The sequence below is a fragment of the Plantimonas leprariae genome, from assembly GCF_008802405.1.
GTDB classification, from domain to species: Bacteria; Pseudomonadota; Alphaproteobacteria; order Rhizobiales; family Rhizobiaceae; genus Plantimonas; species Plantimonas leprariae.
In genome coordinates this window covers 279,765-333,939 of the sequence record NZ_VZDO01000003.1, presented here as the reverse complement: position 1 = coordinate 333,939, position 54,175 = coordinate 279,765, and the positions used below count along the sequence as shown (strand labels likewise).

Below are 54,175 nucleotides of genomic sequence, written 5' to 3'. Positions count from 1 at the left end.
AATTGTCCGGCGAGATCCGCTTCCACGTCGCCGATTTCCCGGAGGACGAGGTGGTGGAGGCGATGAACCTCGACTCCGAGTTCGACATCCTCGGCCTGTTCGAGGGCCGGCCCGTGGCGGACGCGGACACGCCCCCGACCGGACAGTTCCCGAACCGCATCCTTCTCTACCGCCGGCCGATCCTCGACTACTGGGCCGAGCACGAGGAAGCGCTCGGCACGATCGTCTCCCACGTCCTGATCCACGAGATCGGCCACCACTTCGGCCTCAGCGACGACGACATGGAGCGGATCGAGGCGAGCGCGGACTGACCCTGCTTTCATCTGGAAACTGCATGAAGCCGCACGTCATCTGCCACATGGTTTCCAGCGTCGACGGCCGCATCCTCCATAGCCGTTGGAGCCCGAAGGCCAACGGCCCGGGCGACCTGTTCGAGCGCCTGCATGACAAGCTCGAAGGCGACGCCTGGCTGGTCGGCCGCGTCACCGGTTCCGAATTCGCCAAGCGCGACGGCGCCTATCCGCCGCGCGAAGGGTCGGCGCCGGAACGGGTGGACACCTTCGTCAGGCGCGACGCCCCGGCCTACGGCGTCGTGGTAGATGCCGAGGGCAAGGTCGCCTTCGGGCGTGCCGACATCGGCGGCGACCCGATCGTGGTGCTTCTGACGGAGCAGGTGAGCGACGACCATCTGGCCGGCCTCGCGGCGGACGGCGTGTCCTACATTTTCGCCGGCGAGCGCGAGGTCGATTTCGCCGCCGCGCTCGATACCCTGAACCGGGAACTCGGCATCCGGCGGCTCTTGGTGGAAGGCGGCGGCACCATCAACGGCGCGTTCCTGCGCGCCGGCCTCGTCGACGAGGTGAGCCTCGCGATCTGCCCGGCGCTCGACGGCGCGAAGGGCGCTCCGAGCGTCTTCGACTCGAGGCAGGCGATCGACGGCCCGTCCGCTCCGATCGGCGCGATGCGGCTCCAGAGCTGCGAAATGCTCGACGGCGGCGCGGTCTGGCTGCGCTACGTGGTGGAGACGGCTTGACGGGTTTGTCGCCGGCACTGCTGCGGTGCTAGAGCCCTTCGCAACACTCTTCCGGAGACGGAGCCCATGCAGAAGTTCGAGAGCCTGACCGGGATCGCCGCGCCGATGCCGATCGTCAACGTCGACACCGACATGATCATCCCGAAGGACTACCTGAAGACGATCCGGCGCACGGGTCTCGGCAAGGGGCTGTTCGCGAACCTGCGCTACCGCGAGGACGGCTCGGACGACCCGGACTTCGTCCTGAACAGGCCGGCCTACAAAGGCGCCGAGATCCTCGTCGCGGGCGACAATTTCGGCTGCGGCTCGTCGCGCGAGCACGCGCCCTGGGCGCTGCTCGACTTCGGCATCCGCTGCGTGATCTCGACCTCGTTCGCCGACATCTTCTACAACAACTGCTTCAAGAACGGCATCCTGCCGGTGGTGGTCTCGCCGGAGGTGCTGGCGCTCCTGATGGACGACGCGGAGCGCGGCGCGAACGCCCGGATCACTGTCGACCTCGCGAACCAGACGATCTCGGGGCCGGACGGCGGCACCGTCGCCTTCGACATCGACCCGTTCCGCAAGCACTGCCTCCTCAACGGCCTCGACGATATCGGGCTGACGATGGAGAAGGCCGGCGGCATCGAGCGCTTCGAGCACCGGCTGGCCACGGATCGGCCCTGGGTGTGAGCCGAGGCGCGGCGTAGAACCTTCGGCCCGGTCAGGCGGCCGCGGCGGCCCGCGCGCCGCGGGTTTCGAATCGGGCCGGCTGGGCAACGCACCAGGCGTTCGGCGCCGTGCGCGAGCCGGTGCGGGCCGGCGAGGCGGTTCCTCGGAGGCCCGGGCGGGAGGCGGTGGCGGTGGTCATCGTCGTCATGTCCTTTGCGAGGCTCACGCCGCTTCGGAGCGGCGTTGCTGCTGCGGCTGCTGGCCGAGGCGCCGGGCGATCTCCGGCCAGATGTCGGGAATGGTGCGGACCGGCGAGGCCGCTTGCGCCGCGGCGAGCGGCTCGGCCGCGGACAGCGGCACGGTCTCGGCCAGGAAGGCGAGCGTCACCGCCTGCTGCAGGTCGCGCGCGTCCTTGGCGAGGCAGTAGAGCATGACGTTGAACTGCAGCTTGCCGAGTTCGCTCGTCGTCACGCTCACCTCGTGGCCGGGTCCCGCCACTTCGACGCCGAGCTTCGCCGCGGTCATCCGGTGGAAGCGGGCGGCGCGCTCGGCGTCGGGTGCGAGTGCCGCGGCGGCGGCCGCGTTCAGCACCGCCAGCGCCGGCGCGACCGGAACGGGGTGCTCCAGCGTCAGGACGAAGCGGTGCGGGGCGAAATGGCGCGGCTGCGCTTCCACCCGCACCGGCCCCGCGAGGAGAGCCGAGTTCGGCAGCGTCAGCCGCCGCCCGGTGGCGCCGTGGCCGAGCGCGTGCGCCGGCATCTCCATGATCGTCGTGGAGAACAGGCCGTGGTCGACGACCTCGCCGTGGAGGCCGCCGACTTCCACCCGGTCGCCGACCTTGAAGGACTGGCCGCCGAGCCGGAGCACCGCGCCGGCGACGCACATGATCAGCTCCTTCGTCGCCACCACCAGCGCCACCATCACCGCGGCGAGCGAGAAGACGAGGTTCTGGATCTGGCTCATCCAGACGGCGACCAGCGCGAAGGCCGCGACGAGGTTGATCAGCGCCCGCATGGTGAAGCGGCGCTGGCGCGCGACGAGGCGGTCGGAAACCTTGCGCGACACGGCGCGCTCGGCCGTCCAGCGGGCGGCGAAGGCGAGAAGGAGGATGCAGAGGCTGAGGCCGACATTCTCGGCCATGGTCGGGGAGAGGAAGCTCGGCATCGGAGGCGGCACTCGGGGCATGTCGTCGGGCGGTCGGACCGACGCCGCCGGCCGCGACCGGCGACGATTTCGGGTTCGAAATCATCGCCTTCGCTTGGAGCCGGCATCGTCGTTCGTATGTCCCGGTTATCCGCTTCGAGGCTTAAGAAAGCCTTGCGCAATCGTGGCCGTTTTCAGGCATTCTCAAGGAGTTGCGCGTCGCAGAGGTGAATCGGGCGGCTTGCCCCCCGGGCTGCCGGGCTCTACGGAAACGCGGCGTAACACGGAGAGAGAATTCGTCATGGCGGCGGCCCGCACCCTGTTCCTGCTTCCCGGCGACGGCATCGGCCCCGAGGCCATGCGCGAGGTCGAGAAGCTGATCCCGATCCTCAACGAGCGGGGCGGGGGTTTCGAGACGCGAAGCGGCCTCGTCGGCGGCGCGGCGGTGGATGCGCACGGCGCCGCGATCTCGGACGAGGACATGGGCCACGCGCTCGCCGCCGACGCCGTGCTCTTCGGCGCGGTCGGCGGCCCGAAATGGGACGGCGTGCCCTACGAGGTGCGGCCCGAGGCCGGGCTCCTGCGGCTGCGCAAGGAACTGCAGCTCTTCGCGAACCTTCGGCCCGCCATCTGCTATCCGGCGCTGGCCGACGCCTCCTCGCTGAAGCGCGAGCTCGTCGACGGGCTCGACATCCTGATCGTGCGCGAGCTCACCGGCGGCGTCTATTTCGGCGAGCCGAAGACGATCACGGATCTCGGCAACGGCCAGAAACGCGCCGTCGACACGCAGGTCTACGACACGTTCGAGATCGAGCGCATCGCCCGCGTCGCCTTCGAGCTGGCGAAAACCCGCAAGGGGCGCGTCACCAGCATGGAGAAGCGCAACGTCATGAAGTCCGGCGTCCTGTGGAACGAGGTGGTGACGCGAACCGGCAAGGACTATCCCGACGTCGCGCTCGACCACATGCTGGCGGATGCCGGCGGCATGCAGCTCGTGCGGAACCCGAAGCAGTTCGACGTGATCGTGACGGACAATCTCTTCGGCGACATGCTGTCCGACGTCGCCGCCATGCTGACCGGCTCGCTCGGCATGCTGCCCTCGGCCTCGCTGGGCGCGCCCGACGAGACGACGGGCAAGCGCCGCGCCATGTACGAGCCCGTCCACGGCTCGGCCCCGGACATCGCGGGGAAGGGCGTCGCCAACCCGATCGCGATGATCGCCTCGCTCGCCATGTGCCTGCGCTATTCGTTCGGCATGGTCACGCAAGCCGACGCGCTGGAAGCGGCGGTGGCAGAGGTGCTGGACAGTGGCATCCGCACGCCGGACATCATGGCGCCGGGCTGCCGCGAGGTCGGCACGGCCGAGATGGGCGACGCGGTGGCGGCGGCGTACCGGGAGCGGCTCGCCGGTTGAATTTGTATCATCGTCTGATACTTCGATGGCGGTCGCCGGTTGATCCTCTCGACCAGAGGCAGGCTCGTCGAGGCGATCGCCGCCGGACGGGCGCCGAAGGGCTTCCCGTCCAATCTCGTGGCGAGCGCGGAGCGTCGTTTGCGCGCCGTCGGCAACGCCGCCGTCCTGGAGGATCGGCGCTCGCCGCCCGGAAACCGGTTGGAGGCATTGAGGGGGGATCGGCGTGGGCAGCATTCGATCCGCATCAACGATCAGTGGCGAAACTGCTTTCGCTGGACCGAAGCCGGCGCGGGAGACGTGGAGATCGTCGATTACCATTGAGATGGAGACGCGCCGGTGCCGAGCTTCGCCCGCCCCATCCACCCCGGCGAATACCTGCGCGAGGAATACCTGGTTCCGCTGGGATTGAGCGCCGGCAGCCTCGCCAGGCGGCTCAGCCTGCCGCGCACCCGCATCGAGCGCATCGTGAAGAAGGAGGTCGGAATTTCCTCGGATACGGCGTTGCGCCTCGGACGCTACTTCGGCACCAGGCAGCAGTTCTGGACGAATTTCCAGCACGCCTACGAGCTGGAGACCGGCGCGCGGACGCTGGCCGGCGAACTGGAAGCCATCACGCCGCGATCGGAAGAGCAGGGGGCCGCCTGATCCAGCGCAGCCATCCTTCTCGAGTTGGATTCGATCGCCCCAGCGCCTCCCTGCTCAGGATATGCGAAGGCCGCCGGAGGTTTCGCTCCGGCGGCCTTCGTGCCGTGGGCTGGAGTCCTCAGACCAGGGCGTCGATGTCCGACCCCTTCGGCTCGCGCACGAAGAGGATGCCGATCAGGACCGTGATCGCGGCGAAGACGATTGGGTACCAGAGGCCGGCATAGATATCGCCGGTCGCCGCCACGATCGCCGTCGCGCTCGCCGGCAGGAAGCCGCCGAACCAGCCGTTGGCGACGTGGTAGGGCAGCGACATCGAGGTGTAGCGGATGCGGGTCGGGAACATCTCCACCAGCATCGCCGCGATCGGCCCGTAGACCATCGTGACGTAGAGGACGAGGATGAACAGGAGGCCGATCACCGCCGGGGCGTTGATGCGCGCGGGGTCCGCCTTCGCTGCGTAGCCGGCGGCGGTCAAGGTGTCGCCGAGCTGCTTGTCGAAGGCGGTCTTCTGCGCCGCGGCGTCGGGCGCGGTGCCGTCATAGGCCTGGATCTGCGTCTGCCCGACCGAAACGGTCGCCGCGCCCGCCGGACCGTCGACCTTTGCATAGGGCACGCCGCGCGAGGTCAGCGCCGCCGTCGCGACGTCGCAGGGACTGGTGAACTTGATGACGCCCGCCCCGAACGGGTTGAACTGCACCGAGCAGTCGGCGGGGTTCGCCGCGACCGTCACCGGGTTCGAGCTTCGAGCCTCGAACAGCGCCGGGTTGCCGTAGTGCGTCAGCGCCCCGAAGATCGGGAAGTAGGTGACGCAGGCGAGGACGCAGCCGGTGAGGATGATGGGCTTCCTCCCGATCCGGTCCGACAGCCAGCCGAAGAACAGGAAGCACGGCGTCGCGAGCGCCAGGGCGATCGCGACGTAGATCTCGGCGGTCATGCCCTCGATCCGGAGCGTGCTCTTGAGGAAGATCAGCGCGTAGAACTGCCCGGCATACCAGACGACGGCCTGGCCCATCGCGACGCCGAAGAGCGCGAGCAGCACGATCTTCAGGTTGCCCCACTGCCCGAAGGATTCGCGAAGCGGCGACGTCGAGCCCTTGCCTTCCGCCTTCATCTTCGCGAACAGCGGCGATTCATGGAGCTGCATCCGGATCCAGACCGAGATGCCGAGGAGCACGATCGACAGGAGGAAGGGGATGCGCCAGCCCCAGGCGGCGAAATCCTCCGGGCTCATCGTCTGGCGGACGAGGAGGATCACGATCAGCGACAGGAACAGGCCGAGCGTCGCGGTGGTCTGGATGAAGCTCGTGTAGAAGCCGCGCCGGCCGGCCGGCGCGTGCTCGGCGACGTAGGTCGCCGCCCCGCCGTATTCGCCGCCGAGCGCGAGGCCCTGCAGGACGCGCAGGAAGACGAAGAGGATCGGCGCCCAGATGCCGATCGTGGCGTAGCCGGGCAGCAGGCCGACCAGGAAGGTCGAGGCGCCCATGATCAGGATGGTGACGAGGAAGGTGTATTTCCGGCCCGCGAGATCCCCGAGCCGGCCGAACACGATCGCGCCGAACGGGCGCACCGCGAAGCCGACCGCGAAGATCAGCAGCGTGAAGATCAGGGAGGCGGTCGGATTGACGCCGCCGAGGAAGTTCTTGCCGATCTCGATCGCGAGCGAGCCCGCCAGATAGAAATCGTACCATTCGAACACGGTGCCGAGCGAGGAGGCGAAGATGACCTTCCTTTCCTCGCGCGTCATGCCGCGCTCTTCCCCGTAGGCCGGTGTGACCGTCGCCATTCTTCCTCCTCCCGAAACGCCGCGGATGGCTGCCCGCCCGCCCGAGCCGCGCCTCCTCGCGCGCCTCGACCGAGCTATCGTTACGTGTTCTTCGCCACAATTCCAACGAAATCTCGGCGCCCGCGCGCAAAGGCGCGTGAACCGCCGTGGATAACCGCAACCCTTCGCCCCCCTAGCGCATTGCGCTTTTCGATCTGAATACGAGGAGCGACATCCATGATCCGCGGAATCCTGAAGGCCATCATCGTCGGTTGGATCGCCAAGAAGTTCCTAGACCGGCGCGACGAGCGCGAGCCGATGCGCCGCGCCTGAGCGCGCGCCGACCCCGCGAAGATGCAAAGGCCGGAGGGCTTTTCGCTCTCCGGCCGCTTTCGCGCGCCGGCCTTCCTCTGCCGGCTCCCTGGTTCCGGGGAATTGACTTGCGCAGGTCCGCCCCCCATACCCTCGCGCCATGACGACGCGCCCGACCCCGAAAACCATTACGATCGCCTGAACCGCCGCCCCGCCAGTCTCCCCGGGGCGGGCGAGGCGCGTGGCCGCACATTCGGGAGACGGAAGGCAGGGCTGAAATGGGGTACAAGATCGCCGTCGTCGGCGCGACCGGCAATGTCGGGCGCGAGATGCTGAACATCCTCGACGAGCGCGGCTTCCCGGCCGACGAGGTGGTGCCGCTCGCCTCGCGCCGCAGCCAGGGCACCGAGGTCGCCTTCGGCGACAGGACGCTGAAGGTCCAGGCCCTCGACAATTTCGACTTCTCCGGCATCGACATCTGCCTGATGTCGGCGGGCGGCGAGATTTCCAAGCAGTGGTCGCCGCGCATCGGCCAACAGGGCTGCGTCGTGATCGACAACTCCTCGGCCTGGCGCTACGACGCCGACGTGCCGCTGGTGGTGCCGGAAGTGAACGCCGACGCGGTGAAGGGCTTCACCCGGAAGTACATCATCGCCAACCCGAACTGCTCCACCGCCCAGCTCGTGGTGGCGCTCAAACCCCTGCACGACAAGGCGCGGATCAGGCGCATCGTCGTCGCGACCTACCAGTCGGTGTCGGGCGCCGGCAAGGAGGGCATGGACGAGCTCTTCCAGCAGTCGCGCGCCGTCTTCGTGTCCGATCCGGTGGAGGCCAAGAAGTTTACCAAGCGCATTGCCTTCAACGTCATTCCCCATATCGACGTCTTCATGGAGGACGGCTCGACCAAGGAGGAATGGAAGGTGATGGCGGAAACCAAGAAGATCCTCGACCCGAAGATCAAGGTGTCCTGCACGGCGGTGCGCGTGCCGGTGTTCATCGGACATTCGGAGGCCGTCAACATCGAGTTCGAAGAGCCGATCACGGCGGACGAGGCGCGCGCCATCCTGCGCGAGGCGCCCGGCTGCCTCGTCGTCGACAAGCCGGAGAACGGCGGCTACATCACCCCGCACGAGGCGGCGGGCGAGGACGCGACCTATATCAGCCGCATCCGCGAGGACATCACGCTGGAGAACGGCCTGTCGATGTGGATCGTCGCCGACAACCTGCGGAAGGGCGCGGCGCTGAACGCCGTGCAGATCGCCGAGCTCCTCGTCAACCGCGGCCTGCTCGGAGCGAAGCGGGCCGCCTGACGCCGCCCGCCATTCCCGTCAGGCGGCAAGGCGGGGTCCGACGAAGCCGACGCGCGCGCCTTCCGGATCGTCGATCTGGGAGGCGTATTCGCCGCCGGGGATCTCCATCGGCGGATGGACGATCCGCCCGCCGCCGGCCTCCGCCTCGCGCGCGGCGCGGTCGATGTCCGGCACGTGGAAATAGAAGCGCCAGGCGGAGCGCCGATCGTCCGCCGTCCTGTCCATCATCGCCCCGACCATCGGTTCGCCCCGATGCAGGAAGGTGTAGTCGCCCGCCGCGCCCATCGGCATGGCATCTCCCTTCCGCCAGCCGAAGAGGTCGCCGTAGAAGCGCAACGAAGCGCCCTGGTCGGCGGTGACGAGTTCGTTCCACGAGCCGTGGCCGTCCGCCATGCCGAAGGCGCGGCTCGGCTCGTCGCGGGAAGCCCGCATCACGTAGAATGGCGCGCCCTCGGGGTCGCTCGCGAAGGCGAAACGGCCGACGTCGGGGATATCCATCGGGCCGAGATGCACCTCGCCGCCGGCGGCCGCGATCCGTTTCGCCGCGTCGTCGACGTCGTCGACCGCGACGTAGAACAGCCAGGCGGGCGGCATCGCCATGCCGTCCGGCCGACGCATCAGGCCGCCGATGGCGGTGCCGTCCGCCGCCTCGAAGACGCGGTAGTCGCGGTCGAGCCCGCCGGGCGGCCGGCTGAATCGCCAGCCGAGGATCGGGCCGTAGAAGCGCTCGGCGGCGCCCGGATCGTCGGAGACGAGTTCGTACCAGATCGGCGCGCCGTGCCCGTTCGCCATCGGTTCAGCCCTGCCGCTCGTCGAGCAGCGACTCGAAGCCGCCGTAGATCATCCGCTTGCCGTCGAAGGGCATCGGGTTGTCCCGCATCATCGCTTCCATTTCCGGCATCAGGGCCGCCATTCCCCGGTCGCGCGTCGCCTTGTCCGGCCACTCGATCCAGGCGAAGATCACCGTCTCGTCGTCCTTCGCCTGGACGGAACGGCGGAAGTCCGTGACCTCGCCCTTCGGCACGTCGTCGCCCCAGCATTCGACGCAGCGGACCGCGCCGTGCTTCAGGAAGGACGGGAGCACCGCGGCGGCGTGCTCGCGGTATTTCTCCTTGTTGGCGTTCGGCACGGCCGCGACGAAGCCGTCGACGTAAGGCATGGACTTCTCTCCGTTTCTGGCTTGAACTCAGTCGTCGAGCCGCGGATACCAGTCCGCGCCGCGGCCACCCGGCGTCGTGTCGAGCAGGATCCAGAGCGGGTTCATGTCCGGGGCGTTGTGCGGATCCTGGCCGGGATCGGCGACTTCCGGCCCGCCTTCGGAGCTGTAGAAATGCCGGATGCGGCCGTCCCCGTCCTTGCGGAACACCGTATAGGCCGGCCAGTCCGCGTCGCGCTCGCCGACATAGTCGGCGGTGAAGTCGCCGGACGGGTCGGAATAGAGCTTCAGGTTCCGCCAGCCGCGCTCGCGGCCGAAGGCGAGGATGCGTTTCGCCGGCGAGCGGGCGACCACGGCCAGCGCGACGCGCTTCTCGATATGCCGCGCCTCGCCGTCCCAGGCGGAAAGCTGCGCGGTGCACATCGGGCAGGCCCGCTGCCGCTGCGGCCCGTACATCAGCGAGTAGACGATCAGCGTGTCCTTGTCCCCGAACAGCGCGGACAAGGTCGTCGGACCGTTCTCGCCCTCGAACCGGTAGTCCGCCGCGATCTCGCCGCCGGGCGGCAGCGCCCGTCGCTGTTTCGCGACGCGGGCGATGTGGCGGCGGAGCTCGATCTCCTCGGCGAGGAGGGCGGTGCGCGCCGCGCGATAGTCGGCGCTCTCGTTCGGGAAACGGGCCGGGCTCGCCGCGGCGAGTTCCGCTGCGGGTTTCAACGCGTCCTGCGACATCCCGTACCTCCCGAGAAGGGGCGGGCCGCTGGCGCGAACCCGCACGTCGTGTTATGTTGATATCAACCTATTAGCTGCCTGTCAAACCTTGTCCGATCCTGCCGTGCCGCCCGTTCCCTTCGAGACGACCCTTTTCGTCCGCGACCATTGCCTCTGCCTGCACGCGCAGCGCGCCGCCCGCGCCGTGGCGCGGCGCTTCGACGAGGCGCTGCGCCCGGTCGGCCTGAAGAGCGGGCAGTTCTCGCTGCTGATGTCGCTGAACCGTCCCGCGCCGCCGACGATCGGCTCGGTCGCCGAGCTGCTCGCGATGGACCGCACGACGCTGACCGCGAACCTGAAACCGCTGGAGCGGCGCGGCCTGCTGACGGTGAAGCCGGACGGGCGGGCGCGGCGTCTCACGCTCACCGACGCGGGGCGGGCGCTCTTGGCGGCAGCGACGCCGATCTGGCGCGAAACGCACGAGGCGATCGAAGCCGAGCTCGATCCCGGCGCGCCGGATGCGCTGCGCCGGGGACTCGTCGCCTTGTCGGGGGGCGGCAGCCGGGTGGCGGGGGCGGCCGCCTAGCGAAAAGCGCTAGATGCCCGCGCCGTCGCCGACCGTGCCGGGCTCCGGCGCCTTCGGCTTGCGCTCGGTGCGGTCGACGGCGAAGCGCAGGAACGGCCGGAGCGCGAAGTCGAGGACGCCGAGCACGAGCGCGCCGGGGACGCCGAGCCCCAGGACGAAGCCGATCAGCGCGACTAGCACCGCCCCGACGAGGCGGAAGCGGATCGCACCCTTGCGCCGTTCCGGATTGCGCCGGACGTCCGCGCCGAGCCAGAGGCGGGCGGCGCGCTGGAGGAGGGTCGCCGAAGCCGGCGCCGGCTCGTCGTCATCTTCCTCCTCGCCGCCGTCCGCGACATGGGTCACGCTCGGGCCCACCTCGCGCACGAGGCCGAGCGCCACCGTCTCGTTCTTGAGCTGGTCGATCAGGATGAAGGCGCCGAGCTCGCGGTTCTCCGCGTAGGGCAGCGCGACGAGCGGCCGGTCGAAGGCGACCGTGACGCGGCCGATCTCGTTCATCAGGAGAGCGTTCGCCGCGCGCGGCCGGTAGGTGTGGATGTCGACCGCGTGGTCCAGCGTCCGGACCGAGGCCGGCGTCTGGCTGGTGCCGAGCTTCGCCAGGAAGCGGCCGCCGGCGATCAGCGGCCGGTCCACCATCCAGAGGATTTCGGCCTTCACCGTCTTGTGCGGACTGGCGCGGTCGCCGCTCGCCACCAGGACGTCGCCGCGGGACGCGTCGATCTCGTCGGTGAGCGTCAGCGTCACGGCCTCGCCGCTGGCGGCTTCCGGCACTTCGCCGTTCGGGCCGAAGATCGCCTTCACCCGCGACGAGCGGCCGGCCGGCAGCGAGACGACGGCGTCGCCGGTCTTGACCCGCCCGCCGGCGATCGTGCCGGCGAAGCCGCGGAAGTCGAGGTTCGGCCGGTTCACCCATTGCACGGGCAGGCGGAACGGCTCGTGCGCCTCGTCGAGCGTCTTCGGCTCGACGGTTTCGAGATGCCGGATGAGCGTCGGCCCTTCGTACCACGGCATTGCCGCGGAAGGCGTCGCGACGTTGTCGCCGCGCTTCGCCGACATCGGGATATAGGCGACGTCGGTGAAGCCGAGGTCCGGCAGGATCGCCTTGTAGTCGGCGACGATCCGCTCGAAGACGTCTTGGGCGAAGTCGACGAGGTCCATCTTGTTGATTGCGACGACGACGCTCTTCACCCCCAGCATCGAGGTGATGAAGGAATGGCGGCGCGTCTGCGGCAGGATGCCTTTCCGCGCGTCCACCAGGATCACGGCGAGCTCGGCGTCGGAAGCGCCGGTCGCCATGTTGCGGGTGTACTGCTCGTGGCCGGGCGTATCGGCGATGATGAAGGCGCGGGCGGCGGTCGAGAAGTAGCGATAGGCGACGTCGATGGTGATGCCCTGCTCGCGCTCGGCGCTAAGCCCGTCGACGAGGAGGGCGAAGTCGAGGTCGCCGCCGGTGGTGCCGAACTTCTTCGAGTCGCGCTCCAGCGCTTCCAACTGGTCGTCGAAGACGGCGTTCGAGTCGTAGAGCAAGCGGCCGATCAGCGTCGACTTGCCGTCGTCCACCGAACCGCAGGTGATGAAATGGAGCAGCGACTCGGGACGCGCCGCCACGACGGCGGGCACCACGGGGTCGAGATCGGGCGCGGGCCCGGCGAACGCCTGGGTCTCGATCCGGACGGCGGCGGAATTCATCGTCAGAAATAGCCTTCCTGCTTCTTTTCCTCCATCGAGGCGCCGCCGTCGCGGTCGATCACGCGGCCCTGGCGCTCGGAGGAACGGCTGCCGCGCATCTCGGCGATGATCTCGGAAAGGTTCGTGGCGGTGGATTCGACCGCCCCGGTCAGCGGATAGTCGCCGAGCGTGCGGAAGCGCACCATGCGCTCAGCGACCACCTCGCCGGGCAGGAGCTTCATGCGCTCGTCGTCGCGCATGATCAGCGTGCCGTCGCGCTCCACCACCGGGCGGGGCGCGGCGAAGTAGAGCGGCACGACCTCGATGTTCTCCAGCGCGATGTAGTCCCAGACATCGCCTTCGGTCCAGTTCGACAGCGGAAACACCCGGAAGCTCTCGCCGGCCTTTTTCCGCGTGTTGTAGAGGTGCCAAGGCTCGGGCCGCTGGTTCTTCGGCTCCCAGCGGTGCTCGGCCGAGCGGAGCGAGAAGACGCGCTCCTTCGCTCGGCTCTTCTCCTCGTCGCGCCGCGCGCCGCCGAAGGCCGCGTCGAACTTGTGGATCGCCAGCGCCTGCTTCAGCGCCTCGGTCTTCATGATGTCGGTGTGGACGCGAGAGCCGGAATCGAACGGGTTGATGCCGGCGCGCAGCCCCTCTTGATTGGTGTGGACGAGCACCTTCACGCCGAGCCGCTCGGCGAGGCGGTTCCGGTACTCAATCATCTCGCGGAACTTCCAGGTCGTGTCGACGTGGAGGAGCGGGAAGGGCAGCCGCCCCGGCGCGAAGGCTTTGAGCGCCAGATGCAGCATCACCGCCGAATCCTTGCCGATCGAATAGAGCATCACCGGGTTCTCGGCGGTCGCGGCGACCTCCCGGATGATGAAGATCGACTCGGCCTCCAGGCGCTGGAGATGGGTCATTCTCGTCATTGCGTCGGGCCCTCGAAGGCGGCGTCGCCGTGGGTGTTGCCGGGTACGAGCTTCGCCCGGACGACGCGGCCGTCGGCTTCGACATGGAGGCCGCATTCGCGTAAGGTCTCCTCCTCCCACCACCAGCGGCCGGCGCGCTCCGGCTCGCCTGGCTTCACCGCGCGCGTGCAAGGCGCGCAACCGATCGACAGGAAACCCTTGGCGTGGAGCGGGTTGACGGGGACGTGGGCGTCCTCGGTGAAGAGGCGGATCTCCTCGCGCGTCCAGTCGAACAGCGGGTTCGCCTTGATAAGACCGTGCGCGGCGTCGAAGCCGACGAACTCCATGCCCTGCCGGTTCGCCGACTGGTCGCGCCGGAGGCCCGTGATCCACGCCGCCGCGCCATGGAGCGCCCGGCCGAGCGGCTCCACCTTCCTGACGCCGCAGCAGCGCTTGCGGAACTCCGGCGCGTAGTAGAGCCCGTCGACGCCCTGGTCGTTGACCATCTCCTCCAAGGCCTCGCCGTTCGGATAGACGGCCCGGATGCGCCGGCCGTACTTCTCCTCCGTGTCGCGCCAGACCTGGTAGGCCTCGGGAAACAGGCGGCCGGTGTCGAGCGTCTTCACCTCGATCCCGAGCTTCTCGGAGAAGATCAGATGGGTCAGCATCTGGTCCTCGATCCCGAGGCTGGTGGTGAAGACGGTGCGGCCGGGCACCCGTTCAGCGAGAGTGTGCAGCCGCTCGGCCGGCGTCAGGCGCGGGAAGGCGGCGTCGAGCTCGCGCGCGAGGGCTTCGAGATCGGCGCTCATTCCGCCGCGGCCTTCCGCGCCCGGGCGCGCTGCTGCAGGATGCTGAGCCCCTCGCCGTAGCCGTTCTGGTAGTGGGCGGAGACGATCGCCTTCTGGCGCAGCCATTGCTCGGGGGGCTGGCGCGCGGCCATCTCGTCCGGCACCTCGACCTCGTCGAAGCCGCAGGCGAGGGCGTCGTGGAACTCGTCGGCGATCAGGGGGCCGCGGGCGCGCAACGTGCCGGTGAAGCCGGCGCGGCGCAGACGCTTTGCCAGCGTGAAGCCGCGTCCGTCCGAGAAGCTCGGGAAGGCGACCGCGATCAGCGCCACCTTGTCGAAATACTCCTCCAGCGCGCAGACGGGCGCGTTGTTGTCGACGGCAAGGCCGATCGCGACGTTGCGCCGATGCGTCAGCGCCTCGTCGATGACGGTGAGCGGCACGAGCACCGGCCCGTCGTTCAGCGACAGTTCGGAAATGTCGTCCACCGCTGCGAAGACGTCGTCCTTGCGCCCGTCGGCCCCAAGCAGCACGCTCATGCGACCTCGCCGGCGACCGGCGCGCCGGTCTTCGCAGCGACATAGGCGGTGAACGATTCCTTGAACGGGTCGAGCCCGGCGCGCTTCACCGTGTCGATGAAGGTCTCGCCGTCCTCGCGCTCGGCCATGTAGGTCGCGACCAGCGCCTCGATCGCGCCCGGCACGTCCTCGCCGTCGATGCCGGGGCCGACCCGCTCGCCGAGCGCCGCGTTCTCGGACGCGTCGCCGCCGACGGTGATCTGGTAGTTCTCCTTGCCGCTCTTCTCGATGCCGAGAATGCCGATATGGCCGACATGGTGGTGGCCGCAGGCGTTGATGCAGCCGGAGATCTTGATCTGCAGCGGCCCGACCTCGCGCTGGCGCGCCTCGTCGCCGAAGGTCTTCGAGATCTCCTGCGCCACGCCGATCGAGCGGGCGGTCGCGAGCGCACAGTAGTCGAGCCCGGGGCAGGCGATGATGTCGGTGACGAGCCCGGCATTGGCCGTCGCAATGCCCGCCGCCTTCAGGGCTTCGAACACCGCCGGCACGTCGTCTTGGGCGACATGCGGCAGGACGAGGTTCTGCGAATGCGTGACGCGCAGCTCGTCGAAGGAATAGCGCTCCGCGATGTCGGCGAAAGCCTTCATCTGGTCGTGTGTCATGTCGCCCGGAATGCCGCCGATCGGCTTCAAGGAGACGGTGAGCGCGATATAGCCCGGCTGCTTGTGGGGAAACCCGTTCTGCTCCACGAAGCGGTCGAGCACGGGGTCGGCGGTGCGCGCCTTCGCGAGCGCTTCCGAAGCCTCGGGCATCGTCGCGTAAGGGGGCGGGGCGAAGTAGCGGGCGATCCGCTCGACCTCCTCCGTCGGCGCGTTGATCGTCGGGCCGTCGAGGAGGGCGTATTCCGCTTCCACCCGGCGGATGAACTCCTCCGTGCCGGTCTCGTGGACGAGGATCTTGACGCGCGCCTTGAACTTGTTGTCGCGCCGGCCTTCGGCGTTGTAGACGCGCATGACGGCTTCCAGATAGGCGAGCAACTCGTCCTTCGGCAGGAAATCGCGGACGACCTTGCCGATCATCGGCGTGCGGCCGAGCCCGCCGCCGACCAGCACCTCGTAGCCGATCTCGCCGGTTTCGGGGTGTCGGAGGACCTTCAGCCCGATATCGTGCGCCTTGATCGCGGCGCGGTCGTGCTCCGCGCCGGTGACGGCGATCTTGAACTTCCGCGGCAACCAGACGAATTCCGGGTGGAGGCTCGACCATTGCCGGATGAGCTCGGCGGTCGGGCGCGGGTCCTCGACCTCGTCCGCCGCGACGCCGGAGAACTGATCCGCCGTGACGTTGCGGATGCAGTTTCCGCTCGTCTGGATGCAGTGCATCTCGACGTCGGCAAGGAGGTTCAGGATCTCCGGCACGTCCTTGAGCTTCGGCCAGTTGAACTGGAGGTTCTGGCGCGTGGTGAAGTGGCCGTAGCCGCGGTCGAACGTCTCCGCGATATGGGCGAGTTGCCGGAGCTGCCTGGAGTTCAGCGTGCCGTAGGGCACGGCGATCCGCAGCATATAGGCGTGGAGCTGGAGATAGAGGCCGTTCTTCAGGCGAAGCGGCTTGAACTCGTCGTCCGACAGCGAGCCGTCGAGGCGGCGCGCCACCTGATCGGCGAACTGCGCGACGCGCTCGCGCACGAAGCGCTCGTCGAATTCGTCGTAACGATACATCGTGGCACCTTCTCCCGGCCGGCGGTCAGGCCGGGTATTCGTTGCGGAACTCGGCCGCCTTGCCGAAATCCGGATGGACGGTCGGGCCCTTCTGGCGGATCGCCTCGCGGAAGTGGAGGGCGACGGCCATGCCGTTCGCTTCCACCCTGACCGGCACCAGATAGGGATCGACGATCCGGTTCGCCCGGAAGTCCCCCTGCGCCTCGGCCAGCATCGCGTCCGCCGTGTCCTGCTCGTGCGCGACGCGCGCCGCGGCCGGGTCGCGGGTCCAGCCGCCGCCGTGGGCGAGGAACACGACGTCGCCTTCCAAGAGGTCGTTGGCCGACAGGACGACGGGCAGCGGCGGGCCCTTGCTCTTCGGCGTCGCCTTCGGTCCCGCCTTGATGTCCCGTGCCATGAGAAACGCCTTCGGAAACGCCGGAACGCGCCCGGCGGCCGAACCGCCGGACTTCGATAGGTTCTAAATAGCCGGGCGACCGGGCGGTTGCGCCGCAAGGTTTTTTCTCTTCAAGCCGCTTCGCGGAAGATTTTTGCGCGCGAGGGCTCGAAACTTCCGCATTTCAGAGGGTCGGAGCCGGCATGGTTGACCGACCGTTGCGGGCTTCGCTCAAAATGAGCTTCTGTAAGTATAAATCGGTAAACCAAAGTAATCGCGCATTCGACGAAAACGCATATCGCTAAAATTCGAACGTTTCCGGCACGGAGATCTTACAAGCTCACAGGCTATTCATTCCCTCGAAGCAAGCAACAACGCGCTGCTTCACAACAACGGGGAAAAGCAATGGTTTCGGTCAACAACAGCTACGTCGCCAACTACAACGTCCTGGCCAGCCTTCGCCAGATCAACAAGGAAATCGCGGACAACCAGACCCGGATCGCCACTGGTCTGAAAGTCGCCTCTGCCAAGGACAACGCCTCGGTGTTCGCCACGGCGCAGGGCATCCGGTCCGACCTCAAGGCCACGGACGCCATCAAGTCTGACCTCACCATCGCCAAGGGCCGGGCCGATGTAACGGCGGAAGCGCTCAACAAGATCACCGACGCCCTGACCAACATCCAGCAGCTTCTGAACGAGGCGACCGCTGGCGATGCCGGCAACGCGTCTCGGAACTCGCAGATCAAGGGCTATCAGGCGCAGATCAAGGCGCTCGTGAGCGGAGCATCCTTCAAGGGCGCGAACTGGCTGACGAGCGCAGCCGCGACGACCACGACGATCAAGCTCGGCAGCGACACCTCGGCCACGATGACCTTCGCACCGACGCAGATCCTCACCGCAGCGGGAACCGGCGGCAGCCTCTACAGCGCGACGGCCAAGAGCAGCGCGATCTCCATGTCGCTCGACACCGCCGCCACCGATCTTTCGGACATGAAGGACACGATCACCGCCGCGATCGCTACCGTTTCGAACTATGCGAACGAGATGAACGGCTTGTCGACCTCGCTGACGTCTCAGGGCGATTTCCTGAGCAAGATGGATGACATCCGCAAGTCGGCTCTCAGCGATCTCGTGGATGCCGACATGACCGAAGAGTCGGCGCGCAGCCAGGCGCTGCAGGTCAAGCAACAGCTTGCCTACGAAGCCCTCGCCATCCGCAACAACTCCGCTTCGAGCATCCTGCGCCTCTTCCAGTAAGGCGCAGCCCTCTCGCAGGCCGGCGGACCCATGACGCGGTCCCCGTCGCGAACATGATGTTCGACGGCCTGCTGCAAGCACCCCCGGCGCCCGCATGCGCCGGGGGTGTTTTCGTTCGGCGCGAAGACCCGCCGCGACGCCGCGCGAAAGCGCCCGAAATCCGCCGATCCGTCGAATCCGAACGGGTTTTCCACCGGATTCTTCAAGCCGGGGCGCGAGGATCGGGATCGAAACGGCGCGGGCCACGGTTCCCGCTCGCGCCACAACAGGAGGAGACCCGCATGGCCACGATCGTCCACGCCGCCGCTCCCGCAGCGCCGGTCCGGCTCGCGCCCCGCGCGGCGATGATCCTGTTTCCGCTCGCGCAGGCGGGCTCGGCCGCCAGCGCCGCCTGCGGCGGCCGCTGAGCCTGCCTGCCCTTCAGATCGGCTCGCCCCGGAGCAGGCGCGGCGAGGGGCCGCCGCTTCTTCCCGCCGCTTCCGCGATGAACCAGTTCTTCAACGGCGGCGCGCGGTCCACCAGCGACAGGCCGAAGGAGCGGATCGCCCGGAGGGCGAAGCTGTCGTTCGAGAACAGCCGGTTCAGGACGTCGGTGGTCGCCCCCATCCGCACCGTGTCGAAGCGCCGCCAGCGCGCGTAGGCGTCGAGCGTGTCGGCGGCGCCGATGTCGCGCCCGAGCCGCGCCGCCTCCACCACCACTTCCGCCAGCGCCGCCGCGTCCTTGAAGCCGAGGTTGAGCCCTTGGCCGGCGATCGGGTGGATGCCGTGCGCCGCATCGCCGGCCAGCGCCACGCGCCCATTGGCGAAATCGCGCGCGACGAGGAGGCCGAGCGGAAAGGCGCGGGGGGCATCCTCCACCTCGATCGCGCCGAGCTTGCGGCCGAACCGCCGCTCCAGCTCCACCGCGAACAGGAAGTCGTCGCCGGCGATCAGCCGCTCGGCGTCGCGGGTCGATTCCGTCCAGACGAGCGAGGAACGGTTGTTCTTCAGCGGCAGGATGGCGAAGGGCCCGGCGGGCAGGAAATGCTCCTCGGCGCGGCCGCCGTGCGGGCGCTCGTGTTTGACCGTGCAGACGATGGCGGACTGCCCGTAGCTCTTCTCCACCGTGCCGATGCCCGCCATCGCCCGGATGCGCGATTTCACGCCGTCCGCCGCGACGAGAAGCCGGGTCCGCACCGCGGCGCCGTCACTGAGCCGGACCCTCAGGGCTGCCGTCTCTTCCTCGATCCCGGTCACCGCCGCGCCCTGGCGGAGGGTGATGCCGAGCGCTTCCGCCCGCGCCCGCAGCGCCCCGTTCAGCGCGACGTTTGGCACCATGCGGGCGAAGGGCTCGCCCGGCGAGGCCCGGTCGCCGAAGGTGAGGAACACCGGCCTGACCACGTCGGCGGTACGGGAATCCGTCACGATCATCTCGGTGATCGCTTCCGCTTGCCCCTCGATCGCCGCCCAGACGCCGAGCCGCTCCAGCATGGCGGTCGCCGCGGCGGCGACGGCGCTCGCGCGCCCGTCCCGCCGCCAGACGCCCTGCGGGGCCGCGTCGACGACGAGGAGCCGCAGTTCCGGCGCGGCGTCGGCGATCGCGACCGCCGTAGAGAGGCCGACATAGCCGGCTCCCGCGACCATGACGTCGAACAGCTGCGAAGGGGCGTCGAGCGTCCCGGATGCCTGCGCCATGCTCACACGCCCGTTTCCGTGGTTTACCCGCGCTGACTTATGCAGGCGAGGGCGGCCTGACAATCCGCGCCCCCGCCGCCTCGGCGCTCAAACTTTGAGCAGGTGCACAAATTCGGGTCGCGCCATTGCCTCGGATCGCCGGGACGCAGGGCCTCGAAGCCCTGCGGGAGCGCTGGATTTCGCCCGCCCGGCCATCTGGCACGCGCCTTGAATGGGAGGCGGCAGTCGGCGTCCGGATCGCATCCGGGCGCGAGGGGCTGACCGGCGGCGGCCGCATGGGGTCCGCGCCTTCGATGTTGCGAGGTGGTGAATGAAGATCGTAATGGCCATCATCAAGCCGTTCAAGCTCGACGAGGTGCGGGAAGCCCTGACCTCGATTGGCATCCAGGGGCTCACCGTCACCGAGGTGAAGGGCTACGGGCGCCAGAAGGGCCACACCGAGATCTACCGCGGCACCGAATACGCCGTCAGCTTCCTGCCGAAGCTGAAGATCGAGGTGGCCGTGCCGGGCGACCTCGTCGACCGGGCGGTGGAAGCGATCACGACCTCGGCCAAGACCGGCCAGATCGGCGACGGCAAGATCTTCGTCTTCGGCATCGAGCAGGCCGTGCGCATCCGCACCGGCGAAACCGACGCCAACGCGCTCTAAGGGGACAGACACAAGATGAACTGGAAGAAACTGGGCTTTGCGGCCGGCCTCGTCGCCGGCCTGGCGGCGACCGCCGCCTTCGCGCAGGATACCGGCGTGGCGGGGGTCACGACCACGCCGCCGACGCCGCCCGCCGACGTCGTCGAGAAGGGCGACGTCGCCTGGATGATGATCTCCAGCGCGCTCGTCCTGTTCATGCTCGTGCCGGGCCTCGCGCTGTTCTACGGCGGGCTGGTGCGCGCCAAGAACATGCTGTCGGTGCTGATGCAGTGCACGGTGGTCGGCGCGGCGATCATGATCGTCTGGGTGCTCTACGGCTATTCCTTCGCCTTCGGTGGCGGCACCAGCGCCTTCTGGGGCGGGACGGCCAAGGTGTTCCTGGCCGGCGTGTCGAAGGAAACCACCGCCGCCACCTTCACCAAGGGCGTGGTGCTGCCGGAATACGTCTTCATCTGCTTCCAGATGACCTTCGCCGCGATCACGCCGGCGCTGATCATCGGGGCCTTCGCCGAGCGCATCAAATTCTCGGCGGTGGTGCTGTTCTGCATCCTCTGGGTCACCTTCGTGTACTTCCCGGTCGCCCACATGGTGTGGGACGCGGCCGGGCTGATCTTCACCGGCGCGCATGCCGGCGGGGTCGCCGCGATCGACTTCGCGGGCGGAACGGTGGTGCACATCAACGCCGGCATCGCCGCGCTCGTCGGCTGCCTGTTCGTCGGCCGGCGCACGGGCTTCGGTCGCGACAACATGGCCCCGCATTCCATGACGCTGACCATGGTCGGCGCGTCGATCCTGTGGGTGGGCTGGTTCGGCTTCAACGCCGGCTCCAACCTCGAGGCGACGGCCGGGGCGGCGCTGGCGATGATCAACACCTTCACGGCCACCGCCGGCGCGATCGTCGCCTGGTGCGTGATCGAGGCGGTGACGCGCGGCAAGGCCTCGATGCTCGGCGCCGCCTCCGGCATGATCGCCGGCCTCGTCGCGGTGACGCCGGCCTGCGGCACGATCGGGCCGGTCGGCGCCATCGTCCTCGGCGCGCTCGCCAGCCTCGTCTGCTACTTCTTCGTGACGGTGGTGAAGACGAGGCTCGGCTACGACGACTCGCTCGACGTCTTCGGCGTCCATGGCGTCGGCGGCATCCTCGGCGCGATCGGAACGGGCATCTTCACCTCGCCCTCGCTCGGCGGCACGGGCTACGCCGAGGGCGTGACGATGGGCGGGCAGGTGTTTTCGCAGATCATGGCCGTCCTGATCACGGTGGTCTGGTGCGGCGTGGTCTCGGCGGTGCTCTATAAGGTCGTCGACCTCGTCGTGGGCCTGCGCCCGACGGTGGAAGCCGAGCGCGAGGGGCTCGACCTCACCTCGCACGGCGAAGCCGCCTATCACGGCGCCGCCTGATCCGCGGCGCGGCTCGGGATCGCAAAGGGGCAGGCGGGCGACCGCCTGCCCCTTTTCCATGTTCGGCCGCCGCCGGTGGCGCAACGAATGCTTAGGGTTAAACGGGATTTAACCAGACCGGCTTAGGGTTTCGTCGAAAAGGTCCGGGCGGTTCTCCGTCCCGGCCGGGCGGGCTTTGTTGCAGGCAGGCAGACGATGGCGGTGACGGCGACGGTGCGAGGCGCGGCGGTGGTGCGGGGAGCGGAGCGGCGCGCCGCGCCGGCCCCGCTGGAGACGGCGGAAGCCCCGGGCTTCCTCAAGCGCCAGGGCCAGATCGCCGGCGGCGCGGCGCTGGTCGGGCTCGGCCTCTGGCTCGCCTTCGCCTTCGCCACCTGGAACGTCGCCGATCCGTCCTGGAGCCAGGCGAACGGCAACGCGGTAGCCAACTGGATGGGCGCGGCCGGCGCGGTCGCGGCCGACCTCGCGCTCCAGTGCTTCGGCCTCGCCGCCGCGCTGGTCGCGCTGCTGCCGCTCGTCTGGGGCGTGCTGCTCGCGCGCGGCCGGCCGACCGACCGGCTCGGGCGGCGCGCCTGGCTGGCGCTCGCCGGCGCGGTTCTCGCCGCCGCCGCGCTCGGCTGCGTGCCCGCCCCGGCCGGCTGGCCGCTGCCGATCGGCCTCGGCGGCGTCGCCGGCGACATCGTCCTGAAGCTCCCTGCCAGCGCCACCGGAGCCTATCCGTCCGGCGCGCTCGGCATCGCGCTCGCCCTGATGCTGAGCGCGCCCGCCGCCTGGCTGTTCCTGAACGGCGCGGGCCTCCTCGACCGCGCCGACCCCGCGGCCGCGGCCGCCCGGCGCGCCGCCGAAGCCGAGAGCGGCGACGACGAGGACGGCGACGGCCGTCTCGCGTTGGTCTTCGGCGCGATGGCCCACCTCGTCTATTCCGCCAAGGCGGCCTTCGCGCGCCGCCGCGCCGAATACGAATCGAAGCGCCGGGAGCCCGGCGAGTTCGCCGACCGCTTCCGCGATTGGCACGACGAGGCGGATGCCGCCCCGCGCCCCGTCGCCACCCCCGCCGCCCCCGCCTCGCCGCAGCGCGAGATCCGCGTCGCCGCGCCGTATCGCGGCGGGTTCGTCGACCCGCTCGGCGACGAAGGGGAAGCGCCCGAGAAGGATGCGCCCGACCGCTTCCAGTTCGACGCGCCGCCCGCCGCGCCGCGACGCGCGCCCGCTGCCGCCGCCTTCGAGCCGGCGAGCGAAGAGGCGGAGGACGACGATTTCGCCGGCGACGAGCCGCCCTTCGCGATGGACGAGCGCGAGTTCGCCCCGATCGGGCAGGACGAGGACGACGACCGCCTGGTGATGCGCGCCGACGACCGCGTGACCGACGCGCCGCGACCCGAGGAGGCTGCGGCCGGCGGCTGGTTTGGCGGCATCGCCGCCAACATCGTCGCCTTCCCCGGCAAGCGGAAAGGCAAGAGCGAACCGGAAGCGTCGCCGCGCGGTGGCGAGGGCTATCCCCGCGCCGCGGCGGCCCGCGCTCCTGCCGCACCCGCGCGGCCGGCGGCTCCCGAAGCGCCCGGCGCGGCCCGTGTCGTCGCTCCGGCCGGCAGCATCAAGCCGACCTCGGCGCAGTCGCTCCAACGCGCCGCCGTCGCCCATGCGCCGCTTCGTGAGGAAGCGCCGTTCGAGCTGCCGCCGCTCGACCTCCTGACCCCGCCGAAGGCGAAGCAGCGCGACGCGACGCTTTCCCCCGAAGCGCTGCAGGAGAATGCGCGCCTGCTCGAAGGCGTCCTCGACGACTTCTCGGTGAAGGGCGAGATCATCGAGGTGCGGCCCGGTCCGGTCGTCACGCTCTACGAGCTGGAGCCCGCACCCGGCATCAAGTCGAGCCGCGTCATCGGGCTCGCCGACGACATCGCCCGCTCGATGTCGGCGATCGCGGCGCGCGTCGCCGTCATTCCCGGCAAAAACGCCATCGGCATCGAACTGCCGAACACGCGGCGCGAGACCGTCTATTTCCGCGAGATGATCGCCTCCGAGACCTTCAGCGGCAACAAGGGCAAGCTGCCGCTCGCACTCGGCAAGACCATCGGTGGCGAGCCTGTGATCGCGGATCTGGCCAAGATGCCGCATCTCCTCGTCGCCGGCACCACCGGCTCCGGCAAGTCCGTGTCGATCAACACGATGATCCTGTCGCTGCTCTACCGGATGACGCCGGCCGAGTGCCGGATGATCATGATCGACCCGAAGATGCTGGAGCTCTCGATCTACGACGGCATCCCGCACCTGCTCGCCCCCGTCGTCACCGACCCGAAGAAGGCGGTGGTGGCGCTGAAGTGGACGGTCCGCGAGATGGAGGACCGCTACCGCAAGATGTCGAAGCTCGGCGTCAGGAACATCGACGGCTTCAACCAGCGCCTCCAGAGCGCGATGGAGAAGGGCGAGACGATCTCGCGCACGGTCCAGACCGGCTTCGACCGCGAGACCGGCGAGCCGGTGTTCGAGTCGGAGGAGTTCGACCTGTCGCCGCTCCCCTACATCGTGGTGGTCATCGACGAGATGGCCGACCTGATGATGGTCGCCGGCAAGGAGATCGAGGGCACCGTCCAGCGCCTGGCGCAGATGGCCAGAGCCGCCGGCATTCACGTGATCATGGCGACGCAGCGCCCCTCGGTCGACGTCATCACCGGTACGATCAAAGCGAACTTCCCGACCAGAATCTCCTTCCAGGTGACGTCGAAGATCGATTCCCGCACCATCCTGCAGGAGCAGGGCGCCGAGCAGCTCCTCGGCCAGGGCGACATGCTGTTCATGGCCGGCGGCGGGCGCATCCAGCGCGTCCACGGCCCCTTCGTCGCCGACGAGGAGGTGGAAGGCATCGTCCGGCACCTGAAGTCGCAGGGCGTGCCGGAATATTTGGACTCGATCCTCGAAGAGGAGGACGAGGACGGCGGCTCGGCGCCTTCGGGCAAGGCCGGCAAGGGCGGCGAGGCGGCCGGTGGCGGCGACGACCTGTCCAACATGGAGGAGTCGGCCGACCTCTACGATCAGGCGGTGGCGGTGGTGCTGCGTGACGGCAAGGCCTCGACCTCCTACGTGCAGCGCCGCCTCCAGATCGGCTACAACCGCGCCGCCTCGATCATCGAGCGGATGGAACGCGAAGGCATCGTCGGCCCCGCCAACCATGCCGGCAAGCGCGAGATCCTGGTGCCGACCGAAGAGGACCGGATGTAGTCGCCGGGCCCGCGGACTCTCCCCTCTCTCCCGATTCGGGAGAGGGGTGCCCCGATGGGTTGGGTGAGGGCGCCGCGACCTCTTTCCGCCGCCCTATTGCGGCCGGAAGGATGCGTCACCACTGATGGGATCGGACGGCAAGCCTCGCACCATGCGCGGGGCCTAGGTTCTCGGCCTTGCTCCGTCCGGCCCGGAACAGAGGAAGCGATGACCCCCAGCACCACTCTCGGCCGCCTCGCCGCCGCAGCCCTCGCGGCCGGCGTGCTTCTCGGCTCCGCCTCGCTGCCCGGCCGCGCCGCAGCGCAGGCGACCGATACTGCCGCGGCGCAGGCCGTCGCCGACCATTTCTCCTCCATCCGCTCGATGAGCGGCGATTTCGTCCAGTTCGACGACAAGGGCCGGCAGACGGAAGGCAAGTTCTTCATCGAGCGGCCGGGCAAGATCCGCTTCGACTATGCCGGCACGCCGGTGCGTGTCATCGCCGACGGCGCCAACGTCGCGGTGAACAACCGGAAGCTCAACACCTGGGACCTCTATCCCCTGTCGAAGACGCCGATGAAGCTCCTGCTCGACAACCGGATCGACCTGTCGAGCGCCAACATCCAGGACGTGAAGCAGGAGGCCGACCTCACCACGATCGTCATGGGTGACAAGTCGATCTTCGGCTCCTCCCGCATCACAATGATGTTTGACCCGAAGACCTACGACCTCCGGCAGTGGACGATCCGCGACGGGCAGGGCCGCGACACGACGGTGATGATCGCCAACGTCAAGACCGGCGCCTCCGCGCAGGATTCGATGTTCAAGATTCCCTACACCGCGATCAGCCAGGGCCAGACCGGCAACAGGAAGTAAGGGCGAACGGCGGGTGGACGCGCCCGGCGCGAGCTTCGACGCCGCGCGCGCCCGCGCCTTCGTCCTCGCTCAGACGGCGGTGCTGCCCGTTCCCCACGTGCCGGAAATCCGCCTCCATCAGGCCGACGAGGCGCACGACCTCTGGCTGCGGACGGAGGAGGAACTCGCCGCGATCGGCATCGAGCCGCCGTTCTGGGCCTTCGCTTGGGCGGGCGGCCAGGCGCTGGCGCGCTACGTCCTCGACCATCCCGAAACCGTCCTTGGCGCGGAGGTCCTGGATTTCGCCTCCGGCTCCGGCCTCGTGGCCTGCGCCGCGGCGATGGCGGGCGCGGCCCACGTGCTCGCGGTCGACGTCGATCCCTTCGCGGGCGAGGCGATGCGGCTGAACGCCGAACTGAACGGCGTCGCGCTCGGCGTCCTCGTCGCGGACCTCGTCGGCACCGGGATCGGGGCGGAGGTGGTGCTCGCCGGCGACGTGTTCTTCGACCGTGGCATGGCGACGACGGTCGCGCCCTGGCTCGCGCGGCTGGCGGGCGAGGGGCGGACCGTCCTCGTCGGCGATCCCGGCCGCGCCTACCTGCCGAAAAGTAGGCTGGAACACCTCGCCACCTACGAGGTGCCGGTGACACGCGCGCTGGAAGACGCCGAGATCAAGCACACCAGCGTCTGGTGCTGGCGGGGGTGACCGTGCCGGCCCGAACCAGGCTCGCTTTCCGCTAGGTTTCGATCCTTCCGAAGCGTTGGAGGACGTTTACCGGCCTCCCCGAACCGGTCGCGCCGAGGTTTGGCGACAACCCCGCACGTCATCGGTCGCAAGCCGTTCTGGACGTCCTGGGCAGCGAACAGCCGACGGGAACGCCTACTTCGCGATCAGAGCGCGTTTGCGGCCTGCTCCGTCGCCCCTGGTCTCGCCCGGCATCCGATTGACGGAGCGGCCGGCGCACGGGGGCTTGGCGGCAGCCGATGCCTCGCGCCGATCTACGGCGCCAAGCCTCCTGCGATCAACGACGCGTATACGGTGATGGCGTCCGCGTCGCCCAGCAGCCCGCGAACCATCGCTGCCGACAAGGCCTCGCCGGATCCGACAAGCCCGATGCAGCGTCGCTCCAGTTCCCGATCCGGAAACGTGTCGAACGGTTCGAGCACGGCGACGAACATCTCAACCGACCGATCCAGAAGCGTCTGATAGATCGCCTTCTGATCGCTTCCTGCCAAGGCCGCGCCGACGACGTGGAACTCGCCGGTCATGTCTGATGCGCAGCGAAGATAGGCCGAAGCCAGCAAGCCGATCGTTTCCTCTCGCGTGCGCTCGCCAACGGCCATCGCGTCGCGGAAGGCACGAATCCGTTCGGCGTCGATCCATTCGTAGAGCGCAATCAGCAGCGCCGATCGCGTCTGGAAGTGGTCGTATACGACAGGCTTCGAGATCTTCGCCCGCACGGCGAGCTGACCGAGCGTCAAACGATCCGCACCCTCGTCGCGCACGATCGCGAGCGCCGTGGCGAGCAACTGACGTCGCCGGTCTGCCTTCGGCAGCCGGCGCTGGGGCGCCGCGGTCCGGTCGCGTTCTTCGGGACGCATCGCTTCTCCGTTGCAAACCTACTTATGGTAGGTCACCGCATAACCTACCATAAGTAGCTTATTACACGCGAGTGGAGGATATCCAATGCCCAACCACGCCATTCTGCTGATGGGCGGTTCGGGGGCGATCGGCACGCTCACGGCCAAAGCCCTGCGCGCCGGGCACCCCGAACAGCCGTTGCTCATCGGCGGCCGCGACCTCGTCAAGGCGGAAGCGGCGGCGCGCGAGATCGGACACGCTGAGGGCGTTGCGATCGATCCGACAGCCGACGACCTCGGGCTCGGGAAGCGATCGGTCGGCGCCGTGGCCGTCCTTTACGGCGACGCCCGTCTTGCCAGCCTGCGCTTTGCCCATGCGCGCGGCATTCCCCATCTCGGCATATCGTCGGGCGTCTACGAGATCGCGCCCGAGATCGCGACCTTCATGCACAAGCCGGCAAGCGCCGCCATCGTCCTGGGCTATGAATGGCTGGTCGGTGCGACCACGGTCGCGACGCTCGCCGCGGTGGCGGCATTCGAGCGCGTCGACGACATCGCGATCGGCGCCCTAGTCGATGGGCAGGATACCGGTGGACCGGCGGTTGCGGAGGATTTCGAGCGGCTGTCGAGAATGATGCCCGCGGCGCTCGCGCGGCGCAAAGGGGCGTGGGTATGGCGTCAAGGCGACGACGCCAGGACAACCTTCCCCGCGATCGACGGTACCGACATGGTCGCATCCGGCTTCTCCTCCATCGACGTGACGGGCCTTGCCGCGGAGACCGGTGCGGGGAACGTGCGGTTCGATATCGCGACCGGCCTCAGTTCGACCCGCCGTCGCGGCGGAGCGAAGTCAACGGAGATCATCATCCGATTGGAGGGCGTCGATCGCCACGGAAGCCCGCTGCGAACGCGGCACGCGGTCTTTCATCCCGGCGGCGCAGCGCCACTGACGGCGATCGGCGTCAGCATGATCCTGGAGCGTTTGGCCGGATTGGACGGAGCGCCACCGACACCTGCCGGACTGTATTTCCCCTATCAGGTGCTCGACCATGCCGCCTATCTGTCTCGGCTGCGCAGCGAGGGCGGCGATCTCGTCCGGCTCGATCCCGCATAGCTTGTACCCGCCCGCGGTCCGCAAACCCTCGACGCAGACTTCGACACGGCACATTGTGCCGCAACTTGGTCGTTTGCCGGACAGTTTGCTGCAATCCAGCAAATGGCAGAATCCTGCAAGAACGCTCCAGGAAGCGGACCGACCGCTTCCCACAAGGCGCCCGCACCCGGTATCGGACGGTGCGACGGGATGCTCGTCGGGTGGTCGCCTTGCGTGCCGTGCCGGCCGCCCCCATAAGACGGCCGCCATCCCGCCGGACCCGCGCCCCATGCCCTTCACCGTCGCCACTTGGAACATCAACTCCGTGCGCCTCCGGCAGGGCATCGTGGAGCGCTACCTCACCGAGCACGCGCCGGACGTCCTGTGCCTGCAGGAAACGAAATGCCCCGACGAACTCTTCCCGGCCGATGCCTTCCGGGCGCTCGGCTACGCGCACGTCGCGGTCTACGGACAGAAGGGCTATCACGGCGTCGCGACGCTCTCGAAACGGCCGCTTGCCGGCGAGGTGCGGCAGGTGTTCTGCGGCATCGAGCACGCCCGGCACCTGTCGGTGCTGGTGGAGGCGGGAGGGAAGCGCATCCGCATCCACAATTTCTACGTCCCTGCCGGCGGCGACGAGCCGGACCCGGCGGCGAACGACAAGTTCCGCCACAAGCTCGACTTCATCGAGGAGATGCGGCGCGTGACGAGCTTCGCGGAAGCCGAGACCTCGGCGATCCTCGTCGGCGACCTCAACATCGCCCCCTACGAGACCGACGTCTGGTCGCACCGCCAACTCCTCAAGATCGTCTCGCACACGCCGGTCGAGACGGAAGGGCTGCTCCTCGCCATGCAGGACGGCGGCTGGGCCGATCTCGTCCGGGCGCGCGTGCCGATGGAGGAGAAGCTCTACACCTGGTGGAGCTATCGCTCCGCCGACTGGCGCGCCGCCGACAAGGGCCGGCGGCTCGACCATGTCTGGGGCTCGAACGACCTCGTGCCGCTGCTGACCGGGCACCACGTCCTGAAGGAGGCGCGCGGCTGGGAGCGGCCGAGCGACCACGTCCCCGTCTCGGTGACGCTCGACCTCTGACGCCCCCGCTCAACGAATCGTCGCGCGCACGAAATCGCCCTTGATCCTCACGGTGGGCCGGGCGTTCGGCGCGTCGGGCAGCGCGCTGTCGACGAACGAGGCCTTCGCGTCCACCGTGTAGCTGATCGGCGGCGCGCCGTCGAAACGGAGCGCCGCGTCGAGCGCCTTCGCCTCGAGCGACACCGATTCCGCGCCGGCGACCGCCTGGAAATCGAGGCGGGCACGCATCGCCCTGGCCTTCAGCGCGACGGCGCGGCTGCTGCCGTCGAGCGAGACGTCCGCTGCGTCGGCCTCGACCGCGACCGAGGCGAAATCGCCGCCGAGCACGGCCAGCACCGCGTGTTGCCGGATGTCGAGGGCGGTGCCGGCAGGCAGGTTGGCGGTCAGCCGCACCTCGCAGCGCGACAGGCCGAACGCGTCCGGCACGTCGACCAGCAGCCGAGCCCCGTCCCGGCGCATCGTGCCCGTCGCCGCGCAGTCGTCGGCGAACCACGTCGACGACCAGCCGGCGAGCCAGCGCGACAGCCCGCCGGCGCGCGTGGCCCCGAGTTCGGCGCGGAGCGGCCGCGCCGGGTCGCTGGTGAGAGTCAAGCGGCTGGCCTCGCCGGTGACGACGACCCGTTCGACGCCGGCGGTGTCGAGCGTGCGCGCCGCATCCCCCGCCGGTTCGGCAAGGGCCCCGCAGCCGGGAACCAGCGGGAACAGCAGCATCGGGATGAGAAGGGCGGTCCTGCGCATCGAAGCCTCCTGAAAAGCGGGCCGGCTCGTCGTCGGCCGGCACCGCCACTCCGGATGCCTCGGACCGACCGCTCGCGGCGTCCCGGATCGCGTTCCGGGTCGCCTCGGATCGCGATCCGGGGCAGAACGGGGCGGACCCGCTCGTCTTCGGACCGCCGCGCCATGCCCCTCGTGCCGTTACCCTTCGTCGTCACCGCGCTCCTCGCCGTCGTCATGCTGCGGATGCTGCGCGAGCGGGGCGAAGACGGTTTCGGCCCGCACGACGCGCCGTTCGTCGCGCTGGTCGGGGCCTACGCGCTCGGCTCGGTGCTGATCGGGCTTCGCTGGGGCTACGACATGCGCGCCGTCCTGCCCGCGCAGTCGGTGCTGGCGACCGTGATCGCCGCGCTGGCCTACCTGTCGTTCTCGGGGCTGGCGGGCGAGGCGGCGAGGCGTTCCAAGGTTCGCCTCGCACTCCATGCCGTGCCGGCCGTCGCGGTCGCCGCGCTCCAGGTGCTCGGCTGGCGCGAGGTGGTGGCGCCGGCGATCATCCTCGTGTTCCTCGGCTACGGCGGCGCGCTGGCGAAGCTGGCGCTCGAGGGGCCGGATGCGCTGGCGCTGGCGCGGCTCGACGGAGCGCTGCGCTCGTTCCGCGCCCTGCAGGTGACGGCGGCGGCGATCCTCGCCTCGGCCGCGACCGACGTCCTGATCAGCCTCGACTACGGTCTGTTCGGCGGCGTCCATTCCGGCGCGCTCGTCGCGGCCGCGAACGTCGTGGCGCTGCTCGTCCTCGCCTTCGCCGCTTCGTCCGTGCGCGTCGGCGGCGCGGGCGAGGAGCCGGCCGCGGATGTTCCCGAAACCTCGATGGCCCCGAGCGAGGCGGACCGTGCCGTCGCGGTGCGGCTCGACCGGCTGATGGCGGAGCGGCGGTTCTACGCCGATCCGGAACTGAACCTCAGCCGGATCGCCCGCCGGCTGGCGCTGCCGGCCCGCCGCGTTTCCGCCGCGGTCAACCGCGTCCACGGCACCAGCGTGTCGCAATACGTCAACGGCTTCCGGATCGGAGAGGCGTGCCAACGCCTGGCATCGACCGGCGATCCTGTCACGAAGGTGATGTTCGAGGCGGGTTTCTTGAGCAAGTCGAACTTCAATCGCGAGTTCCTGCGGGTCACCGGTGCCAGCCCGACCGCATGGCGGAAGGCGCGGCACCCCGCGCCGGCGCTCGACGAGCGTCCGCCCGCCGATGCGCTGCCCCGATGACGATCCTCAGAGCGGCGTGCCGTTGCGCGGCGTCGGGATGATCGTCACCTCGACACGGCGGTTCTCGGCGCGGCCCGCCTCGCTGGTGTTCTCCGCGACGGGCCGCGTTTCGCCGTATCCCACCACGTCGAGCCGGCCCTCGCGGATGCCCTGGTCCGTCAGGTAGTCCGCCACCGCCTGCGCCCGACGCTCGCTGAGGCCCTGGTTGTAGCTGTCGGAGCCCTGGCTGTCGGTGTTGCCGGCGACCTCCACCACGGAGTTGTTGTACTTGCGAAGCACGATGCCGACCGAGTCCAGCACCGGGTAGAAGTCCGGGCGGATGCGGTCGCCGTCGGTCGGGAAGGTGATGTTGGAAGGCATGTTCAGGACGATGCGGTCGCCTTGGCGCGTCACCGAGACGCCGGTGCCCTGGAGCTGGCGGCGGAGTTCCGCCTCCTGGTTGTCCATGTAGGCGCCGATGCCGCCGCCGGCGAGCGCGCCGACCCCGGCCCCGACGAGCGTCGAGGTCGTGGCGCCGAGGCCGGTCGAGCGGCCGATCAGGTAGCCGGTGCCGGCCCCCAGCGCCGCGCCGATGCCGGCCCCGCCGGCGGTGTTCGAGAGCTGCGATTCGCCCGTATAGGGGTTCGTGGTGCAGCCCGTGGCGAGAAGCGCGAGAGCGAGGGCGGCGGGAACGAGGCGACGGTGGTGCATGGACGGTCCGGGGTTCGAAACGGGGTGCGGCGGATGCACGGCGATGTTTCCGCGAACCGTGACCGAATGTGGTTGACGGGCGGTTAACCCGTCGATCGCCGCGCCCCTGTTGCCGGCGCGCTACGCCTTCGCCGCCGCGATGCGGAGGGTCGGGAGCATGAACGAGCCGTCCGCCTCGACCTCCATCTGCCGGCGCGCGGCTTCCGGCAGCGCGTCCTGCAGGTAGCGGATCGCGGCCTGCGCGGCATCGGGCGTCCGCATCCGCGCCGTCCAGCTCGCGAACTCCATCCGGAGCCGGCAGGTGCGGACCTCCTGCACGGCGAAGCCGGCCGCGGCCAGCATCCGAAGCCATTCGGCGGCCGAATAGTCGCGCACGTGGCTCGGGTCGCGCAGCGCCTCCACCGCCTGGAGGTGCGTGTCGAGGAGGGGCGGGCCCGGCGAGATCGCGTCCATCGCGAAGAGCATGCCGCCCGGCGCGAGGACGCGGGCCGCTTCCCGGAGCCCCGCCGCCGCATCGCTCCAGTGATGCGCCGAGAAGCGCGTCGCGACGGCGTCGAACGTGCCGTCCGGGAAGGGCAGCGCCTCGGCCCGCGCTTGCTGAGTGAGGATGTTGCCGAGGCCGCGCGCCGCCGCTTCCCGCTGCACCGCCGCCAGCATCGCGTCGGAAAGGTCCGCGGCCGTGACCTCGCCGGCATGCGCCGCCGCGCGGTAGGCGACGTGGCCGCCGCCGCAGCCGAGGTCGAGGAGCCGCACGGGTCGGAGCGTCGCGAGATGTGCTGCCAGCCAGTCGAGGTCTTCGCCGGCGGCGTGGACGGCGCTCGCGACATAGGCTTCGGCCTGCGCGCCGAACTGCCGGTCGACCAGGGTGGAATGGGTCCCGCTCATCGTCGTTTCTCCTCGCCCGTCTCGGGCGGCCCGTTGCGTCGCACGCGCCGGAAATAGGGACAAGGCCAGCGTTTATCCGGGTATAAGACCTGTCATGCTCGAGGCCGAATCGTCGCGCCGCCGCCAGCTCGGCGAGTTCCTGAAGATCCGGCGCGAGGCGATCCGGCCGGAAAGCCTCGGGCTGCCCGCCGGCCGGCGGCGTCGGACGCCGGGCCTCCGGCGCGAGGAGCTGGCGGATCTGGCGGGCATCAGCGCCGTCTGGTTCGCCCGTATCGAGCAGGGGCGCGACGTGTCGCCCTCGCCGCACGCGCTGGCCCGGCTGGCGCAAGCGCTCCGGCTCGGGCGGGCGGAGCGCGCCCACCTGTTCGAGCTCGCGGCCAAGGCCGATCCCGCAGCCCGCGACCGGCCGGCGGCCGAGGAGCCTTCCGCCGCGCTCCGCGACGCGGTGGAGGCGTGCACCGCGCCCGCCTACCTCCTCGACCGCGCCTTCGACATCCGCGCCCACAACGCGCCGGCGGCGGCGCTGTTCGCCGGCTGGTTCGACGACGGCGACGCGGAAGCGCGTCCGAACCTCCTGCGCACCGTCTTCCTCGATCCGGCGGCGAGGGATCTCATCGTCGGCTGGAGCGAGCGGGCGCGGCGGCTCGCGGCGGAGTTCCGGGCCGATTTCGTGCCGGCAAAGGGCAGCGCCGCCGGCGCGCTTGTCGCCGAGCTCGCCGCCAGCAGCCCGGACTTCGCGGCGATGTGGAAGGAACAGCGCGTGCTCGGCCGCGAAGGCGGCGAGCGGCGGTTCCGGCATCCGACGCGCGGCGAGCTCGCCTTTCGGCAGGTGACGCTGGTGCCTGCCGAAGAGCCGGACTTCAAGCTGGTGATGCTTCTGCCCGCGTGAGGCGAGACGTCAGCCGCGGAACGCGTCCTCGAGCGACAGGATGTCGGCGGTCATCCGGGCGAGGTCGTCGGCGATCCGCTCGTGCAGCTTCCGTGCGATCTCCGGATATTCCTCCAGCATCCGGCGGAACAGCGGCCGGGCGATGCGGATGAAGTCGCAGTCGGTGCGCGTGACCGCGGTCGCCGGCCGGCGCGTTTCGGTGAGGAGCGCGAACTCGCCGAGCAGCGTGCCCGGCCCGTAGACGCCCGCCGAGATTTGCGTCTCGCCCTTCTGGCGCAGGAGCTCCACCTCGCCCGTCACCACCACGAAGCCCGCGTCCGAGCGGGCCGCCATGCGGAACAGCGTCTCGCCGCGCCGCAGCCGCCGGTGCTCGGCGCCGAAGGCCAAGAGCCGGAGCTGGTCGCCGTCGAGGCCTGCGAAGAGGGGAACGCTGGCGAGCACCGCGATGTCGCTTTCGAGGCTCATCCGGCGTTGATCGCTCCCCCGTCGGGCTGCACGCGCCGCCCATCGCCCGCGGTGCCCCTTGCCGCGTCCCCATGCGGCGCGGCGGGACCCGCGCATCCTTTATTCTCGGCCGAAAGTCTATAACGGCAAGCGCCGCCGGAGGAAATGCGCTCGGGGCGACGGCGCGCGGGGCGGTCCAGCCCCGGGCAAGCAGGCTGCGTCGCGGCTACGGCATCAGCTTGTAGCCGCCGGCCTCGGTCACGATCAGCCGCGCGTTGCCGGGGTCCGGCTCGATCTTCTGGCGCAGGCGATAGACGTGCGTTTCCAGCGTGTGCGTCGTCACGCCGGAATTGTAGCCCCAGACCTCCTCCAGAAGCACGTCGCGAGTGATCACCCGCCGGTCGGCGCGGTAGAGGTAGCGGATGATCGCCGTTTCCTTCTCCGTCAGCCGGATCTTCGAGCCGCGGTCGTCGAGCAGCACCTTCTGGCTCGGCTTGAAAACGTAAGGTCCCACCTGGAACGTCGCGTCCTCGCTTTGCTCGTGCTGGCGGAGCTGCGCGCGGATGCGGGCGAGGAGCACGGCGAAGCGGAAAGGCTTCGTCACGTAGTCGTTGGCGCCGGCTTCGAGGCCGAGGATCGTGTCGGAATCGGTGTCCTGGCCGGTGAGGATGATGATCGGCGCCTTGAAGCCGGATTTCCGGAGAAGCTTCACCGCCTCGCGCCCGTCCATGTCGGGCAGGCCGACATCCATGCAGACGAGGTCGACGAGCCCGGCCCGCGCCGCAGCGATGCCCTTGGCGGCGGTCGGCTCCTGCGAGACCGTGAACTCCTCGTGGAGCGACAGTTGCTCGGCGAGGGTCTGCCTCAGGTCGTCGTCGTCGTCGACGATCAGGATGCTGCGCGCGCTCATTGACCGGTGCCTGCCTCGCCTCGCGATGTCCGTTCCGCATCTGAAGGTCTTGCGATCCGGCGCTTTTTCAAGGGAACGTCGGTGGTTTACGGTGAAATAAGGCGGAAATTCCGCCCGTCATGCCGTTGGGATAGTTCATGCGCACCATTCTCGTCCGCCGCTCGCCCTCGTCGCCGACGCGCGGCGTCCTGCAGGCGGGCCCCCTGCGACTGCCGGTCGCGCTCGGGCGGAGCGGCACCAGCGTCTTCAAGCGCGAAGGCGACGGCGCGACGCCGGTGGCGTCGATGCCCTTCCTCTTCGCCTGGCGGCGACCTGGCCGGCTGCGGGCCGTGCGGACGCCGCTGCCCGTCCGCTTCTCCCGTTCAACCGACGGCTGGTGCGACGCGCCTTCGCACGCCGCCTACAACCGCGCCGTCCGCCTGCCGCATCCCGCCAGCGCCGAGACCATGCGGCGCGCCGACCGGCTCTACGATTTCGTCGCCGTGCTCGACTGGAACGTCCGCCGGCGGGCGAGGGGACTGGGAAGCGCGATCTTCCTCCACGTCGCGAAGGAAGGCTTCGAGCCGACCGCCGGCTGCGTCGCGCTCGATCCCCGCGACGTCGTCCGCCTCGCGCCGCTGCTGCGGCGAAACAGCCGGCTACGCGTCATTCGGTAGCCGGGCCGGAACGGGGCTCCGCGGCCTCCCGTTTCCGCAAACCAGCAGCTTGGCCGAGGCCCCGACCATGAAGCGCAGCGAGATCACCGACCATCCGACGGTGAAGCCCTACACGTCTCCGTCCGGCGGCTGGGGCTCGCTGAAGTCGGTGACGGAGAAGACGCTCGCCGAGGGTCTCTCGGTCGAGACGATGCAGAAGATGGTCGCCAAGCAGAACAAGGCGGACGGCTACATGTGCGTCTCCTGCGCCTGGGCGAAGCCGGCCGAGCCGCACCTCGCCGAGTTCTGCGAGAACGGCGCGAAGGCGACCGCCTGGGAGATCACCAGGAAGCGCGCCGACCGCGACTTCTTCGCCCGGAACAAGGTGGCGGATCTCCGCGACTGGACCGACCACGAACTGGAGAAGCAGGGCCGCCTCACGACGCCGATGCGCTACGACAAGGGGCTCGACCAGTACGTGCCGGTGAAATGGGAGGACGCCTTCCGCGAGATCGGCATGGAACTCGCCGGGCTCGATCCGAAATCCGTGGTGTTCTACGCTTCCGGCCGCGCGGCGCTGGAAACCTCGCACATGTGGGGGTTGCTCGCCCGGATCTACGGCAACAACAACCTGCCGGACTCCTCCAACATGTGCCACGAGTCGACCTCGGTCGGCCTGCCGAAGTCGATCGGCTCGCCGGTCGGGACCGTGCAGCTCGACGACTTCGACGCCTGCGACATGATGTTCTTCTTCGGGCAGAACACCGGCACCAACTCGCCGCGCCTCCTGCACCAGATCCACGACGCGCGGCTGCGCGGCGTGCCGGTGGTGACCTTCAACCCGCTGCCCGAACGAGGCCTGATGCGCTTCAAGGACCCGCAGTCGCCGCGCGAGATGCTGAGCCCCGACGAGGGCGTGAAGATGTCGAGCGACTACTTCGCCATCCGCCCCGGCGGCGACATCGCGGCGATGGCCGGCATGGCGAAGCACGTCCTCCATCTCGACGACGCCGCGAAGGCGGCAGGGTCGGCGCGCGTCCTCGACGTCGACTTCATCGCCGAGCACGGCCACGGCTTCGCGGAGTTCGAGGCCTGGCTCCGCGCCGCCGACTGGGCCGACATCGAGCGGATCAGCGGTATCGCGCGCGCGGATCTCGAACGCGTCGGCGCGCAGTACGCCCGCGCGGAGGCGGTGATCGGCAACTACGGCATGGGGCTGACGCAGCACCGGCACGGCACCCAGAACGTCCAGATGCTGGTGAACCTCCTCCTGATGCGCGGCAATATCGGCCGGCGCGGCGCCGGCATCTCGCCGATCCGCGGCCATTCGAACGTGCAGGGCCAGCGCACCGTCGGCATCACCGAGAAGCCGGAACTGGCGCCGCTCGACAAGTTCAAGGAGTTCTACAGGTTCGAGCCGCCGCGCGAGAAGGGCATGAACACGGTGGAGGCCTGCCGGGGCATCCTCGACGGCACGGTGAAGGCCTTCCTCGCGCTCGGCGGCAATTTCTCGCGCGCGGTGCCCGAAACGGCGCTGATCGAGCCGGCCTGGATGAAGCTCCGGCTCAGCGTCCAGATCGCGACGAAGCTCAACCGCAACCACCTGCTCCCAGGCGATGTGACGTTCCTCCTCCCATGCCTCGGGCGGATCGAGGAGGACACGCAGCGCAGCGGGCCGCAGCACGTCTCGATGGAGGATTCGACCGCCTGCATCCACGGCTCGATCGGCTGGCGGAAACCCGCCTCGCCCGAACTCCTGTCGGAGCCGAAGATCGTCGCCGAAATCGCCAAGGCGACGGTGCCGGACCGCTCGACGGTGCCGTGGGACGAATGGGTGGACGACTACAGCCGCATCCGCGACGCGCTCGCCCGGACCTACGAGGACTTCCACGACTTCAACGAGCGCTTCCTCGTGCCGGGCGGCTTCCACCGCGACCTGCCGGCCTGCCGGCGCGAATGGAACACCGAGACCAAGAAGGCGAACTTTCTCGTGCCGACCGGGCTCGACGTGAACCCGGACATCGAGGTCGACGGCAAGACCATCCTGAACCTCCTGACGGTCCGCTCCAACGACCAGTTCAACACGACGGTCTACGGCTACGACGACCGCCTCAGGGGGATCAAAGGCACGCGCATGGTGATCCTGATGAACAAGGACGACATGGCGCGGATGCATCTGGCGAACGACGACCGCATCGACCTTCGCACCCATGCGGACGACGGGATCGAGCGGCGCGTCGAGGATTACCGCGTGCACGAATTCGCCATCCCGAAGGGCGCGGTCGCCGGCTACTATCCCGAACTCAATCCGCTCCTGCCGCTCTGGCACCACGACGAGAAGGCGCACACCCCGGCGGCGAAATCGATTCCCGTGGAGATCATCCGCCGCGCCTGATCAGGCGACGGCCGTCGCCGCTGCCGTCGGCGCGACGTCGAGCCAGACGACGCGGTTCCGCCCGGCGGCCTTCGCGGCATAGAGCCGGGCGTCCGCCTGCGCGAGGATCGCCGTGGTTTCGGCTCCCGGCATCGTCGCGGCGACACCGATGCTCGCGGTTACCCGGATTCCCGGCTCGACGTCCGACCAGTCGAGTTCGGCGATCGTTCGCCGCACCGTTTCGCAGAAGCGCTGCGCCGCCGCGATCCGGTCGGTGCCGATCACCAGCACGAACTCTTCGCCGCCGAGCCGGACCGGATGATGGTCCGCGCCGCAGCAAGCGGCGAGCGCGCCCGCGACGCGTTTCAGCACCTCGTCGCCGACGAGATGCGAATAGCTGTCGTTGATCCGCTTAAAATGGTCGAGGTCGACCATCGCGAGGGAATGCGGTGCCCGCTCCTCGGTCAGATGTGCCATGAGTTCGTCGAAGCCACGCCGGTTGGGCAGGCCGGTCAGCGGATCAAGCCGTGAAACGCGCACCATGTCGTCGAGCTGGCGCTGCGTCGCGTCGATCATCTCGCGGAAGCGGCCGTTCTCGTAGACGATCTCGGCGATGCGCGCGCGGCGCTGCGCCTGCTCGCCCGCGAGGCGGGAATTCGTCTCGTGGAACTCCTTGAACAGGGCGAGGGCGGCCTCGAAGCGGCCGGCCCGCTCGTGGATCTCCGACATGTAACGGAGCGCATAAGCCTTCGTGTCGGTCGAGCCGGCGCGCTCGGCCATCGCCAGCACGGTCTCGCAGGCGGCCATCGCTTCCTCCAGCTGCCCGAACCGCATCAGCACTTGCGCCTTGGTGTAGAGGCGGTGGGCGGTCGAGCGGCCGCCGATCGCGTTCGGCATCGCCTCGCAGCGTCGGATCAGCTCCAGCGCTTCCCAGGCGCGCCCGTCGTCGGTCAGGTATTCGGCGCCGTTGCAGAGGCCGAGCTGCAGGCACCAGCCGTCGCCCGCCGCCGCCGCCACGGCGATCGCCTCGCCGTTGATCGCGAGCGCCCGCTCGCGCAAGACTTGGCTCTCCTCGCTTTTTCCCAGCTTTTCCGCCGCGAGCGCCATGTCGGAATGGACGCCGGCGAGATTGATCAGCCACCAGCCGAGCACGACGCCGCCGCCTTGGCCGCGGGCCAGCGTCACCGCCTCGGCGCAGAGTTCCCGCGCGCGATCGAGATGCTTGCAGTACCAAAGCACCACGCCGAGGACGTTGGTGGCGAAGCCACGTGTCGCGACATCCGCCTCGCCGGCATTGGCGAAGGCCTTCACCGCGTTCTCGCTCGCGAGCTCCGACATGCCGCATTCGAGCAGCAGCCAAGCCTCCATGGCCTGTGTCCAGATCAGGCCCGAACCGTCGGCCTCGCCCAGCCAGATCCGGCGGGCGGACCGTGCATGGGCGAGACCCGTTTCCACCTCGCCGAGCTGGAAGCAGGCCCAAGCCATCTGTTGGAGCGAGAAGGCGGCGGCGCGGACGTCCGCCGCCGCGTCGGCCTCGTCCAGCACCCGCCCGGCATCGGCGAGGCAGTCGGCCGGCCGGCCCCGGCACGCATGAGCCCAGGCATCGGTGAGCCGGCCCCGGAAGGCGGCGGGATAGCGGTTTTCGTCGAACATGGCGCGGGCCGGACAAAGGTCGGACCGAGCCTATCGCACACCATCTTAACGCGGCGTTAGGTTCCTGCTCCGCCGACGCTCAGGCCGATTTCAGCCGCTTGCTCTTCGTCTGCAGCTCGTCGATCAGCTTGGAGGCGTCGGCCTTGCTCAGCTTCTCGTCGAACTTCGTGTCCGTCTCCTCGCAGAGCGTCTTCAGATACGACATCTGCGCGCCGGTCATCGGCTCGTCGCCGGTGGTCCAGTCGGCCGGATCCTTCTCGGCGTTCGACGGCGCGACATTCTTCGGATTGTCCATCGGTTCACTCCTGGTGCGGATGTTCCGGTAATGTTCCGGCGGCGTGAAGGTTCCCCGCGGCGACCCGGAATCAGCCGACCGACGCCGGCTCGAGGCCGCCCATCCGGCAGATGTGCTCGAACTCCGCCCGCGAGACCGGCTGCACCGACAGGCGCGAATTCTTCACCAGCACCATGTCGCGGCAGGCCGGCTCCGCTTTGATCGCGTCCAGCGTCACCGGCCGCGGCATGTCGGCGAGGGCGCGCAGATCGACGCATTCCCAGGCCGGGTCGTCGCTGGTCGAGTCCGGATGGCAGGCGGCCGAGACTTCGACGATTCCGACCACCGCCTTGCCGTCGTTCGAATGGTAGAAGAAGCCGCGCTCGCCGACCTGCATGGTCCGCATGAAGTTGCGGGCCTGGTAGTTGCGCACCCCGTCCCATTCCTGCCCGGCCGCGCCTTTCGCCTTTTGTTTCTCCCAGGACCAGGAGTCCGGCTCCGACTTGAACAGCCAGTGGTTCACGCGGCGGCGTCCGGGTTGTTGACCGTCCAGTTCCAGCGCCGCACCACCACCTTCGCGAAGAGCCCGGCCCTGGCATAGGGATCGGCATCGGCGAGCGCCCGCGCGCCGGCCTCGTCCGCCGCCTCCACCACCAGCATGCTGCCGACCGGTTTTTCGTCGTCGCCGAGGAACGGCCCGGCGAAGCGGAGGCTCGCCCCGAGGCTCTTCAGATAGGCGAGGTGATCGGCACGCGTCGCGAGCCGCGTTTCCAGCCCGCCGTCGCGGTCGTCGCAGAGGATGGCGAAAAGCATGGGCGTCCGATTCGATGTTTCACGTGAAACATCGGTTAACGATCGCGCTCCGGCGTTTCAATCGTCCTCGCGCTTCAGCGGCCGCGAAAGCAGCGCCTCGATCGCCGCCTCGATCGTCGTCTGCCCGGCGAGGATCGCGGCGACCGTCTCCACGATCGGGGCGTCGATCCCGTGGCGGTCGGCGAGACCCGCCGCGACCGCCGCCGAGAAGACGCCTTCCGCCAGCTTCAGCTTCGTCAGGTCCTCGCCTCGTCCGAGCGCGAGTCCGTAGGCGAAGTTGCGCGACTGCGGCCCGGAACAGGTGAGCACGAGGTCGCCGAGCCCGCTGAGGCCGGCGAGCGTTTCCGGCCGGCCGCCGAGCGCCTGACCCAGCCGCCGGAGCTCGGCGAGGCCGCGCGTCACGATCGCCGCCCCGGCGGAGGCCCCGAGGCCGCGGCCCGCGACGATCCCGGCGGCGATGGCGAGGACGTTCTTCAGCGCGCCGCCCGCCTCGACGCCGGCGAGGTCGGTCGAGGCGTAGATGCGGAAGGTGCCGGCGGAGAGCTGGCGCGCCAGCGCGTCGGCGAGCGCCTCGTCGCGGGCGGCGAGCGTCACCGCGGTCGGGAGGCCCTGCGCCACGTCCGCCGCGAAGCTCGGACCGGACAGGGTCGCGAGCCGCCCCATGTCGACGAACTCGGCCGCGACGGCGCTCGGAAACAGGCCGCTGCCGCGCTCGATGCCCTTGGCGCAGAGCACCAGCGGCGTCCCGCCGTCGCTCGCGCCGGCGAGCGCGGGCATGACGTCCCGCAGCGCCTGCGCCGGAACCACGACTAGCGCCAGCGTCGCGTCCCGAACGGCATCCGCGAGATCGGCAGTGGCGCCGAGCCCGGCCGGCAGGTCGATGCCGGGCAGGAAGCGCTCGTTGCGGCCGGTCCGACGGATCGCCGCGGCGACGTCCGGGTCCCGCGCCCAGAGCACGGTCGGGCGTCCGGCGCGCGCCTCCGCCGCCGCCAGCGCCGTGCCCCAGGCGCCCCCGCCGATCACCGCGATGCGGCTCACGCCTTCGCCCCGCGCCGGCCGAAGCCGACCAGCGGCGCGGCGGTCTCGTCCAGCGGCCAGCGTGGCCGGACCGGCGCGTCGAGCCCGTCCACCAGCCCCGCCTCGAAGCGTTCCAGCCCGGCATGGGCGATCATCGCGGCGTTGTCGGAACAGAGCGCCAGCGGCGGGGCGACCAGCCGGACGCCCGCCCTGTCGCATTCGGCCTTGAGCTTGCCCCGGATCGCGCCGTTCGCGGCGACGCCGCCCGCCACCGCCAGCACCGGGTCGACCAGCGCCGGAAACTCCGTCCGGAAGCGGGCGAGGGCGCGCTTCACCCGGTCCGCCACCGATTCCGCCGCGGCCAGCTGGAACGAGGCGCAGAGGTCGGCGACGTGGCGCTCGCGCATCGGCGCGGCGGCTTCCGCCGCCTGCCGGACCGCCGTCTTCAGGCCGGAGAACGAGAAGTCGAGCCGCGCCTCGCCCCGCATCGGTCGCGGCAGGAGAAAGCGCGCCGGATCGCCCGCCGCCGCCATCCGCTCGACGTTCGGCCCGCCCGGATGCGGCAGCCCGAGTAGCTTCGCGGTCTTGTCGAAGGCCTCGCCAAGCGCGTCGTCGATCGTCGTGCCCCAGCGCCGGTAGTCGCCGATGCCGTTGACGAGGATGAGCTGCGTATGCCCGCCCGAGGCGAGTAGCATCAGGTAGGGATACGCGACGCCGTCGGTGAGGCGCGGGGTGAGGGCGTGGCCCTCCAGATGGTTCACCGCCAGGAACGGCAGACCGCTCGCGGCGGCGATCGCCTTGCCGGTCATCGCCCCGACGATCAGCGCACCGACGAGGCCGGGGCCGCTCGTCGCGGCGACCGCCGCAAGGTCGCAGATCGCGACGCCGGCCTCGATCAGCGCCGCCCCCACGATGCCGTCGAGCGCCTCGACATGTGCCCGCGCCGCGATCTCCGGCACGACGCCGCCGAAGGCCGCGTGCTCCTCGACCTGGCTGAACACGACATTCGAAAGGATAAGGGGACGCCCGTCCGGCGCGCGGGTCACCACGGCCGCCGCGGTCTCGTCGCAGCTCGTCTCGATGCCGAGGATCAGGGAATCCCGCAAGGCGCCGCCCTTTTCGCCAAATTCGCCCCGGAGATAGCGATCCGCGACGGTTTAGGCTACCGAATCGGCTGGACAGCGGCGGCAGAGGACTTCGAATGACGGGACGCGGCGGCCCCATCCGCATCGGCACGCGCGGCAGCCGGCTCGCGCTGGCGCAGGCGTCGGAGCTGCGCGCCCGGCTGATGGCGGCGCATGGGCTCGGCGAAGGCGATTTCGCGATCCAGGTCATCACCACGGCCGGCGACCGCATCCAGGATCGCCCCTTGTCGGAGGTCGGCGGCAAGGGCCTGTTCACGCTGGAGATCGAGGGGGCGCTGATCGACGGGCGGATCGACCTCGCCGTCCATTCGGCGAAGGACGTCGCGACCCAGCTTCCGAACGGCCTGCACCTCGCGGCCTTCCTGCCGCGCGAGGACGTGCGCGACGCCTTCATCGGCCGGGAGGTGCGGCGCATCGCCGATCTGCCGGAGGGCGCGGTCGTCGGCTCGGCGTCGCTCCGCCGGCAGGCGCTCCTGAAGCGCATGCGGCCCGATCTCGAAGTGATCAACTTTCGCGGCAACCTCACGACGCGGCTCCAGAAGCTCCGCGACGGTGCGGTGGACGGCACGCTCCTCGCGCTCGCCGGGATGAAGCGCATCGCGCTGGAAGGCGAGGCGACCGAGATCCTGACGGAGGAGGACTTCCCGCCGGCGCCGGGGCAGGGGGCGATCGCGGTGGAAAGCCGGATCGGCGACCGGGACACCGACGTGCTCCTCGCCGCGATCGACCATCGCGAGACGCATCTGCGGCTGCGGGCCGAGCGCGCCTTCCTCGCCGAGCTCGACGGCTCCTGCCGCACCCCGATCGCCGCGCATTCGGCGATCGACGGCGAGACCTTCCGCTTCCGCGGCATGATCCTGACCCCGGACGGCCGGCACGTGCACGAGACGCGGCTCGAGCGTTCGCCCGCCGAGCCGGAAGCGCTGGGGCGGGAGGCGGGGCAACGGCTCCTCCAGGCCGCCGGCCCGGACTTCTTCGCCGGCTGGGCCGACGATAGCCGGCGGCCGTGAAGCGCGTCCTCGTCCTGCGCGATCCGGAAGCCGCGCGGGAAACCGTGCGCGAGCTGGAGCGGCGCGGCCATGCGGCGGTCGTCGTCCCGGTGCAGGAGATCGTCGCGCTCGACGAACCGCCGCCGGCCGGCGACTTCGCCTGCATCTGCGTCACCAGCCGCAACGCCGTCCCGGCGCTGCGCCGCGGTTTCGCCGGAACGCAGCGCCCGCTCCTCGCGGTCGGCGAAGCAACGGCAGCGGCGCTGCGGGCGGCGGGTTTCGCGCGTGTCGAGGCGGGAAGCGGCGAAGCGGCGGCGCTCGTCCGGCCGGCGGCCGCGCTGGCGTCGCGTCTCCGCCAGCCGGTGCTGCTGGCGCTGGGACGGACGCGCACCCCCGCGCTGGAGGACGGGCTGGCGCGCGCCGGCACCGTCTTCGCCGTCTGGGAAACCTACGAGACGCGGCTGCTCCATCCGACCGAGCGGCAGGTCGAGGCGGCATTCGGGGGCCGCGCGCCGGACGCCGTCATGCTCCTGTCCGGGAGCCAGGCGGAGGGTTTCGCACGGCTCTTTCGCGCGCAGCCGCGGCTCTTCCGCCCCCTGCCGCAACTCCTTTGCCTGTCGGAGCGGATCGCCGAAGCGCTGCCCGCGGAACTTCGCGGGGCCGCCCCGATTTCCCTCTGCCGGGATATGCCGGCGCTTTTCGACCGGCTCGAACAGACTAGTTTCGCATCGGATGGCCCACGGGCCGGAGAATCACGGGACCTGCCAGGATGAGCATGCCGCCGCGCCGATCGCGGCCCCGCAAGCCGGGGGAAACGATCGACCTGACCGCCCAGCGCATCGAGAACGAGCCGCTGGAGCCGCAGACCGCCGACGCGCCGGGCAAGGGCGAACCGGAAGACGTCGCCGCCGACCCGGAAAGCCGCCTCGCCGACGAGGCGAGCGTCGCGCCGGCGGGACCGGACGACACGATTTCGCGCGCCGAATCCGGCGTGCCGTCCGTCGAGGAAAGCGGCATCGCGGCGCTCGGTGAGCCGGAACCCGGCGACCGCAACGCGCCGCCCGCGGCCGATGGAACGGTGCGCGAGCCGGACGCCGATGCGGCGATCGCGAACCTCGCGGCGGACGGATCGCGGCCCGACGAAGCCGTGCCCCCCGAAGTATCCGACGCCGAGCGCCGGGCGGACCGGGATGCCACGGCCGACGAGCTCGACGCCGAGGCGATCCTCGGCAGCGACGGGCCGCATGCGGCGGTGCCGCCGCCGCCGGAGCACGACTACCACCAGACCGCGCCGCACGGCTCCGGCGGCGGGGGCGCCGGCCTCGGCACGGTGATCGGCGCCGGCCTCCTCGGCGCGGTGCTGGCCCTCCTGATCGGCGGCGGCCTGCAATATGCCGGCGTCCTGCCGGCGGCGCGCGGCGTCGATACGGCCGAACTCACCCGCGACTTCGCGCGCTCGGGCGACGTGCAGCAGCTCGCGACCGACCTCAACACGGTGCGCACCGACGTCGGTCAGCTCCAGTCGACCCTTTCGGCCGGCGGGGCTGGCGGACCGCCCGGCCCGAGCGGGGCCGACTTCGCGGCGCTCGCCGACCGCTTCAACGGGTTGGAAGGGCGGTTGAACGCGCTGACCTCCGGCACGGAACAGGGCAGCGGCGGCGCGGCGGCCCCGGCGATCGATCCGGGCCTCGTCCAGGGCGCGACCGACACCGCGAACGGCGCGCGCGACGCGGCGAACCAGGCCAAGCAGGCGGCGGACGGCGCGGGTGCCCAGGCGGCCGAGGCGCGCCAGACGGCGCAGACCGCGGCGCAGGCCGCCGGCACCGCGCAGCAGGCCGCGGACGTCGCGCAGCAGGCGGCGAACGGTGCCCAGCAGGCCGCCAACGGCGCGATGGAAGCGGCGAAGACCAACGGCGCGGCCATCGAGGACATCCGCAACCGCATCGGCGCGGTGGAGGAAGCCGGCCGGCGCGGCGCGACGGCGGTCTCGGCCGCCAACCTGAAGGCCGCCGTGGACCGGGGCGGCCCGTTCATGGCCGAGCTCGAGACCTTCGCGCGGACCGCCGGGCCGTCGCCCGCCGTGGACTCGTTGCGCAACTATGCGGCCGCAGGCGTGCCGAGCCTGGCGACACTGCAGGCCGACTGGCCGGACGCCCGGACGGCCGTGCTCGCCGCGCTGCATCCGGCCGATCCGAATGCCGGCGTCGGCTCGCAGATCCTCTCCGGCTTCAACTCGCTCGTCGCGGTCCGGCCCTCGGCATCGGCCGCGAGCGGCAGCGGTGGCGGCGACGGCACGGATGCCGCCGTCGCGACGCTCGACGCGAAGATGGAAGCGGGCGACCTCGACGGCTGGCTCGCCGGCTGGCAGGCGCTGCCGGAGGCGGGCCGGAACGCCGCCACGGCTTTCCGCGACCGCGTCGAAGCGCGCGCCCGCAGCGAGAGCGTCATCGGCGAGGCGTTGAACGGCGCGGTCAACTCGATCGGGAATCCCAACTGATGCTCCGCATCCTTTCCTTTCTCCTGATCGTTCTCGCGCTCGCGCTCGGCTTCTCCTGGCTGCAGGATCATCCCGGCACCTTCGCGCTCGATTTCGGCGGCAGCGTCGTCGAAGGCAGCGTCACGGTGTTCGTGGTGGCCGAGATCGCGCTGATCGCCGCGGTCTGCTTCGTGGTCTGGCTGGTGCGCGCCTTCTTCAAGGCGCCCGACCGGGTGGGGCGCTTCTTCACGACGCGTTCGCGCGAGAAAGGCTACCGGGCGCTCTCCGCCGGCATCGTCGCGGCCGGGGCCGGCGACGCCGTCCTCGCGCGGCGGATGACGAAGCGCGCCGCCAAGCTGATCGACGCCCGGAAGGAACCGCTGGTCCGCTTTCTCGACGCGCAGACCGCGATGATCGAGGGCGATCACGAGCGGGCGCGCGGCGTGTTCCAGTCGATGGAGAGCGATCCGGAGACGCGCCTTCTCGCCATGCGCGGGCTCTACCTCGAAGCCGAGCGGCTCGGCGATCCTTCGGCGGCGCGCCACTACGCCGAGCGCGCCGCGCGCATCGCCCCGCACGTGCCCTGGGCGGGCGGCGCGGTGCTGGAAGCGAAGACGGCGCAGGGCGACTACGACGGGGCGCTGGCGATCCTCGACGCGCAGCGCGACGCCCGGCTCGTCGACCGCAAGGATTCGGCGCGGCTGCGCGCCGTGCTGCTCACCGCCAAGGCGCAAGAGCTCGTCGAGCGCGATCCTGGGGAAGCCCGCCGCGCCGCGCTGGAAGCCGTGTCGCTAGCGCCCTCGCTGACGCCCGCCGCCGTCGCAGCCGCGAAGGCGCTGTTCCGCCTCGGGGACCTGCGCAAGGGCTCAAAGGTGCTGGAGAAGGCCTGGGAGACGTCGCCGCATCCGGCACTCGCCGAGACTTATGTCCGCGCCCGGCCGGGCGACTCGGTGGCGGACCGGATGAAACGCGCCCGGGCGCTCGCCGAGATCCAGCCGAACAACGTCGAATCGCGCATCGCCCTCGCCCATGCCGCGCTGGATGCCGGCGACTTCAAGCTGGCGCGCGAGGAAGCGTTGGCCGCTAGCGAGAAGGAACCGCGCGAGAGCGTGTTCCTGCTCCTCGCCGACATCGAGGAGGCGGAGGGCGGCTCGGAAGGCGCGGTGCGCGAATGGCTGGGCCGCGCAGTGCGCGCACTCCGCGACCCGGCCTGGACGGCGGACGGGGTGGTCGCCGAGGATTGGGCGCCGGTGTCGCCCGTGTCCGGCAAGCTCGACGCCTTCGAGTGGAAGGTGCCCTCGCGCCATGTCGACGGTTCCGGCGCGGTGATCGAAGGCGAGCGCGGCAACCGCGCCGCGGCGCGCATCGCGTCAGGCTCCGAGCCGGCCGGGGAGCCTCGCGAGGCCGATCGGCATGCCGCGGCAGCGTCCGGCGGCAACGGCAGCCCGCATTCCGCGGTCCCGACCTCCGTGTCGGCCGGCGGCGACGCGGCCGGGTTCGGGCCGCCGCCCCCGCCCGACGAGGCCGCCCGGCAGTCGTCGTCCGGCCTCCGGCTGTTCTGACGGCCGGCGGCAAAAGGCGATGTTCGATGCCTTGCGGGACTTCCTGCGGACGCTCGGGCTCGAGGACGAGCGCCGCCGACCCGGCGTGCCGTCGCCGCGCGTCGCGGCCGCGGCGCTGCTGGCGCATGTCGCGGCGGCGGACGGCAAGGTCGGCGCGGACGAACTCGAGCGGCTGGAGGAAATGCTGGCGGCCGAGTTCGGCCTCGATGCGGCGGAAGCGGCGCGCATCGCCCGGGCCGGCCGCGAGGCGGATGCCGAGGCGGTCGACCTCTTCCATTTCACCAGCGTCCTGATGCAGAGTTCCAGCGAGGAGCAGCGCATCCGCTTCGTCGGACTGCTTTGGGAAGTGGCCTATTCGGACGGCGCGGTGCACGAGCTGGAAGACAACACGGTCTGGCGCGTCGCCGAACTCCTCGGCGTCTCGACGCGCGACCGGATGCTCGCCAAGGGTCGCGCCGCGGCGTCGCGCCGGTGACGGGCACCGACGTGCGGCCGGTTCTCCATGCCGACCGCGATCCCCGGCCGATCCTCGTCGTGCTCCACCAGGAGAACTCGACGCCCGGCCGGATCGGGCAGATCCTCGCCGCCGCGGGCGTGCCGATCGACATCCGCCGCCCGGTGATCGGCGATGCGCTGCCGGAAACGCTGGACGGCCACCGCGGCGCGATCCTGTTCGGCGGGCCGCCGAGCGCCAATGACACGGAGCCGCACCTTCGCGCCGAGATCGACTGGCTGGACGTGCCGCTGCGCGAGAACCGGCCGTTCCTCGGCATCTGCCTCGGCGCGCAGATGCTGGTGAAGCATCTCGGCGGCCGGGTCGGCCCGCATCCGGAAGGCTTGGTCGAGATCGGCTACTATCCGCTGCAGGCCACCGCCGCCGGCCGGGCGCTGACGCCGCACTGGCCGGACGTCGTCTACCAGTGGCACCGCGAAGGCTTCGACGACCTGCCGCGCGGCACCGTGCTCCTCGCCGAGGGCGAGCGGTTTCCGAACCAGGCCTTCCGCTTCGGCGAGAAGGCCTTTGGCGTGCAGTTCCACGCCGAACTGACGCTCGCCATGCTCTACCGCTGGACGACGCGCGGCCACGAGCGGCTCGGCCTTCCCGGCGCGCAGGCGCGGCGCGCGCATTTCGACGGCCGCGCCGTCTTCGACCCGCCGATCCGCCGCTGGCTCGCCGAGTTCCTCGGGATCGTCTTCGGCGAGGAGGCCGCGGCATGAGCCGCATCGCCGCGATCGGCTTCGACGCCGACGATACGCTCTGGCAGAACGAGCGCTTCTTCCGCCTGACGGAAGAGCGGTTCCTGGCGCTGCTCGAAGCGCATGCCGAGGGGCCGGTGCTGAAGCGCCGGCTGCTCGATACCGAGATGCGCAACCTCGAATCCTACGGCTTCGGCATCAAGGGCTTCACGCTGTCGATGATCGAGACGGCGCTGGAGGTCACAGGAACTCAAGTCGACGGCGCGGCGATCGCCGAAATCCTCGGCTGGGGCCGCGAGATGCTGCGCCATCCGGTCGAGACGCTGCCGCATGCGCGCGGCTGCCTCGAAGCCTTGCGCGGCCGGTACACGATGATCCTTGTGACGAAGGGCGACCTCTTCGACCAGGAGCGCAAGCTCGCCGCCTCCGGCCTCGGCGAATTCTTCGACGCGGTCGAGATCGTCTCCGACAAGACGGCGGCCACCTACGAGCGGGTGTTCCGGCAACATGGGGACGGAGCGGGCAACGCGCTGATGGTCGGCAATTCGCTCAAGAGCGACGTCCTGCCGGCGCTGGAAGCGGGAGCCTTCGCCGTCCACGTGCCGCACGACCTCACCTGGGACTACGAGCGGGCCGAGCCGCCCGTCGACCACCCGTGCTTCGCGGCGCTTCCCGACCTGTCGGGGCTGCCCGCGGCGATCGAGGCCTTCGAGCGCGGCGGCTGAGACATCCTGCCGGCCGTGCCGGGCCGGGCGGACGCGCTAGCTTCCCGGCGCATGGAGGCCGCGCGATGACCACCGATCCATTCGATCTCGAACGCTTCGTCGCGGCGCAGGCACCGGTCTATCCGCAGGTGCGCGCCGAACTGGAGCGCGGGCGGAAGGCAAGCCATTGGATGTGGTTCGTGTTTCCGCAGATCGCCGGGCTGGGGTCGAGCCCGACCGCCCGAGCCTTCGCGATCCGCTCGCCGGACGAGGCGCGGGCCTATCTCGCGCATCCTGCTCTGGGAAAGCGCCTTTTCGAATGCATCGATCTCGTCCTGGCGGTCGAAGGGCGCTCGGCGCACGAGATTTTCGGCTCGCCGGACGACATGAAGTTCCGCTCGTCGCTGACGCTGTTCCGGGCGGCCGCGCCGGAGGAGGCAAGGTTCGATGCGGGCTTGCGCCGATACTACGCCGGCAAAGCCGACGAGCGGACGCTGGAGCTGTTGCAGGCATGAGTCCCGGTTACCTGCCCTTCGCGGGCGCGCTCGACCTGCCCACCTTCTTCTGCACCAATTGCGGTTTCTGGCAGCGGCATTTCGAGCGCCCGCCGCGCTGTCCGCTCTGCGAGGACGCGCGCCACGTCATGCCGCAGCGGGGCTGGCGCTTCCTGTCCGCCGCAGAGGCGGGGGACGCTTATCCCTGCCGCTGGGAGGAACTGGAAGACGGCGTGTTTCGGTTCTGGAACGAACCGGTCGACGGCATCGGCTCGCACTCGTACCTGATCCGCAGCCCGGCCGGGAACATGATGTTCGAGGGCTGCGCGAGCTACGGCGTGGCAGCGCTCGCCTTCATCGAATCGCTCGGCGGGGTACAGGTGCTGTCGGCCTCGCATCCGCATTCCTACGGCGCGCTCTGGGAAATCCAGGATCGGTTCGACCCGGAACTGGCGCTGCATCCGGGCGACCTCGCCTGGTCGGCGGCGGTCTGCGTGACCTGGCCGTTCGACGACTTCCTCGAACCGTTGCCGGGGCTGGAACTGCATCTCACCGCCGGTCACTTCCACGGTCACGCGGTGCTGTTCGATCGCCAGCGGCGGATCCTGATGTGCGGCGACGCGCTGAAGTTCGAGCTCGACCCGGCCGACCGGCGGATGGCCACGACGATCTCGGCGCACAAGGCTTTCGTGCGCGGCGTGCCGCTGACGCCGAACGAGTTGCGGAAATATCGCGACGTCTTCGCGCGGTTGGATTTCACCTCGACCTGGACGCCGTTCGAGCAGGTGCGAAACTCCGGGCGAGCCGAGGCGCTGGCGCTGATCGACGCGATGCTGTCGAGCCGCCCGCACGCCGCGCCAGTGCGGTTGGAGACTTTGGCGGTGTCGGGTTTGAGGTCTTCCGGCGGCGTCGGCAAGTAAGTGCCGGGGCTTCCTTTCGAGACAGGGGGCCTCATCCCACTGCCGCAACCGTCTCCCCACAGGGGTGAAGAAAGGTGACCCCGACGCTTAGATCGTCGGCACCGCACCTTGCGCGCGGAATCGTTCCATCGGGCCGTTCTCGGCGAGGCGCTTGTCGAGGCCGTCCGCGCCGCCGAACTGGTAGCCGAGTTGCGAGCGGTAGGCGCGGCAGGCATCGCGCTTGGCCGAGAGGAACGGGGCGTCGAGCGGGATCACGCGCTCCTCCAGCGCTTCCATCTCCGCCGCGAAGGGGCGCTTCGGCGTGTCGGCCCGCAGCGTATAGGGGAAGTCCGTCCACCAGAGCACCGGGCGCCCGCCCGCAACCCGCCTGAGCGCCTGCGTCACGAGGATGTGGTCGGCATGCCCACCGATCGATTGCGGGGCGAGCAGAAGTTCGGGATCGTGCTCGGCGGCGAGACGCGCGAAAGCGGCTTCGAGATCATCGCCGATCCGGTCGCCGGCATGGACGCCGGCGAAGAGCGCCGGGGCCGAGTCGTAGCCGCGATGCGGCGCTTCCGGGAACGGCAGGAACAGGCCTTCCGCGCCGAGCGCCGCCATCGCTTGCCTATCCTCGCCGCGGCGGAGCGCCATGTAGTCGACTTCGGGGCCGAGGCCTTTGTCCGTCTGGCAGGCGAGGGCGAAACCCTGCGGATCGGGTACGGTCGCGGTGAACACGGTCGCGACAACGACCCGCCAGCCTTCCGCCGCCAGCTTCACCAACGTCCCGCCGGCCGAGAAGGCCGCGTCGTCGAGGTGTGGCGAGAGGGCGAGCGCGGTCCGCGTCACAGGAGATGCGGCTCGGCGCGGTACTTGCAGGGAGTGACCGGCAGGCCCGCGTCGAAGCCCGCGACCGGCACCTGCCCACGAACCGCGTCGTAGACGTCCATGATCTGCCTGCCCACCGCCTTCCACGAATAGACGCGCCGGCATTCTTCCAGCCCGGCGCGCGCGATGCGGCGGCGGAGCGCGTCGTCGGTGACGACCCGCTCCAGCGAATCCGCCAGCGCCGGGATGTCGCCGGGCTGGGTGAGGAGGCCGTTCTCGTCGTGGCGGAGGCAGTCCGTGACGCCGACCGCGAAGCAGGAAACGTTCGGAAGGCCCGACGCCATCGCTTCGAGGATCGTGTTGGAGAAGCCTTCCATGTAGGTCGGCGAGACGAAGACGTCGGCCTCGCGGTAGAGCGCCGGCACGGCGTCGTAGTCGGCATAGCCGGTGAAGCGGACGACATCGTCGCCGAGCCCAAGCGCCGACGCTCTCTCCTTGCATGGATCGACGTCCGGCCCGATGCCGGAGACGATTCCGAGGAAGGGCACGCCGCGCTCCCGCAGGAGGCTCAGCGCGTCGAGGAAGTCGAGCGCGCCTTTCCGGCGGTCGACGCGGCCGTGGTAGAGGAGGCGCGCCGGGTGCTCGGTCTCGCCGACCCTCGCCTCGTCGGCGGGTTTGAAGCGGTTGGTGTCGACCGCCCCCGGCACCACGACGAAGCGGTCGCGCGGGGTGCCGAGGCGCTCCGTCACCTCGTCGATGAAGGACTCGCCGCCGATGAGAAGGGCGTTGGCGTGGGTCAGGACGCGCACCATCGCGAGGCGGTGCGTCTCGCAGCAGGAACCGACCCAGTGGCCGTCGCCGCCCTGGATCGAGACGACGCAGGGCAGGCCGAACCTCGTCGCGGCGATCAGCGTCGCCCAGCCGGTCGGGTAGCCGTATTGCGCGTGGAGGATGTCGAAGGGTTGCTCGGCATGGAGGCCGAGAATGGTCTCCACCATCGTGTCGATGTCGCGCTCGAAGTCGCCGCCCTCCTGCTCGCCGAGCTGTTCGAGGCCGACGACGCGGACGCCTTCGACGGGCGGCGGCGGACCGCCGCCGTAGACGCGGGTGCCGAAGGCGTCGCCGCGGTACTGGCTGATCATCGTGACGTCGTGGCCGGCCTCCACCAGCTCGCGCAGCAGGTTCACCGCATAGACGCTCATCCCCGAGATCGCCGGGAAGAAACGGCGGCTGACGAAGCAGACGCGCATCAGGCGGCCTCCGCCCGTGCGCCGCGGCACGCCCGCAGGTATTCGATCGTGCGGGGGATCATGACGTCGGCCCGGTGGCTGTCGCGCGAAAGCTCGACGCAGACGAGGCCGCGGAAGTCCGCCGCCTCCAGGGCGTCCAGCGCGGCGGGCGCATCCATGTCGCCTTCGCCGAAGGGGAGGTGCGTGTGGTCGCCGCGCCGCATGTCCTCGATCGTCACCGTGCCGAGCCGGCCCGCGAACTCGGCGATCGCGGCGGGCGGCTCGCGCTCGCCCGTGACGAGGAGGTGGCCGAGGTCGAGCGCGAGCTTCAGGCCGGGCAGGTCGGCGGCGAGCTCGCGCCAGTCGTCGACGGTCTCGACCAGCATGCCTGGCTCCGGCTCCAGCGCCGCGACGACGCCTCCGGCGTCGGCATGGGCGACGACCTGCGCGACGCCCTCCCGCAGCCAGCGCTTCGCGTCGTCGCGCGAGACGCCGGGTTTCGGCACGCCAGCCCAGAAGGACACGGCCTCGGAGCCGAGGATCCCCGCCACGTCGACGGCGCGCTGGAGGAAGGCGACGCGGCGGGCGCGACCTTCGGCGGTGGCGGTGAGCAGCGTC

Annotated in this window: 57 protein-coding genes (2 of these 57 only partly in view); 30 read left to right on the top strand and 27 right to left on the bottom strand. The window is 70.1% G+C overall.

Annotated features, from left to right (window positions below; all coding sequences use genetic code 11):
- From F6X38_RS06220 to leuD, 3 genes are all read left to right on the top strand, one after another.
- Positions 1-311, top strand: partial view of a metallopeptidase family protein gene (locus F6X38_RS06220; RefSeq protein ID WP_150968732.1) — the 3' portion only. Its footprint begins 115 nt before the window's first position; only the last 311 of its 426 coding nucleotides appear in the window; the start codon falls outside the window, past its left edge; the stop codon is at positions 309-311.
- 23 nt (positions 312-334) lie between these two features.
- Complete coding sequence (locus F6X38_RS06215) at positions 335-1,033, top strand: dihydrofolate reductase family protein (protein ID WP_150968731.1); 699 nt, start codon at positions 335-337, stop codon at positions 1,031-1,033.
- A 66-nt stretch (positions 1,034-1,099) separates the two neighbouring features.
- The gene (gene leuD, locus F6X38_RS06210) at positions 1,100-1,705 is read left to right on the top strand and encodes a 3-isopropylmalate dehydratase small subunit (RefSeq protein ID WP_150968730.1); all 606 of its coding nucleotides are present in this window, start codon (positions 1,100-1,102) and stop codon (positions 1,703-1,705) included.
- 201 nt (positions 1,706-1,906) lie between these two features.
- Here leuD and F6X38_RS06205 read toward each other — a convergent pair whose 3' ends face one another.
- Positions 1,907-2,848, bottom strand: coding sequence for a mechanosensitive ion channel domain-containing protein (locus F6X38_RS06205; RefSeq protein WP_246191216.1), 942 nt, complete (start codon positions 2,846-2,848; stop codon positions 1,907-1,909).
- A 280-nt stretch (positions 2,849-3,128) separates the two neighbouring features.
- On the opposite strand from F6X38_RS06205, the gene leuB reads away from it, so the two are divergent.
- From leuB to F6X38_RS06190, 3 genes are read left to right on the top strand one after another with little or no spacing between them, the layout of a single operon-like run.
- The gene (gene leuB / locus F6X38_RS06200; protein WP_150968728.1) at positions 3,129-4,241 is read left to right on the top strand and encodes a 3-isopropylmalate dehydrogenase; all 1,113 of its coding nucleotides are present in this window, start codon (positions 3,129-3,131) and stop codon (positions 4,239-4,241) included.
- 39 nt (positions 4,242-4,280) lie between these two features.
- The gene (locus tag F6X38_RS06195; RefSeq protein ID WP_150968727.1) at positions 4,281-4,562 is read left to right on the top strand and encodes a type II toxin-antitoxin system RelE/ParE family toxin; all 282 of its coding nucleotides are present in this window, start codon (positions 4,281-4,283) and stop codon (positions 4,560-4,562) included.
- 15 nt (positions 4,563-4,577) lie between these two features.
- Positions 4,578-4,886, top strand: a complete 309-nt coding sequence (locus F6X38_RS06190; protein WP_150968726.1) for a HigA family addiction module antitoxin — start codon at positions 4,578-4,580, stop codon at positions 4,884-4,886.
- A 118-nt stretch (positions 4,887-5,004) separates the two neighbouring features.
- Here the strand turns inward: F6X38_RS06190 and F6X38_RS06185 are convergent, their stop codons facing one another.
- A complete protein-coding gene (locus tag F6X38_RS06185; RefSeq protein WP_246191215.1) occupies positions 5,005-6,669 on the bottom strand; it encodes an MFS transporter in 1,665 nt (554 codons plus the stop codon).
- 569 nt (positions 6,670-7,238) lie between these two features.
- On the opposite strand from F6X38_RS06185, the gene F6X38_RS06180 reads away from it, so the two are divergent.
- Complete coding sequence (locus tag F6X38_RS06180) at positions 7,239-8,270, top strand: aspartate-semialdehyde dehydrogenase (protein WP_150968725.1); 1,032 nt, start codon at positions 7,239-7,241, stop codon at positions 8,268-8,270.
- A gap of 18 nt (positions 8,271-8,288) precedes the next feature.
- On the opposite strand, the gene F6X38_RS06175 is transcribed toward F6X38_RS06180, so the two are convergent.
- The 3 genes from F6X38_RS06175 to F6X38_RS06165 are packed head-to-tail and all read right to left on the bottom strand — an operon-like array spanning position 8,289 to position 10,155.
- Complete coding sequence (locus F6X38_RS06175; protein WP_150968724.1) at positions 8,289-9,062, bottom strand: VOC family protein; 774 nt, start codon at positions 9,060-9,062, stop codon at positions 8,289-8,291.
- A gap of 4 nt (positions 9,063-9,066) precedes the next feature.
- On the bottom strand, positions 9,067-9,429 hold the full coding sequence (locus F6X38_RS06170; protein WP_150968723.1) for a DUF1428 domain-containing protein: 363 nt from the start codon (positions 9,427-9,429) through the stop codon (positions 9,067-9,069).
- Positions 9,430-9,456: 27 nt separating this feature from the next.
- On the bottom strand, positions 9,457-10,155 hold the full coding sequence (locus tag F6X38_RS06165; RefSeq protein ID WP_150968722.1) for a DUF899 family protein: 699 nt from the start codon (positions 10,153-10,155) through the stop codon (positions 9,457-9,459).
- A gap of 88 nt (positions 10,156-10,243) precedes the next feature.
- Here F6X38_RS06165 and F6X38_RS06160 point away from each other — a divergent pair, with 88 nt between their 5' ends.
- A complete protein-coding gene (locus tag F6X38_RS06160; protein ID WP_150968721.1) occupies positions 10,244-10,720 on the top strand; it encodes a MarR family winged helix-turn-helix transcriptional regulator in 477 nt (158 codons plus the stop codon).
- A gap of 9 nt (positions 10,721-10,729) precedes the next feature.
- On the opposite strand, the gene cysN is transcribed toward F6X38_RS06160, so the two are convergent.
- From cysN to F6X38_RS06130, 6 genes are read right to left on the bottom strand one after another with little or no spacing between them, the layout of a single operon-like run.
- Positions 10,730-12,406, bottom strand: coding sequence for a sulfate adenylyltransferase subunit CysN (gene cysN, locus F6X38_RS06155; protein ID WP_150968720.1), 1,677 nt, complete (start codon positions 12,404-12,406; stop codon positions 10,730-10,732).
- A 2-nt stretch (positions 12,407-12,408) separates the two neighbouring features.
- A complete protein-coding gene (gene cysD / locus F6X38_RS06150; protein ID WP_150968719.1) occupies positions 12,409-13,311 on the bottom strand; it encodes a sulfate adenylyltransferase subunit CysD in 903 nt (300 codons plus the stop codon).
- Complete coding sequence (locus F6X38_RS06145) at positions 13,308-14,099, bottom strand: phosphoadenylyl-sulfate reductase (protein ID WP_150968718.1); 792 nt, start codon at positions 14,097-14,099, stop codon at positions 13,308-13,310. The genes cysD and F6X38_RS06145 overlap by 4 nt, the downstream gene beginning before the upstream one ends.
- Positions 14,096-14,614 (bottom strand): DUF934 domain-containing protein, encoded by a 519-nt coding sequence (locus F6X38_RS06140; RefSeq protein ID WP_150968717.1) that lies wholly within the window; start codon positions 14,612-14,614, stop codon positions 14,096-14,098. Before F6X38_RS06140 ends, F6X38_RS06145 begins: the two co-directional genes overlap by 4 nt.
- Positions 14,611-16,308 carry a nitrite/sulfite reductase gene (locus tag F6X38_RS06135; protein ID WP_150968716.1) on the bottom strand — a complete coding sequence of 566 codons (1,698 nt, stop codon included), beginning with the start codon at positions 16,306-16,308 and terminating at the stop codon, positions 14,611-14,613. The genes F6X38_RS06140 and F6X38_RS06135 overlap by 4 nt, the downstream gene beginning before the upstream one ends.
- Positions 16,309-16,333: 25 nt before the next feature.
- A complete protein-coding gene (locus F6X38_RS06130; protein WP_150968715.1) occupies positions 16,334-16,705 on the bottom strand; it encodes a DUF2849 domain-containing protein in 372 nt (123 codons plus the stop codon).
- Between the two features lie 384 nt (positions 16,706-17,089).
- Between F6X38_RS06130 and F6X38_RS06125 the strand changes: the two genes are divergently transcribed.
- Positions 17,090-17,941 (top strand): flagellin N-terminal helical domain-containing protein, encoded by an 852-nt coding sequence (locus F6X38_RS06125; RefSeq protein WP_150968714.1) that lies wholly within the window; start codon positions 17,090-17,092, stop codon positions 17,939-17,941.
- 281 nt (positions 17,942-18,222) lie between these two features.
- Entirely contained in the window at positions 18,223-18,348 is a 126-nt protein-coding gene (locus tag F6X38_RS24085; protein WP_281353052.1) for a hypothetical protein, read from the top strand.
- Between the two features lie 13 nt (positions 18,349-18,361).
- Here F6X38_RS24085 and F6X38_RS06120 read toward each other — a convergent pair whose 3' ends face one another.
- Positions 18,362-19,615, bottom strand: coding sequence for a ubiquinone biosynthesis hydroxylase (locus F6X38_RS06120; RefSeq protein WP_150968713.1), 1,254 nt, complete (start codon positions 19,613-19,615; stop codon positions 18,362-18,364).
- 310 nt (positions 19,616-19,925) lie between these two features.
- Between F6X38_RS06120 and F6X38_RS06115 the strand changes: the two genes are divergently transcribed.
- The 5 genes from F6X38_RS06115 (at position 19,926) to F6X38_RS06095 (ending at position 26,415) form a co-directional block, all read left to right on the top strand.
- Entirely contained in the window at positions 19,926-20,264 is a 339-nt protein-coding gene (locus tag F6X38_RS06115; RefSeq protein WP_150968712.1) for a P-II family nitrogen regulator, read from the top strand.
- A 15-nt stretch (positions 20,265-20,279) separates the two neighbouring features.
- Positions 20,280-21,662, top strand: a complete 1,383-nt coding sequence (locus F6X38_RS06110) for an ammonium transporter (RefSeq protein WP_150968711.1) — start codon at positions 20,280-20,282, stop codon at positions 21,660-21,662.
- Between the two features lie 195 nt (positions 21,663-21,857).
- Positions 21,858-24,875 carry an FtsK/SpoIIIE family DNA translocase gene (locus tag F6X38_RS06105; RefSeq protein WP_150968710.1) on the top strand — a complete coding sequence of 1,006 codons (3,018 nt, stop codon included), beginning with the start codon at positions 21,858-21,860 and terminating at the stop codon, positions 24,873-24,875.
- A 207-nt stretch (positions 24,876-25,082) separates the two neighbouring features.
- Entirely contained in the window at positions 25,083-25,730 is a 648-nt protein-coding gene (locus tag F6X38_RS06100; RefSeq protein WP_150968709.1) for an outer-membrane lipoprotein carrier protein LolA, read from the top strand.
- A 13-nt stretch (positions 25,731-25,743) separates the two neighbouring features.
- Complete coding sequence (locus tag F6X38_RS06095; RefSeq protein WP_150968708.1) at positions 25,744-26,415, top strand: class I SAM-dependent methyltransferase; 672 nt, start codon at positions 25,744-25,746, stop codon at positions 26,413-26,415.
- Between the two features lie 293 nt (positions 26,416-26,708).
- On the opposite strand, the gene F6X38_RS06090 is transcribed toward F6X38_RS06095, so the two are convergent.
- Positions 26,709-27,311: a TetR/AcrR family transcriptional regulator gene (locus tag F6X38_RS06090; protein WP_202617939.1), complete on the bottom strand. Its 603-nt coding sequence runs from the start codon at positions 27,309-27,311 to the stop codon at positions 26,709-26,711.
- Positions 27,312-27,396: 85 nt separating this feature from the next.
- Between F6X38_RS06090 and F6X38_RS06085 the strand changes: the two genes are divergently transcribed.
- Positions 27,397-28,404: an NAD(P)-dependent oxidoreductase gene (locus F6X38_RS06085; protein WP_150968707.1), complete on the top strand. Its 1,008-nt coding sequence runs from the start codon at positions 27,397-27,399 to the stop codon at positions 28,402-28,404.
- Positions 28,405-28,672: 268 nt separating this feature from the next.
- Positions 28,673-29,476: an exodeoxyribonuclease III gene (locus F6X38_RS06080; protein WP_150968706.1), complete on the top strand. Its 804-nt coding sequence runs from the start codon at positions 28,673-28,675 to the stop codon at positions 29,474-29,476.
- 9 nt (positions 29,477-29,485) lie between these two features.
- Here the strand turns inward: F6X38_RS06080 and F6X38_RS06075 are convergent, their stop codons facing one another.
- A complete protein-coding gene (locus F6X38_RS06075; RefSeq protein ID WP_150968705.1) occupies positions 29,486-30,214 on the bottom strand; it encodes a hypothetical protein in 729 nt (242 codons plus the stop codon).
- Positions 30,215-30,376: 162 nt separating this feature from the next.
- On the opposite strand from F6X38_RS06075, the gene F6X38_RS06070 reads away from it, so the two are divergent.
- Positions 30,377-31,453, top strand: coding sequence for a helix-turn-helix domain-containing protein (locus tag F6X38_RS06070; protein WP_150968704.1), 1,077 nt, complete (start codon positions 30,377-30,379; stop codon positions 31,451-31,453).
- A gap of 6 nt (positions 31,454-31,459) precedes the next feature.
- Here the strand turns inward: F6X38_RS06070 and F6X38_RS06065 are convergent, their stop codons facing one another.
- On the bottom strand, positions 31,460-32,143 hold the full coding sequence (locus F6X38_RS06065; protein ID WP_150968703.1) for a YiaD family glycine zipper/OmpA-like lipoprotein: 684 nt from the start codon (positions 32,141-32,143) through the stop codon (positions 31,460-31,462).
- A 120-nt stretch (positions 32,144-32,263) separates the two neighbouring features.
- Positions 32,264-33,028: a class I SAM-dependent methyltransferase gene (locus F6X38_RS06060; RefSeq protein WP_150968702.1), complete on the bottom strand. Its 765-nt coding sequence runs from the start codon at positions 33,026-33,028 to the stop codon at positions 32,264-32,266.
- Positions 33,029-33,122: 94 nt separating this feature from the next.
- Between F6X38_RS06060 and F6X38_RS06055 the strand changes: the two genes are divergently transcribed.
- Positions 33,123-33,917 (top strand): helix-turn-helix transcriptional regulator, encoded by a 795-nt coding sequence (locus F6X38_RS06055; protein ID WP_150968701.1) that lies wholly within the window; start codon positions 33,123-33,125, stop codon positions 33,915-33,917.
- Positions 33,918-33,926: 9 nt separating this feature from the next.
- Here F6X38_RS06055 and F6X38_RS06050 read toward each other — a convergent pair whose 3' ends face one another.
- Positions 33,927-34,382, bottom strand: coding sequence for a cyclic nucleotide-binding domain-containing protein (locus F6X38_RS06050; RefSeq protein WP_150968700.1), 456 nt, complete (start codon positions 34,380-34,382; stop codon positions 33,927-33,929).
- A 205-nt stretch (positions 34,383-34,587) separates the two neighbouring features.
- Positions 34,588-35,271 (bottom strand): response regulator transcription factor, encoded by a 684-nt coding sequence (locus tag F6X38_RS06045; protein WP_150968699.1) that lies wholly within the window; start codon positions 35,269-35,271, stop codon positions 34,588-34,590.
- A gap of 137 nt (positions 35,272-35,408) precedes the next feature.
- Between F6X38_RS06045 and F6X38_RS06040 the strand changes: the two genes are divergently transcribed.
- Both F6X38_RS06040 and F6X38_RS06035 read left to right on the top strand, forming a co-directional pair.
- Entirely contained in the window at positions 35,409-35,927 is a 519-nt protein-coding gene (locus F6X38_RS06040) for a L,D-transpeptidase family protein (RefSeq protein ID WP_150968698.1), read from the top strand.
- Between the two features lie 67 nt (positions 35,928-35,994).
- Positions 35,995-38,301, top strand: coding sequence for an FdhF/YdeP family oxidoreductase (locus tag F6X38_RS06035; RefSeq protein WP_150968697.1), 2,307 nt, complete (start codon positions 35,995-35,997; stop codon positions 38,299-38,301).
- Here F6X38_RS06035 and F6X38_RS06030 read toward each other — a convergent pair whose 3' ends face one another.
- The 6 genes from F6X38_RS06030 to tsaD all read right to left on the bottom strand — a co-directional run bounded on the left by F6X38_RS06030 (position 38,302) and on the right by tsaD (position 43,143).
- Complete coding sequence (locus F6X38_RS06030; RefSeq protein ID WP_150968696.1) at positions 38,302-39,933, bottom strand: GGDEF domain-containing protein; 1,632 nt, start codon at positions 39,931-39,933, stop codon at positions 38,302-38,304.
- Positions 39,934-40,012: 79 nt separating this feature from the next.
- Positions 40,013-40,228: a DUF3072 domain-containing protein gene (locus F6X38_RS06025; protein ID WP_150968695.1), complete on the bottom strand. Its 216-nt coding sequence runs from the start codon at positions 40,226-40,228 to the stop codon at positions 40,013-40,015.
- A 70-nt stretch (positions 40,229-40,298) separates the two neighbouring features.
- Entirely contained in the window at positions 40,299-40,730 is a 432-nt protein-coding gene (locus tag F6X38_RS06020; RefSeq protein ID WP_150968694.1) for an EVE domain-containing protein, read from the bottom strand.
- Complete coding sequence (locus tag F6X38_RS06015) at positions 40,727-41,020, bottom strand: YciI-like protein (RefSeq protein ID WP_150968693.1); 294 nt, start codon at positions 41,018-41,020, stop codon at positions 40,727-40,729. The genes F6X38_RS06020 and F6X38_RS06015 overlap by 4 nt, the downstream gene beginning before the upstream one ends.
- A 57-nt stretch (positions 41,021-41,077) precedes the next feature.
- Positions 41,078-42,058, bottom strand: a complete 981-nt coding sequence (locus tag F6X38_RS06010) for an NAD(P)H-dependent glycerol-3-phosphate dehydrogenase (protein ID WP_161992641.1) — start codon at positions 42,056-42,058, stop codon at positions 41,078-41,080.
- Positions 42,055-43,143, bottom strand: a complete 1,089-nt coding sequence (gene tsaD, locus F6X38_RS23850) for a tRNA (adenosine(37)-N6)-threonylcarbamoyltransferase complex transferase subunit TsaD (protein WP_150968691.1) — start codon at positions 43,141-43,143, stop codon at positions 42,055-42,057. The genes F6X38_RS06010 and tsaD overlap by 4 nt, the downstream gene beginning before the upstream one ends.
- 95 nt (positions 43,144-43,238) lie before the next feature.
- Here tsaD and hemC point away from each other — a divergent pair, with 95 nt between their 5' ends.
- The 9 genes from hemC to F6X38_RS05960 all read left to right on the top strand — a co-directional run bounded on the left by hemC (position 43,239) and on the right by F6X38_RS05960 (position 51,524).
- Positions 43,239-44,192, top strand: coding sequence for a hydroxymethylbilane synthase (hemC, locus tag F6X38_RS06000; RefSeq protein ID WP_150968690.1), 954 nt, complete (start codon positions 43,239-43,241; stop codon positions 44,190-44,192).
- Entirely contained in the window at positions 44,189-44,944 is a 756-nt protein-coding gene (locus F6X38_RS05995; protein WP_150968689.1) for a uroporphyrinogen-III synthase, read from the top strand. The genes hemC and F6X38_RS05995 overlap by 4 nt, the downstream gene beginning before the upstream one ends.
- Positions 44,941-46,668 (top strand): COG4223 family protein, encoded by a 1,728-nt coding sequence (locus tag F6X38_RS05990; protein ID WP_150968688.1) that lies wholly within the window; start codon positions 44,941-44,943, stop codon positions 46,666-46,668. The genes F6X38_RS05995 and F6X38_RS05990 overlap by 4 nt, the downstream gene beginning before the upstream one ends.
- Positions 46,668-48,209: a heme biosynthesis protein HemY gene (locus F6X38_RS05985; protein ID WP_150968687.1), complete on the top strand. Its 1,542-nt coding sequence runs from the start codon at positions 46,668-46,670 to the stop codon at positions 48,207-48,209. Before F6X38_RS05990 ends, F6X38_RS05985 begins: the two co-directional genes overlap by 1 nt.
- Positions 48,210-48,228: 19 nt before the next feature.
- Positions 48,229-48,684 (top strand): tellurite resistance TerB family protein, encoded by a 456-nt coding sequence (locus F6X38_RS05980; protein ID WP_150968686.1) that lies wholly within the window; start codon positions 48,229-48,231, stop codon positions 48,682-48,684.
- A complete protein-coding gene (locus F6X38_RS05975; protein WP_202617938.1) occupies positions 48,681-49,427 on the top strand; it encodes a glutamine amidotransferase in 747 nt (248 codons plus the stop codon). Before F6X38_RS05980 ends, F6X38_RS05975 begins: the two co-directional genes overlap by 4 nt.
- On the top strand, positions 49,424-50,131 hold the full coding sequence (locus tag F6X38_RS05970; protein WP_150968685.1) for an HAD family hydrolase: 708 nt from the start codon (positions 49,424-49,426) through the stop codon (positions 50,129-50,131). Before F6X38_RS05975 ends, F6X38_RS05970 begins: the two co-directional genes overlap by 4 nt.
- A gap of 65 nt (positions 50,132-50,196) precedes the next feature.
- Positions 50,197-50,625 carry a DUF1810 domain-containing protein gene (locus tag F6X38_RS05965; RefSeq protein ID WP_150968684.1) on the top strand — a complete coding sequence of 143 codons (429 nt, stop codon included), beginning with the start codon at positions 50,197-50,199 and terminating at the stop codon, positions 50,623-50,625.
- Positions 50,622-51,524 (top strand): MBL fold metallo-hydrolase, encoded by a 903-nt coding sequence (locus F6X38_RS05960; RefSeq protein ID WP_150968683.1) that lies wholly within the window; start codon positions 50,622-50,624, stop codon positions 51,522-51,524. The genes F6X38_RS05965 and F6X38_RS05960 overlap by 4 nt, the downstream gene beginning before the upstream one ends.
- A gap of 87 nt (positions 51,525-51,611) precedes the next feature.
- Here the strand turns inward: F6X38_RS05960 and F6X38_RS05955 are convergent, their stop codons facing one another.
- The 3 genes in view from F6X38_RS05955 to F6X38_RS05945 are tightly spaced (each overlapping or abutting the next) and all read right to left on the bottom strand, a layout consistent with a single transcriptional unit that may run on beyond the window.
- Positions 51,612-52,349, bottom strand: a complete 738-nt coding sequence (locus F6X38_RS05955; protein ID WP_150968682.1) for a PIG-L deacetylase family protein — start codon at positions 52,347-52,349, stop codon at positions 51,612-51,614.
- A complete protein-coding gene (locus F6X38_RS05950; protein ID WP_150968681.1) occupies positions 52,346-53,578 on the bottom strand; it encodes a glycosyltransferase family 4 protein in 1,233 nt (410 codons plus the stop codon). The genes F6X38_RS05955 and F6X38_RS05950 overlap by 4 nt, the downstream gene beginning before the upstream one ends.
- Positions 53,578-54,175, bottom strand: partial view of a sugar phosphate isomerase/epimerase family protein gene (locus F6X38_RS05945; protein WP_150968680.1) — the 3' portion only. It continues 251 nt past the right edge of the window; 598 of the gene's 849 nt are visible here — the last part of the coding sequence; the start codon falls outside the window, past its right edge; the stop codon is at positions 53,578-53,580. The genes F6X38_RS05950 and F6X38_RS05945 overlap by 1 nt, the downstream gene beginning before the upstream one ends.

Excerpts from the sequence above, each read along its gene's own strand:
- leuB (WP_150968728.1), top strand. The coding sequence starts at position 3,129 with ATGGCGGCGGCCCGCACCCTGTTCCTGCTTCCCGGCGACGGCATCGGC.
- F6X38_RS06055 (WP_150968701.1), top strand. The coding sequence starts at position 33,123 with ATGCTCGAGGCCGAATCGTCGCGCCGCCGCCAGCTCGGCGAGTTCCTG.
- F6X38_RS06105 (WP_150968710.1), top strand. The coding sequence starts at position 21,858 with ATGGCGGTGACGGCGACGGTGCGAGGCGCGGCGGTGGTGCGGGGAGCG.
- F6X38_RS24085 (WP_281353052.1), top strand. The coding sequence starts at position 18,223 with ATGGCCACGATCGTCCACGCCGCCGCTCCCGCAGCGCCGGTCCGGCTC.
- hemC (WP_150968690.1), top strand. The coding sequence starts at position 43,239 with ATGACGGGACGCGGCGGCCCCATCCGCATCGGCACGCGCGGCAGCCGG.
- F6X38_RS06075 (WP_150968705.1), bottom strand. The coding sequence starts at position 30,214 with ATGCGCAGGACCGCCCTTCTCATCCCGATGCTGCTGTTCCCGCTGGTT.
- F6X38_RS06135 (WP_150968716.1), bottom strand. The coding sequence starts at position 16,308 with ATGTATCGTTACGACGAATTCGACGAGCGCTTCGTGCGCGAGCGCGTC.
- F6X38_RS05980 (WP_150968686.1), top strand. The coding sequence starts at position 48,229 with ATGTTCGATGCCTTGCGGGACTTCCTGCGGACGCTCGGGCTCGAGGAC.
- F6X38_RS06110 (WP_150968711.1), top strand. The coding sequence starts at position 20,280 with ATGAACTGGAAGAAACTGGGCTTTGCGGCCGGCCTCGTCGCCGGCCTG.
- F6X38_RS05970 (WP_150968685.1), top strand. The coding sequence starts at position 49,424 with ATGAGCCGCATCGCCGCGATCGGCTTCGACGCCGACGATACGCTCTGG.
- F6X38_RS06080 (WP_150968706.1), top strand. The coding sequence starts at position 28,673 with ATGCCCTTCACCGTCGCCACTTGGAACATCAACTCCGTGCGCCTCCGG.
- F6X38_RS05950 (WP_150968681.1), bottom strand. The coding sequence starts at position 53,578 with ATGCGCGTCTGCTTCGTCAGCCGCCGTTTCTTCCCGGCGATCTCGGGG.
- cysD (WP_150968719.1), bottom strand. The coding sequence starts at position 13,311 with ATGACGAGAATGACCCATCTCCAGCGCCTGGAGGCCGAGTCGATCTTC.
- F6X38_RS06165 (WP_150968722.1), bottom strand. The coding sequence starts at position 10,155 with ATGTCGCAGGACGCGTTGAAACCCGCAGCGGAACTCGCCGCGGCGAGC.
- F6X38_RS06090 (WP_202617939.1), bottom strand. The coding sequence starts at position 27,311 with ATGCGTCCCGAAGAACGCGACCGGACCGCGGCGCCCCAGCGCCGGCTG.
- F6X38_RS06025 (WP_150968695.1), bottom strand. The coding sequence starts at position 40,228 with ATGGACAATCCGAAGAATGTCGCGCCGTCGAACGCCGAGAAGGATCCG.
- F6X38_RS06045 (WP_150968699.1), bottom strand. The coding sequence starts at position 35,271 with ATGAGCGCGCGCAGCATCCTGATCGTCGACGACGACGACGACCTGAGG.
- F6X38_RS06175 (WP_150968724.1), bottom strand. The coding sequence starts at position 9,062 with ATGGCGAACGGGCACGGCGCGCCGATCTGGTACGAACTCGTCTCCGAC.
- F6X38_RS06035 (WP_150968697.1), top strand. The coding sequence starts at position 35,995 with ATGAAGCGCAGCGAGATCACCGACCATCCGACGGTGAAGCCCTACACG.
- leuD (WP_150968730.1), top strand. The coding sequence starts at position 1,100 with ATGCAGAAGTTCGAGAGCCTGACCGGGATCGCCGCGCCGATGCCGATC.
- F6X38_RS06205 (WP_246191216.1), bottom strand. The coding sequence starts at position 2,848 with ATGCCGAGCTTCCTCTCCCCGACCATGGCCGAGAATGTCGGCCTCAGC.
- F6X38_RS06140 (WP_150968717.1), bottom strand. The coding sequence starts at position 14,614 with ATGAGCGTGCTGCTTGGGGCCGACGGGCGCAAGGACGACGTCTTCGCA.
- F6X38_RS06120 (WP_150968713.1), bottom strand. The coding sequence starts at position 19,615 with ATGGCGCAGGCATCCGGGACGCTCGACGCCCCTTCGCAGCTGTTCGAC.
- F6X38_RS05965 (WP_150968684.1), top strand. The coding sequence starts at position 50,197 with ATGACCACCGATCCATTCGATCTCGAACGCTTCGTCGCGGCGCAGGCA.
- F6X38_RS06100 (WP_150968709.1), top strand. The coding sequence starts at position 25,083 with ATGACCCCCAGCACCACTCTCGGCCGCCTCGCCGCCGCAGCCCTCGCG.
- F6X38_RS06015 (WP_150968693.1), bottom strand. The coding sequence starts at position 41,020 with ATGCTTTTCGCCATCCTCTGCGACGACCGCGACGGCGGGCTGGAAACG.
- F6X38_RS06130 (WP_150968715.1), bottom strand. The coding sequence starts at position 16,705 with ATGGCACGGGACATCAAGGCGGGACCGAAGGCGACGCCGAAGAGCAAG.
- F6X38_RS05990 (WP_150968688.1), top strand. The coding sequence starts at position 44,941 with ATGAGCATGCCGCCGCGCCGATCGCGGCCCCGCAAGCCGGGGGAAACG.
- F6X38_RS06065 (WP_150968703.1), bottom strand. The coding sequence starts at position 32,143 with ATGCACCACCGTCGCCTCGTTCCCGCCGCCCTCGCTCTCGCGCTTCTC.
- F6X38_RS05985 (WP_150968687.1), top strand. The coding sequence starts at position 46,668 with ATGCTCCGCATCCTTTCCTTTCTCCTGATCGTTCTCGCGCTCGCGCTC.
- F6X38_RS05960 (WP_150968683.1), top strand. The coding sequence starts at position 50,622 with ATGAGTCCCGGTTACCTGCCCTTCGCGGGCGCGCTCGACCTGCCCACC.
- F6X38_RS06040 (WP_150968698.1), top strand. The coding sequence starts at position 35,409 with ATGCGCACCATTCTCGTCCGCCGCTCGCCCTCGTCGCCGACGCGCGGC.
- F6X38_RS06170 (WP_150968723.1), bottom strand. The coding sequence starts at position 9,429 with ATGCCTTACGTCGACGGCTTCGTCGCGGCCGTGCCGAACGCCAACAAG.
- F6X38_RS06180 (WP_150968725.1), top strand. The coding sequence starts at position 7,239 with ATGGGGTACAAGATCGCCGTCGTCGGCGCGACCGGCAATGTCGGGCGC.
- F6X38_RS06085 (WP_150968707.1), top strand. The coding sequence starts at position 27,397 with ATGCCCAACCACGCCATTCTGCTGATGGGCGGTTCGGGGGCGATCGGC.
- F6X38_RS06060 (WP_150968702.1), bottom strand. The coding sequence starts at position 33,028 with ATGAGCGGGACCCATTCCACCCTGGTCGACCGGCAGTTCGGCGCGCAG.
- F6X38_RS06070 (WP_150968704.1), top strand. The coding sequence starts at position 30,377 with ATGCCCCTCGTGCCGTTACCCTTCGTCGTCACCGCGCTCCTCGCCGTC.
- F6X38_RS06145 (WP_150968718.1), bottom strand. The coding sequence starts at position 14,099 with ATGAGCGCCGATCTCGAAGCCCTCGCGCGCGAGCTCGACGCCGCCTTC.
- F6X38_RS06125 (WP_150968714.1), top strand. The coding sequence starts at position 17,090 with ATGGTTTCGGTCAACAACAGCTACGTCGCCAACTACAACGTCCTGGCC.
- cysN (WP_150968720.1), bottom strand. The coding sequence starts at position 12,406 with ATGAATTCCGCCGCCGTCCGGATCGAGACCCAGGCGTTCGCCGGGCCC.
- F6X38_RS06115 (WP_150968712.1), top strand. The coding sequence starts at position 19,926 with ATGAAGATCGTAATGGCCATCATCAAGCCGTTCAAGCTCGACGAGGTG.
- F6X38_RS06185 (WP_246191215.1), bottom strand. The coding sequence starts at position 6,669 with ATGGCGACGGTCACACCGGCCTACGGGGAAGAGCGCGGCATGACGCGC.
- F6X38_RS06050 (WP_150968700.1), bottom strand. The coding sequence starts at position 34,382 with ATGAGCCTCGAAAGCGACATCGCGGTGCTCGCCAGCGTTCCCCTCTTC.
- F6X38_RS06215 (WP_150968731.1), top strand. The coding sequence starts at position 335 with ATGAAGCCGCACGTCATCTGCCACATGGTTTCCAGCGTCGACGGCCGC.
- F6X38_RS06030 (WP_150968696.1), bottom strand. The coding sequence starts at position 39,933 with ATGTTCGACGAAAACCGCTATCCCGCCGCCTTCCGGGGCCGGCTCACC.